General features: G+C 63.2%; 56 protein-coding genes, 1 tRNA gene and 1 pseudogene (1 of these 58 only partly in view). 27 read left to right on the top strand and 31 right to left on the bottom strand.

The annotated features are described in order from the left end of the window. Positions 1 to 98, bottom strand: partial view of a transcriptional regulator GcvA gene (gcvA, locus tag AC0ZT5_RS19680; RefSeq protein WP_488497763.1) — the beginning only. 877 nt of this gene lie to the left of the window's left edge; only the first 98 of its 975 coding nucleotides appear in the window; the start codon lies at positions 96 to 98; its stop codon lies off the left edge, out of view. 208 nt (positions 99 to 306) lie between these two features. Between gcvA (AC0ZT5_RS19680) and speB the strand changes: the two genes are divergently transcribed. From speB to AC0ZT5_RS19630, 10 genes are all read left to right on the top strand, one after another. Next, positions 307 to 1,368, top strand: a complete 1,062-nt coding sequence (speB, locus tag AC0ZT5_RS19675; RefSeq protein WP_477281133.1) for an agmatinase — start codon at positions 307 to 309, stop codon at positions 1,366 to 1,368. A gap of 81 nt (positions 1,369 to 1,449) precedes the next feature. Further along, positions 1,450 to 2,259, top strand: a complete 810-nt coding sequence (locus AC0ZT5_RS19670; protein ID WP_488497762.1) for a transporter substrate-binding domain-containing protein — start codon at positions 1,450 to 1,452, stop codon at positions 2,257 to 2,259. A 6-nt stretch (positions 2,260 to 2,265) separates the two neighbouring features. Further along, positions 2,266 to 2,922, top strand: coding sequence for an amino acid ABC transporter permease (locus AC0ZT5_RS19665; RefSeq protein ID WP_488497761.1), 657 nt, complete (start codon positions 2,266 to 2,268; stop codon positions 2,920 to 2,922). Beyond that, complete coding sequence (locus tag AC0ZT5_RS19660; protein ID WP_488497760.1) at positions 2,919 to 3,563, top strand: amino acid ABC transporter permease; 645 nt, start codon at positions 2,919 to 2,921, stop codon at positions 3,561 to 3,563. Before AC0ZT5_RS19665 ends, AC0ZT5_RS19660 begins: the two co-directional genes overlap by 4 nt. A 72-nt stretch (positions 3,564 to 3,635) precedes the next feature. Further along, the gene (locus tag AC0ZT5_RS19655) at positions 3,636 to 4,724 is read left to right on the top strand and encodes an ABC transporter substrate-binding protein (protein WP_184873000.1); all 1,089 of its coding nucleotides are present in this window, start codon (positions 3,636 to 3,638) and stop codon (positions 4,722 to 4,724) included. A 195-nt stretch (positions 4,725 to 4,919) separates the two neighbouring features. Continuing rightward, entirely contained in the window at positions 4,920 to 5,957 is a 1,038-nt protein-coding gene (locus AC0ZT5_RS19650) for an ABC transporter ATP-binding protein (protein WP_488497759.1), read from the top strand. After that, positions 5,954 to 6,808 (top strand): ABC transporter permease, encoded by an 855-nt coding sequence (locus AC0ZT5_RS19645; protein WP_488497758.1) that lies wholly within the window; start codon positions 5,954 to 5,956, stop codon positions 6,806 to 6,808. The genes AC0ZT5_RS19650 and AC0ZT5_RS19645 overlap by 4 nt, the downstream gene beginning before the upstream one ends. After that, entirely contained in the window at positions 6,805 to 7,608 is an 804-nt protein-coding gene (locus AC0ZT5_RS19640) for an ABC transporter permease (protein WP_488497757.1), read from the top strand. The genes AC0ZT5_RS19645 and AC0ZT5_RS19640 overlap by 4 nt, the downstream gene beginning before the upstream one ends. A gap of 149 nt (positions 7,609 to 7,757) precedes the next feature. Then, complete coding sequence (locus AC0ZT5_RS19635; protein ID WP_488497756.1) at positions 7,758 to 8,744, top strand: methyltransferase; 987 nt, start codon at positions 7,758 to 7,760, stop codon at positions 8,742 to 8,744. Positions 8,745 to 8,853: 109 nt separating this feature from the next. Beyond that, the gene (locus AC0ZT5_RS19630) at positions 8,854 to 9,423 is read left to right on the top strand and encodes a GNAT family N-acetyltransferase (protein ID WP_488497755.1); all 570 of its coding nucleotides are present in this window, start codon (positions 8,854 to 8,856) and stop codon (positions 9,421 to 9,423) included. Positions 9,424 to 9,517: 94 nt separating this feature from the next. Here the strand turns inward: AC0ZT5_RS19630 and AC0ZT5_RS19625 are convergent, their stop codons facing one another. The 10 genes from AC0ZT5_RS19625 to gcvA (AC0ZT5_RS19580) all read right to left on the bottom strand — a co-directional run bounded on the left by AC0ZT5_RS19625 (position 9,518) and on the right by gcvA (AC0ZT5_RS19580) (position 21,101). Then, a complete protein-coding gene (locus AC0ZT5_RS19625; RefSeq protein ID WP_488497754.1) occupies positions 9,518 to 10,921 on the bottom strand; it encodes an MATE family efflux transporter in 1,404 nt (467 codons plus the stop codon). A gap of 168 nt (positions 10,922 to 11,089) precedes the next feature. Continuing rightward, entirely contained in the window at positions 11,090 to 12,676 is a 1,587-nt protein-coding gene (locus tag AC0ZT5_RS19620) for an FGGY-family carbohydrate kinase (RefSeq protein WP_488497807.1), read from the bottom strand. Next, positions 12,670 to 13,353, bottom strand: coding sequence for an HAD family hydrolase (locus AC0ZT5_RS19615; protein ID WP_488497753.1), 684 nt, complete (start codon positions 13,351 to 13,353; stop codon positions 12,670 to 12,672). Before AC0ZT5_RS19615 ends, AC0ZT5_RS19620 begins: the two co-directional genes overlap by 7 nt. Positions 13,354 to 13,367: 14 nt before the next feature. Continuing rightward, positions 13,368 to 14,846: a mannitol dehydrogenase family protein gene (locus tag AC0ZT5_RS19610; RefSeq protein ID WP_488497752.1), complete on the bottom strand. Its 1,479-nt coding sequence runs from the start codon at positions 14,844 to 14,846 to the stop codon at positions 13,368 to 13,370. Between the two features lie 164 nt (positions 14,847 to 15,010). Then, a complete protein-coding gene (locus AC0ZT5_RS19605) occupies positions 15,011 to 15,781 on the bottom strand; it encodes an L-iditol 2-dehydrogenase (protein ID WP_488497806.1) in 771 nt (256 codons plus the stop codon). Between the two features lie 2 nt (positions 15,782 to 15,783). Next, the gene (locus tag AC0ZT5_RS19600; protein ID WP_477281154.1) at positions 15,784 to 16,782 is read right to left on the bottom strand and encodes an ABC transporter ATP-binding protein; all 999 of its coding nucleotides are present in this window, start codon (positions 16,780 to 16,782) and stop codon (positions 15,784 to 15,786) included. 51 nt (positions 16,783 to 16,833) lie between these two features. Next, positions 16,834 to 17,658, bottom strand: coding sequence for a carbohydrate ABC transporter permease (locus AC0ZT5_RS19595; protein WP_457154448.1), 825 nt, complete (start codon positions 17,656 to 17,658; stop codon positions 16,834 to 16,836). Between the two features lie 11 nt (positions 17,659 to 17,669). Next, positions 17,670 to 18,542, bottom strand: coding sequence for a carbohydrate ABC transporter permease (locus AC0ZT5_RS19590; protein WP_477281157.1), 873 nt, complete (start codon positions 18,540 to 18,542; stop codon positions 17,670 to 17,672). A gap of 122 nt (positions 18,543 to 18,664) precedes the next feature. Next, complete coding sequence (locus AC0ZT5_RS19585) at positions 18,665 to 19,975, bottom strand: ABC transporter substrate-binding protein (protein ID WP_488497751.1); 1,311 nt, start codon at positions 19,973 to 19,975, stop codon at positions 18,665 to 18,667. Positions 19,976 to 20,195: 220 nt separating this feature from the next. Further along, entirely contained in the window at positions 20,196 to 21,101 is a 906-nt protein-coding gene (gcvA, locus tag AC0ZT5_RS19580; protein WP_488497750.1) for a transcriptional regulator GcvA, read from the bottom strand. Positions 21,102 to 21,211: 110 nt separating this feature from the next. Here gcvA (AC0ZT5_RS19580) and AC0ZT5_RS19575 point away from each other — a divergent pair, with 110 nt between their 5' ends. Then, the gene (locus AC0ZT5_RS19575) at positions 21,212 to 21,397 is read left to right on the top strand and encodes a hypothetical protein (protein WP_184873345.1); all 186 of its coding nucleotides are present in this window, start codon (positions 21,212 to 21,214) and stop codon (positions 21,395 to 21,397) included. Between the two features lie 59 nt (positions 21,398 to 21,456). Here AC0ZT5_RS19575 and AC0ZT5_RS19570 read toward each other — a convergent pair whose 3' ends face one another. After that, a complete protein-coding gene (locus AC0ZT5_RS19570) occupies positions 21,457 to 22,416 on the bottom strand; it encodes a sugar-binding transcriptional regulator (RefSeq protein WP_095084330.1) in 960 nt (319 codons plus the stop codon). 257 nt (positions 22,417 to 22,673) lie between these two features. Between AC0ZT5_RS19570 and AC0ZT5_RS19565 the strand changes: the two genes are divergently transcribed. Beyond that, a complete protein-coding gene (locus tag AC0ZT5_RS19565; RefSeq protein WP_477412135.1) occupies positions 22,674 to 23,306 on the top strand; it encodes an HAD family hydrolase in 633 nt (210 codons plus the stop codon). Positions 23,307 to 23,317: 11 nt separating this feature from the next. Here AC0ZT5_RS19565 and AC0ZT5_RS19560 read toward each other — a convergent pair whose 3' ends face one another. From AC0ZT5_RS19560 to ureC, 9 genes are all read right to left on the bottom strand, one after another. Beyond that, positions 23,318 to 24,085, bottom strand: a complete 768-nt coding sequence (locus tag AC0ZT5_RS19560) for a class II aldolase and adducin N-terminal domain-containing protein (protein WP_095083360.1) — start codon at positions 24,083 to 24,085, stop codon at positions 23,318 to 23,320. 118 nt (positions 24,086 to 24,203) lie between these two features. Next, positions 24,204 to 24,845: an urease accessory protein UreG gene (gene ureG / locus AC0ZT5_RS19555; RefSeq protein ID WP_488497749.1), complete on the bottom strand. Its 642-nt coding sequence runs from the start codon at positions 24,843 to 24,845 to the stop codon at positions 24,204 to 24,206. After that, entirely contained in the window at positions 24,842 to 25,282 is a 441-nt protein-coding gene (locus AC0ZT5_RS19550; RefSeq protein ID WP_477225027.1) for a DUF3995 domain-containing protein, read from the bottom strand. The genes ureG and AC0ZT5_RS19550 overlap by 4 nt, the downstream gene beginning before the upstream one ends. Further along, the gene (locus AC0ZT5_RS19545; RefSeq protein WP_488497748.1) at positions 25,279 to 25,950 is read right to left on the bottom strand and encodes an urease accessory protein UreF; all 672 of its coding nucleotides are present in this window, start codon (positions 25,948 to 25,950) and stop codon (positions 25,279 to 25,281) included. The genes AC0ZT5_RS19550 and AC0ZT5_RS19545 overlap by 4 nt, the downstream gene beginning before the upstream one ends. Beyond that, complete coding sequence (locus tag AC0ZT5_RS19540; RefSeq protein WP_488497747.1) at positions 25,943 to 26,548, bottom strand: urease accessory protein UreE; 606 nt, start codon at positions 26,546 to 26,548, stop codon at positions 25,943 to 25,945. The genes AC0ZT5_RS19545 and AC0ZT5_RS19540 overlap by 8 nt, the downstream gene beginning before the upstream one ends. Continuing rightward, positions 26,545 to 27,150 (bottom strand): glutathione S-transferase family protein, encoded by a 606-nt coding sequence (locus AC0ZT5_RS19535; RefSeq protein ID WP_488497746.1) that lies wholly within the window; start codon positions 27,148 to 27,150, stop codon positions 26,545 to 26,547. Before AC0ZT5_RS19535 ends, AC0ZT5_RS19540 begins: the two co-directional genes overlap by 4 nt. A 113-nt stretch (positions 27,151 to 27,263) precedes the next feature. Further along, on the bottom strand, positions 27,264 to 27,857 hold the full coding sequence (locus AC0ZT5_RS19530; RefSeq protein WP_488497745.1) for a hypothetical protein: 594 nt from the start codon (positions 27,855 to 27,857) through the stop codon (positions 27,264 to 27,266). Between the two features lie 33 nt (positions 27,858 to 27,890). Then, positions 27,891 to 28,325 carry a hypothetical protein gene (locus tag AC0ZT5_RS19525; protein WP_477281177.1) on the bottom strand — a complete coding sequence of 145 codons (435 nt, stop codon included), beginning with the start codon at positions 28,323 to 28,325 and terminating at the stop codon, positions 27,891 to 27,893. Positions 28,326 to 28,357: 32 nt separating this feature from the next. Continuing rightward, a complete protein-coding gene (gene ureC / locus AC0ZT5_RS19520; RefSeq protein WP_488497805.1) occupies positions 28,358 to 30,073 on the bottom strand; it encodes an urease subunit alpha in 1,716 nt (571 codons plus the stop codon). A gap of 179 nt (positions 30,074 to 30,252) precedes the next feature. Between ureC and AC0ZT5_RS19515 the strand changes: the two genes are divergently transcribed. Both AC0ZT5_RS19515 and AC0ZT5_RS19510 read left to right on the top strand, forming a co-directional pair. Then, positions 30,253 to 30,636, top strand: a complete 384-nt coding sequence (locus AC0ZT5_RS19515; protein WP_477281179.1) for a hypothetical protein — start codon at positions 30,253 to 30,255, stop codon at positions 30,634 to 30,636. Between the two features lie 114 nt (positions 30,637 to 30,750). Continuing rightward, complete coding sequence (locus AC0ZT5_RS19510; RefSeq protein ID WP_488497744.1) at positions 30,751 to 31,245, top strand: hypothetical protein; 495 nt, start codon at positions 30,751 to 30,753, stop codon at positions 31,243 to 31,245. A gap of 50 nt (positions 31,246 to 31,295) precedes the next feature. On the opposite strand, the gene AC0ZT5_RS19505 is transcribed toward AC0ZT5_RS19510, so the two are convergent. From AC0ZT5_RS19505 to AC0ZT5_RS19485, 5 genes and pseudogenes are all read right to left on the bottom strand, one after another. Beyond that, on the bottom strand, positions 31,296 to 31,601 hold the full coding sequence (locus AC0ZT5_RS19505; protein ID WP_477281183.1) for an urease subunit beta: 306 nt from the start codon (positions 31,599 to 31,601) through the stop codon (positions 31,296 to 31,298). 6 nt (positions 31,602 to 31,607) lie between these two features. Then, positions 31,608 to 32,195 carry a HupE/UreJ family protein gene (locus AC0ZT5_RS19500; RefSeq protein WP_488497743.1) on the bottom strand — a complete coding sequence of 196 codons (588 nt, stop codon included), beginning with the start codon at positions 32,193 to 32,195 and terminating at the stop codon, positions 31,608 to 31,610. A 29-nt stretch (positions 32,196 to 32,224) separates the two neighbouring features. Next, positions 32,225 to 32,479, bottom strand: a complete 255-nt coding sequence (locus tag AC0ZT5_RS19495; RefSeq protein ID WP_488497742.1) for a DUF1272 domain-containing protein — start codon at positions 32,477 to 32,479, stop codon at positions 32,225 to 32,227. Between the two features lie 11 nt (positions 32,480 to 32,490). After that, a complete protein-coding gene (locus AC0ZT5_RS19490; RefSeq protein WP_477281189.1) occupies positions 32,491 to 32,793 on the bottom strand; it encodes an urease subunit gamma in 303 nt (100 codons plus the stop codon). A 28-nt stretch (positions 32,794 to 32,821) separates the two neighbouring features. After that, positions 32,822 to 33,654: pseudogene (locus AC0ZT5_RS19485) on the bottom strand (urease accessory protein UreD). Between the two features lie 215 nt (positions 33,655 to 33,869). Here AC0ZT5_RS19485 and AC0ZT5_RS19480 point away from each other — a divergent pair. From AC0ZT5_RS19480 to AC0ZT5_RS19470, 3 genes are all read left to right on the top strand, one after another. Beyond that, on the top strand, positions 33,870 to 34,124 hold the full coding sequence (locus tag AC0ZT5_RS19480) for an acyl carrier protein (protein WP_184873030.1): 255 nt from the start codon (positions 33,870 to 33,872) through the stop codon (positions 34,122 to 34,124). Positions 34,125 to 34,129: 5 nt separating this feature from the next. Next, positions 34,130 to 35,338 (top strand): beta-ketoacyl-[acyl-carrier-protein] synthase family protein, encoded by a 1,209-nt coding sequence (locus AC0ZT5_RS19475; protein ID WP_488497741.1) that lies wholly within the window; start codon positions 34,130 to 34,132, stop codon positions 35,336 to 35,338. 120 nt (positions 35,339 to 35,458) lie between these two features. Next, the gene (locus AC0ZT5_RS19470; protein ID WP_457150162.1) at positions 35,459 to 36,163 is read left to right on the top strand and encodes a glutathione S-transferase family protein; all 705 of its coding nucleotides are present in this window, start codon (positions 35,459 to 35,461) and stop codon (positions 36,161 to 36,163) included. Positions 36,164 to 36,187: 24 nt separating this feature from the next. Here AC0ZT5_RS19470 and AC0ZT5_RS19465 read toward each other — a convergent pair whose 3' ends face one another. The 4 genes from AC0ZT5_RS19465 to AC0ZT5_RS19450 all read right to left on the bottom strand — a co-directional run bounded on the left by AC0ZT5_RS19465 (position 36,188) and on the right by AC0ZT5_RS19450 (position 40,387). Then, a complete protein-coding gene (locus AC0ZT5_RS19465; RefSeq protein ID WP_477281196.1) occupies positions 36,188 to 36,535 on the bottom strand; it encodes a hypothetical protein in 348 nt (115 codons plus the stop codon). 83 nt (positions 36,536 to 36,618) lie between these two features. Then, positions 36,619 to 37,239 (bottom strand): nucleoside triphosphate hydrolase, encoded by a 621-nt coding sequence (locus tag AC0ZT5_RS19460; protein ID WP_488497740.1) that lies wholly within the window; start codon positions 37,237 to 37,239, stop codon positions 36,619 to 36,621. A gap of 111 nt (positions 37,240 to 37,350) precedes the next feature. Continuing rightward, complete coding sequence (locus AC0ZT5_RS19455; protein ID WP_488497739.1) at positions 37,351 to 38,451, bottom strand: hypothetical protein; 1,101 nt, start codon at positions 38,449 to 38,451, stop codon at positions 37,351 to 37,353. 121 nt (positions 38,452 to 38,572) lie between these two features. After that, entirely contained in the window at positions 38,573 to 40,387 is a 1,815-nt protein-coding gene (locus AC0ZT5_RS19450; protein WP_488497738.1) for a methyl-accepting chemotaxis protein, read from the bottom strand. Between the two features lie 386 nt (positions 40,388 to 40,773). Between AC0ZT5_RS19450 and AC0ZT5_RS19445 the strand changes: the two genes are divergently transcribed. The 10 genes from AC0ZT5_RS19445 to AC0ZT5_RS19400 all read left to right on the top strand — a co-directional run bounded on the left by AC0ZT5_RS19445 (position 40,774) and on the right by AC0ZT5_RS19400 (position 54,241). Then, positions 40,774 to 41,688 carry a D-alanyl-D-alanine carboxypeptidase family protein gene (locus tag AC0ZT5_RS19445; RefSeq protein ID WP_488497737.1) on the top strand — a complete coding sequence of 305 codons (915 nt, stop codon included), beginning with the start codon at positions 40,774 to 40,776 and terminating at the stop codon, positions 41,686 to 41,688. 634 nt (positions 41,689 to 42,322) lie between these two features. Continuing rightward, positions 42,323 to 43,243 carry a DUF1003 domain-containing protein gene (locus AC0ZT5_RS19440; protein ID WP_488497736.1) on the top strand — a complete coding sequence of 307 codons (921 nt, stop codon included), beginning with the start codon at positions 42,323 to 42,325 and terminating at the stop codon, positions 43,241 to 43,243. A 334-nt stretch (positions 43,244 to 43,577) separates the two neighbouring features. After that, a tRNA-Arg gene (locus AC0ZT5_RS19435) sits at positions 43,578 to 43,654 on the top strand. A gap of 677 nt (positions 43,655 to 44,331) precedes the next feature. Then, the gene (locus AC0ZT5_RS19430; protein ID WP_488497735.1) at positions 44,332 to 44,757 is read left to right on the top strand and encodes a globin family protein; all 426 of its coding nucleotides are present in this window, start codon (positions 44,332 to 44,334) and stop codon (positions 44,755 to 44,757) included. A gap of 92 nt (positions 44,758 to 44,849) precedes the next feature. Continuing rightward, positions 44,850 to 45,257 carry a DUF1127 domain-containing protein gene (locus AC0ZT5_RS19425; protein ID WP_488497734.1) on the top strand — a complete coding sequence of 136 codons (408 nt, stop codon included), beginning with the start codon at positions 44,850 to 44,852 and terminating at the stop codon, positions 45,255 to 45,257. Between the two features lie 315 nt (positions 45,258 to 45,572). Further along, positions 45,573 to 46,151: an OsmC family protein gene (locus AC0ZT5_RS19420; protein WP_488497733.1), complete on the top strand. Its 579-nt coding sequence runs from the start codon at positions 45,573 to 45,575 to the stop codon at positions 46,149 to 46,151. Positions 46,152 to 46,215: 64 nt separating this feature from the next. After that, positions 46,216 to 47,448, top strand: a complete 1,233-nt coding sequence (locus AC0ZT5_RS19415; RefSeq protein ID WP_488497732.1) for a flavin-containing monooxygenase — start codon at positions 46,216 to 46,218, stop codon at positions 47,446 to 47,448. A gap of 11 nt (positions 47,449 to 47,459) precedes the next feature. Next, positions 47,460 to 48,671, top strand: a complete 1,212-nt coding sequence (locus AC0ZT5_RS19410) for an NAD(P)/FAD-dependent oxidoreductase (RefSeq protein WP_488497731.1) — start codon at positions 47,460 to 47,462, stop codon at positions 48,669 to 48,671. A 23-nt stretch (positions 48,672 to 48,694) separates the two neighbouring features. Continuing rightward, a complete protein-coding gene (locus AC0ZT5_RS19405; protein WP_488497730.1) occupies positions 48,695 to 49,141 on the top strand; it encodes a MaoC family dehydratase in 447 nt (148 codons plus the stop codon). 411 nt (positions 49,142 to 49,552) lie between these two features. Continuing rightward, entirely contained in the window at positions 49,553 to 54,241 is a 4,689-nt protein-coding gene (locus AC0ZT5_RS19400) for an alpha/beta fold hydrolase (RefSeq protein ID WP_488497729.1), read from the top strand. A 506-nt stretch (positions 54,242 to 54,747) separates the two neighbouring features. On the opposite strand, the gene AC0ZT5_RS19395 is transcribed toward AC0ZT5_RS19400, so the two are convergent. Further along, positions 54,748 to 55,740, bottom strand: coding sequence for a LysR family transcriptional regulator (locus AC0ZT5_RS19395; protein ID WP_488497728.1), 993 nt, complete (start codon positions 55,738 to 55,740; stop codon positions 54,748 to 54,750). Positions 55,741 to 55,787: the final 47 nt, after the last annotated feature.

Here is a 55,787-nt window from a genome sequence, read left to right as displayed (position 1 = left end):
GTGACATTCAGCTCACTCGCCGCCTTGGTCAGCGAGCCATGGCGGGCCGTTGCCTCGAAGGCGCGAAGCGGATTCAGCGGTGGCAGGCGCTTGGCCATGGGGGTCCAGGTTTATTGTGAGATTTTCTCACAGCTGACACCGTAACAATATCAATTGATTTTTCAATGCGGCTGCCAGACACTTTGGCCCGGAACAGCATCAAGACGTGAAATCTGCAGGCAGCCAGCGGGACAACGACCCGGCCGGATGACGGTCGCTTCGCCAAGGTCACCGGCGGCCGCCCTGCATCAGGCAGGAGGAGCGGACATGGGTTACGATCGCGGCAAGCTCGACGCGTTGCGTCGCAAATATGGCGAGAGCCATGGCGGCGAGATGTTCGACCCGAAGTTCCGACGCGTCGCCGACAAGATCTTTTCCAAGTCCGGCACCCGGCTGGCGCCCTATTCCGGCATCCCGACCTTCCTCGCCGCGCCCTACCGCGAAATAGCGGCCGACAATCCGGATTTCGGCGACCTGCAGGTGGCGATCATCGGCGTGCCGATGGACCTCGGCGTCACCAATCGGCCGGGCTCGCGCTTCGGGCCAAGGGCGTTGCGCGCCATCGAACGCATCGGCCCCTACAATCACGTGCTGGAATGCGCCCCGACGCACGAACTTCGGGTCGCCGACATCGGCGACACGCCGTTCCGCAGCCGCTACCGGCTCGAGATCAGCCATGAGGATATCGAGCGCCGCACCAACCAGATCGTCGATGCCGGTGTCATCCCGTTGTCGGTCGGCGGCGACCATTCGATCAGCCATCCGATCCTGAAGGCCGTCGGCAAGAAGGCTCCGGTCGGCCTGATCCACATCGACGCCCATTGCGACACCAGTGGCCTGTTCGACATGACCAAGTTCCACCATGGCGGACCGTTCCGCAATGCGGTGCTCGATGGCGTGCTCGATCCGACGCGCACGATCCAGATCGGCATTCGCGGCTCGGCCGAATATCTGTGGGAGTTCACCTACGAGTCCGGCATGACCGTCGTGCATGCCGAAGAGGTGACCGGTCTCGGCATTCCCGCCATCATCGAGAAGGCGCGCAAGATCGTTGGCGACGGGCCGACCTACATCTCGTTCGACATCGACAGCGTCGATCCGGCCTTCGCGCCCGGCACCGGCACGCCTGAGATCGGCGGGCTGACGACGCGCGAAGTGCTCGAACTCCTGCGCGGTCTGAAGGGCCTCAACATCGTCGGCGGCGACGTCGTCGAAGTGGCACCGCAATACGACGCGACCACCAACACAGCGCACGCCGGCGCCCAAGTTCTGTTCGAAATCCTGAGCCTGATGGTGTTCAGCCCGGCGATCACAGGCAAGGGAGCCTGACGTTTTAGACAAGCAAAGGCGGCCGCCGCGCTGGAGCCGGCGCCCGACCCAAACAAACAAAGCTTCCAGAGGGGAATAAAAATGACGATCCTTATCGCACTCAAATCATCCATCGCCGCCGTTCTGGTGCTGGGAGCCGCTGGCTTCGGCTTCGCCACACAAGCCGCCAATGCCGACGCGCTGGCGGACATCACCAAGGCCGGCACTATCAATGTCGGCGTCTTCGCCGATTTTCCGCCCTTCTCCTCGGCCAGCGCCGACATGAGCCTCAAGGGCTATGACATGGATGTCGCGCAATACATTGCCGACACACTCAAGGTGAAGCTCAATCCCGTCGCCGTCACCGGCCAGAACCGCATCCCCTACCTGAACGACCATCGCGTCGACCTCTTGATGAGCGTCGGCTATTCGAAGGAACGTGAGCAGGTGATCGACTTCGCTGCTGCCTACGCGCCCTACTACATCGCCGTGATCGGTCCGGCGGCGCTATCGGTCAAAGGCAAGGAAGACCTTGCCGACAAGTCGATCGCCGTCAACCGCGGCACGCTCGAAGACACCTCGCTCACCGAAGCGGCTCCGGCGTCGGCCGACATCAAGCGTTTCGACAACTACAATTCGGTGATCCAGGCTTTCATTTCCGGCCAGACGCAGCTGATGGTCGTCGGCAACGATGTCGGCGCGCAGGTGCTGGCCAAGCAGGACGTGCTGAAGCCGGAGCAGAAGTTCCAGCTTTTGACCTCGCCTTCGCATATCGGTCTCAACAAGAACGAAGACAGCCTGAAGAAGGCGGTCAACGACGCCATCGCCAAGATGCTGGCGGACGGCAAGCTGGATGCCAGCTCGCAGGCCTGGCTGAAGACGCCGCTCAACCCCGACAACCTCAAGGATTGAGGTCCGGTGGCCTTTGCCTGGCTTCCAGGGGCTGCGGGTGACATCGCGCGCGGAGCGGTCACGACGATCCTGTTGATCGCCGTGACCACGCTGGCGGGGACGTTCCTCAGCATCCTGGGTGCTGCGGGACGGCGAAACGGCCCCGCCCTGCTCAAGCGCACCATCGCCGCCTATGTCGAGGTGATGCGCAACACGCCGTTCCTGGTGCAGCTGTTCTTCATCTTCTTCGGGCTGCCCAGCCTCGGGATCAGGCTCGATCCGGTGCTGGCCGCCATCCTGGCGATGACGCTCAACATGGCGGCCTATACGATCGAGATCGTCGGCGCCGGACTTGACGCCGTGCCGCCTGGGCAGACCGAAGCAGCCCTTGCGCTGGGCTTGAGGCCACGCCAGGTGTTCATCAAGATCGTGCTGCCGCAGGCGCTCAAGGTGATCTATCCGGCGCTGACCAGCCAGATCGTCATCATGATGCTGGAGTCCGCCGTGGTGTCGCAGATCGCGGTACGCGAGCTTACCTACGAGGCCGACATGCTGCAGGCACGTACGTTCCGGTCCTTCGAGACCTACCTTGTCGTGACGCTGGTTTATCTCGTGCTATCGATGGCCTTGCGCCGGCTGTTGGTCACAGGCGGACGCCGCGTCCTGGGGGCTGGCGTGTCATGATCGAATTCACCTTCTGGGACATCGTGCGCAACCTTTTGCTCGCCGCCCGCTGGACGGTGCTCTTGTCGCTGGCCGCCTTCGTTGGCGGCGGCGTGGTCGGCATGGTCGTGCTGTTCTTCAGGATCGCCAAGAACAAATGGAGCCGGCGCATTGCCTCCGGCTATATCGCCCTGTTCCAGGGGACGCCGCTGTTGATGCAGCTGTTCCTGATGTTCTTCGGCCTGCCGATGCTCGGGCTGCGCATCGAGCCGTGGACGGCGGCGGTGCTCGGACTCACCTTCTTCGCCAGTGCCTATCTCGCCGAGATCTGGCGCAGCGGCGTCGACGCGCTGCCGCGTGGCCAGTGGGATGCCGGCGCCAGCCTTGGCCTGCACTATCTGCAGGAGCTGAGGCTGATCATCCTGCCGCAGGCGTTTTCGATCACCCGCGCGCCGACCGTCGGGTTCCTGGTGCAGCTCATCAAGTCGACGGCGCTCACCTCGATCATCGGCTTCGAGGAGCTGGTGCGGACCTCCAACGCCATCAACAATGCGACCTTCGAGCCCTTCCAGGTCTACGGGCTGGTGGCGCTGATCTTTTTCGTCATGTGTTTTCCGCTGACGCAATACGCGCGTACGCTCGAACGACGCGCCGCCCACTGAGCCGCAAAAAGCGGCGGACAACGGAATTAAGGGAACCAGCCGGAGAACCGGCACAAACAGAGGAGAGACCAGATGACCAGATTGATCGCAACACAAGTCAGCCGGCGCAGCGTGCTTGGTGCCGGCCTGGCAACGGCCGGCGTGCTCGCCATGCCGTCGATCCTGCGGGCGCAGGACAAGTCGCTCAAGGTCGGCGTCTATGGCGGCTACTTCAAGAAATCCTTCGACGAGCACGTCTTCCCCGACTTCACCAAGGCCACCGGCATCGCGGTGGAATCGGTTGCCGAGCCGACCGGCGAGGCGTGGCTGGTGCAGCTCGAACAGGCGGCCAAGGCCGGCCAGGCGCCGGCCGATCTTTCGATGATGTCGCAGACCTCGACGCTGAAGGGCCAGTCGACCGAACTGTGGACGCCGCTCGACACCTCCAAGTTCAAGCACTACGGCGATCTTTTGCCGCGCTTCATCAACAAATATCCGGATGGCCGCGTTGCCGGCATCGGTGCGGTCGCCTGGTGGATCACGCTGGTCTCCAACACCGATGTCTACAAGGAGGCGCCGACCTCCTGGGCTGCATTCTGGGACAAGGCGAACGAGGACAAGCTCGGCCTGCTGGCGCTCGCCTCCAACTCGTTCCTGCTCGAAGTGACCGCCAAGACCTTCATGGGCGGCACCAATGCCCTCGACACCGAGGAAGGGCTGAACAAGGCGTTCGAGAAGCTTGCCGAGGTCAAGCCGAATGTGCGCCTCTGGTATCGCGACGAAGCGCAGTTCGAGCAGGCGCTGAAGTCGGGCGAAATCCCGATGGGCCAGTATTATCACGACGTCACCGGCCTCGCGATCGCCGACGGCTTCCATGTCCGCACCACCTTCCCGAAGGAGGGCGGCATCCAGGATTCCGGCAATTGGGTCCTGTCGCGCGCTTCGACCAAGGTCGACGAGGCGCATGCCTTCATCGACTATATGAGCCAGCCGTCGATGCAGGGCGTGATGTCGCGCAAGGTCGGCACCACGCCGACGCTGAAGAAGGAGGTGCTCGACCTGACGCCGGCCGAATTCGCATCGGTGTCGTCGGAGATCGAGCCGATCATTCCGCGCTACGACCTCTATACGTCGAAGGCCGACTGGATCAACCAGAAGTGGACCGAACTGATCGTCGGCTGAGCCGGCAGCAGCTCGCCCGACATCGAGGCGTTCCTCTTGACGGCTCGCTTCGCGAACCACCTCTCCCATTGCGATGGGAGAGGTTATGCTACGCGCCGAAACCGTGGCACCTCTCCTCTTGCGACCGAGGAGAGGCCGCCGCGAAAACGAGGCGTCAAGGGACCATTCCATATCCTCCGGTTAACAGGATCAGCCATGCCCGGACTTGATATCAACGCCATCACCAAGGCCTTCGGCAATTTCATCGCGGTCGACAATGTGCGGCTCAACGTGCCGCACGGCGCCTTCGTCTGCCTGCTTGGACCATCCGGCTGCGGCAAGACCACGCTGCTGCGCATGATCGCCGGGCTGGAGGAGCCGACCAGCGGCGCCATCGTGCTCGACGGCGAGGACATCACGCCGCTGCCGACCCACAAGCGCAATCTCGGCATGGTGTTCCAGTCGCTGGCGCTGTTTCCGCATCTTTCGGTCGGCGACAACATCGCCTACGCCCTGCGCATCCGCGGCGCCTCGAAGGAAGAGCAGAAGAAGCGCGTCGACGAGTTGCTGACGCTGATCCATCTACCCGGCTTTGCCGACCGGCCGGTGGCGAAACTTTCCGGCGGCCAGCGCCAGCGCGTGGCGATCGCCCGTGCGCTGGCACTGTCGCCGAAGCTGTTCCTGCTCGACGAGCCGCTTTCGGCGCTCGACGCCAAACTGCGCGAGGCCATGCAGGTGGAACTGCGCCAGCTGCAGCAGCGGCTGGGCATCACCACCATCGTCGTCACCCACGACCAGCGTGAGGCGATGACCATGGCCGACCTGGTCGTGGTCATGGGCCACGGCAGGATCCTGCAGGCAGCGCCGCCGATCGAGATCTATCGCAAGCCGGCCGACGCCTTCGTCGCCGACTTCATCGGCATCACCAACCTTCTGCCGGCGGAGGTCGACAGCGCCGGGCGCACCACCATCCTCGGCACCGCCATTCCGGGCCTCGCCATGCCGGCCGGCGTCACCAAGGCCTCGGTGTCGATCCGTCCCGAAGACGTGCATCTGGGCGAACCCGGCGGCCGCGCCATCACCGGCCAAGTGACCTTCGTGCGCGATCTCGGCGGCACGATCGAGACCTTCGTCGAGGTTGGCAGCACCAGCATCATCGCGGTGGCGACGCCGCGTGAAAGACCCAACGTCTCGGTCGGCGCAAAGGTCGGCGTCACGCTGCCGCCCGAGAGCTGCGTGGTGCTAGGCTCATGAGACGCGAAGCCCCGAAATCATTCGCCGACTATACGCCGCTGCTGTTCCCCGCGCTGATGCTTGTGGTGTTCTTCGTCGTGCCGTTCTCGACGATGATCGCGGTCAGCTTCTTCAAGCGCAACCCCGCAGGTTTCTACACGCCCGATTTCGTCATCGACAACTATGCGCGCTTCCTGACCACCTTCTTCGCCGGCGTGCTCGGCTTTTCGCTGATGCTGGCGGTACTGGTCGCCGTCTGCTGCGTCTCAATCGCCTTTCCGTTCACCTATCTGCTGACCAAGCGCTCGCGTCGCGTGCAGACGCTGTGGCTGGTCGGCCTGTTGTCGGTGCTGTCGCTGTCGGAAGTCATCATCGGCTTTGCCTGGTCGACACTGTTTTCGCAGACCGCCGGTATCACCAACCTCTTCGTCGCGCTCGGGCTGATGGACAAGCCGGTGGCGCTGCTGCCGACGTTCGGCGCGGTGCTGGCCGGCATGATCTACCAGGCGCTGCCCTACACCATCCTGGTGCTCTATCCGGCCCTGGTCCGCCTCGACCCGACGCTGCTCGAGGCTGCCCGGACGCTCGGCGCCTCACCGGTCAAAGCCTTCTTCAACGTCGTCACCCCGGCGCTGCGCAACACCATCGTGGCGACGCTGATCATGGTCTTCGTCTTCGCGCTCGGCTCCTATCTGCTGCCGCAGATCCTCGGCCGGCCACGCCACTGGACGCTGTCGGTGCTGATCACCGACCAGGCGATCTACCAGTCCAACATGCCGTTCGCAGCCGCCATGGCGGTCTTCCTGGTGCTGATCTCGCTGGCGCTGGTCGGGCTGACGCTGCTCGTCGGCCGCAGGGAGAACGCACTATGACCGCCACCTTCCTTCGCCGGCTCTATTTCTCCATCGTGGCTTTGTTTCTGGCCGCGCCGCTGATCGTCGTCGCCGGCGTCTCGGTCAACGCGCGGCAGGAACTGACCTTCCCGCCGAAAGGCTTCTCGCTCGCCTGGTATGGTCAGATCTTCGCCGATCCGGAATGGCGGCTGGCGCTGATCCATTCGGTGACGCTCGCCGTCTGCTCGGCGGCGATCGCGGTCGCCATCGCGTTGCCGCTCGCCTGGTTCCTGTGGCGGCGCATTGCGCCCTGGGCAAACATCTTCCAGGTGCTGGGGCTCGCGCCCTTCATCCTGCCGCCGGTCATCACCGCGCTCGGCTTCCTCACCTTCTGGGCGACGGTCGGGCTGTTCGGCCAGTTCTTCACAGCCATCATCAGCCACGCCATCTTCTTCGTGACGCTGCCGCTGGTAACTCTGTCGCTGGGTTTTGCGTCGATCGACCGCTCGCTGGTCGAGGCCGCCGCGACGATGGGTGCCGACGACCGCACGGTGCTGAAGACGGTGGTGCTGCCGCTGATCCTGCCCTACCTCGTCTCCGGCTACGCCTTCGCCTTCGTGCTGTCGCTCAATGAATACATCGTCGCCTATATGACGATAGGCTTCACCACCGAGACGCTGCCGATCAAGATATTCAACGCGCTGCGCTACGGCTACACGCCGACCATGGCGTCGGTGTCGGTGTTTTTCGTCGCGGTGGCAGCCCTGGTGTTCGGGTCGATCGCCAAGTTCGGAGACATCCGCAGGCTGCTCGGCGCGATGTCCTCCGAGGGCAACTGACCGGACCTGTGCGAAAACGAAAACGGCCGCCGCTTTGCCAGTGCCGCTACGTCATCGTGTCGGTCGCTCGAAATAATGATTTTGTCTTCACTTTCCGGAGAACGGAGTTCTAATCTTAGTCGGTCCTGGATCGCGGAAGGGGATGCGACATGGTGGATTCTGATCGGATCGACAAGATGATCAAAGCCGTGCCCCCCGCCTTGGCGCTTCGAGCCGGGCTGGACCTTGGCATCTTCACCCGGCTCGGTGGCAGCGCGATGACTGCTGACAGCCTCGGGGCCGCGCTCAAAGTCGAGCCCGATCGTCTGTCGCGGCTCCTCTACGCGCTCGCCAGCATCGATTTCCTCGAAGTCGAGGATGGCCAATTTCGCAACGGAGCCGAAGCGTCGGCCTTCCTCGACGCGTCCAAGCCGACCTATCGCGTCGGCGATCATGCGCTCCTGCGCGAGCTCTGGGGAGCCGATCTGCTGACCGCGGAGTCGCTGCGACAGAACCGGCCGGCTGCGCTGCACGATTTTTCCGAAGCAGGGCCCGAGGAAGCGGCGGCCTTCAGCCGCTTGCTCGCACCGGGGGCGGTGATTTTCGGCCGACTTCTGGCCCAGGAGATGGACCTCTCGGCGATCGGTTCGGTGATTGACATCGGCGGGGGCCCAGGGACCATTCTCGTCGGACTTCGCGAGCGGTGGCCGCAGATTGCGGCAACGCTGATGGAACTCCCATCGGTCGCAGCGGTCGCGCCGGATATCCTGTCAGAATATGGTGCCGACGACGTGGTCGTCGAAGAGGGGGACATAACTGTCGCGCCATCGGTCGGTCGGCACGATCTGGCGATCCTAAAGGCCGTCGTCCAGGTCCTGCCGCCGGACCAGGCGCGCAGTTCGATCCTGAACGCGGCGCGTTGCCTCACACCGGGCGGCGAGATCGCAATTGCGGGGTGGGGTGTCGTCGATGACGACCGCCTCGGTCCGCGTGAGGGTGTCTTTCTGAATCTCACCTTCTTGAACCTCTATCGCAACGGCGAATCGTACACTGAAGGTCAGTATCGGGCGTGGATGACGGAGGCTGGATTCCGCGATATCTCGAGGTCCCGCCTGACGGACGGCTGCACCTTGTTTCGGGCGCGCCTCACGGACTGATCGTGGCTGGATGGCTGGTTTCGGACGCGAGACACTCCGAGGTGCCCATGCGCACACGGCAGTATGCGCGGCCGTTGCATCGGCGCCGCCTCACGTCGAAAATGCCCCCATGGAAGCTGTCCGATTTCCCAGGCTCACAACACCAAGGCTCGTGCTTCGAGCGCCGAGCGAACGGGATATCCCGGCATGGTTTGCGCGCGCGACGGATGTCGAATCCGCCTCCCTTGCCGGCGATCCCGTTCCCGACGACATAAGCGCAGGCGAACGATGGCTCGCCCGTTCGCGTCAGCGGTTCGCTGACGGCAAGGCGATCAAGTGGTCCATCGACCAGGCAGGGGTATCGGACGCGATCGGGACGATAACCCTGTCCTTCGGCGCAACCGACGCCAAGGCAGCCGCATTGGGATTTGTGCTGGCGCGTGCGCATTGGGGGCACGGATTGGGCAGCGAGGCGGCGCGCGAAGTCATCCGCTACGGCTTTGAAACTCTGGCGCTTGAACGGGTGACGGCCGAGGCGGCGGCGCGCAATTTCGCGTCGCTGCGGATATTGGCGAAGCTCGGCTTCAAACATATCGAGAGCTTCATCGATGAGACCGACGGCGAGCGCTGCGAGCGTCTTGCGCTCGACGGAGACATCGGATCGTCACCGTTGGCGAGCAACGCGATGCCGGACTGCTAATGCATTCGTCGCCTCGGTGCCAAGCGTCGGGTCATGGCGCTTGACGGACGTTTCGCGGGCCGTCGTTTAACGAGCCACGATGTTGGGCCTTGGCTCAATGCCCAAACACCAATGGCGGCGCCAGGCGGTCCCGCCGCAGCCAGCGCGCCAGCAGCAGCGCCGCCACCACGGCCAGCCCCGACGACAGGCCGATCCAGATGCCGACGCCATGGAAGCCGAAATGGAAGGCGAGCAGCACGCCGAGCGGCAGGCCGATGCCCCAATAGCCGATCGCGGCGTAGATCATCGGCACCTTGGTGTCGTGCAGGCCGCGCAGCATGCCGGCGGCAACCGCCTGCGCGCCGTCGAAGATCTGGAACAGGGCTGCAAAGACCAGGAACGACACGGCAAGCGCGATCACCCTGGCATTGGCCGGGTTGGCGAGATCGATGAAGGCGCTGATCAAGAGATGCGGCCACAGGATCATCACCAGCCCCATCAGCGCCATGAACGAGACGCCGATGACAAAGGCGGTCCAGCCGGCGCGGGAAACGCCTTCCGGATTGCCGGCGCCATGCGCAAGCCCGACGCGCACCGTCACCGCCTGGTTGAGGCCGAGCGGCACCATGAAGCTGATCGAGGCGATCTGGATGGCGATTGCATGCGCGGCTAATGAATCGGCGTCGATCAGGCCCATCAGCAGTGCCGCGGCGTTGAAGATGGTCACCTCGAAGGCCAGGATACCGGCAATCGGCATGCCGAGCCGCAACAGCCCCTTGAAGCGCGGCCAGTCGGACCGCCAGAAGCGCCCGAACAGATGGTAGCGCCGGAACTTCTTCTCCAGCATCACCACCACAGCCATGCCGACGAACATCAGCGTGCTGGACAGAGTGGTGGCCAGCCCCGAGCCGGCGATGCCCATCGACGGTACGCCGAGATTGCCGAACATGAACACCCAGTTGAAGAGGGCATTGCAGGCGACGGCGACGAAGACGATGATCAGCGCCCAGCCCGGTCGCTCCAGTGCCGAAATGAACGAGCGCAGCACGATATAGCCGTAGAAAGGCAGCACCGCCCATTCGAGCCAGCGCAGATAGATGCCGGCCTGATGTGCCAGTACCGGGTCCTGGCCCATTGCCAGCAGAATGGCCTCGCCGTGCCAAAGCACCAGCCAGATCGGGACTGAGATCAGGATCGCCAGCCACAGGCCCTGGCGTACGGTGCGGCGCAGGTCGCGCACCGAATGGCGGCGGCGGCCAAGCTCGGTGGCAATCATCGGCGACGTCGCCAGCATCAGGCCGAGGCCGAAGATCAGCGGCATGAAATAGAGGTTGGCGCCCAGCGCGCCGCTGGCCAGCGTGTCCGCCCCCAAGCGACCCATCATCATGACGTCGGTGGCCGTCATCGCGGTCTGGCCGAGATTGGTCAGCACCATCGGCCAGGCGAGCGCCAGCGTCGCCCTGATTTCCTGACGCCAAAGATTTTCCGGCGCGCGAGCGCCGGCTTCGATCGCAGACATTGTTCCGCTCTTTCCAGGTGCGGCACGTCGGCAAGGAGCCGGAAGCCGCATTTCAAACGGCAAAACCTTCGGTTTCGCAGCGTTTGCGTCAGCTTTTGGACGAAACGCGACATGAAGGCAAGAGAGGAGGGGCCGGAACAGATTGAGCCAGCGGATCGGCTCCGGATTCTACCGGATAGCGTCCAGCATCTGCCGCTGCCGGTGCATTTCGAGGAAAACCCGGTAGTCGCGGTCGAAACGCCCGGCCGATTTCGGGTTCGACGCACGCGTCCTTCCGCCTTGTTGCATGGCAAGGCAGGCGGCGTTGAGGTCGGGGAAAAGCCTGGCCGCGGTTGCGGCGACCATGCCGGTGCCGAGCAGCACCGCCTCGTCGGCCAGCGGCTCGACAACCGTGCAGCCGGTGGCATCGGCATAGAGCTCCATCAAGAGCGGGTTCTTGGTGTGGCCGCCGGTGACATGCAGCGTGTCGATCAAATAGCCATTCTCGTTCAGCGCCTCCAGCACATGCCGCACGCCGAGCGCAATGCCGACGGCGGTGCGCCAGTAGAGCTTGCACAGGCTGTCGAAGGAGGAGTCCAGCGTCAGCCCGCTGACGACGCCGACGGCATGCGGATCGGCGAGCGGCGAACGGTTGCCGTGGAAGTCCGGCAGCACATGCAGCCTTGCGGCGAGCGCCTCGCCTTCGGCGGCGCGTAGTTCGGCGACACGCCCGGCGATCTTGGCGTGCATGGCGGCGTCCGGCTCGCCGCCGGCGCCGTGCAGGCGGATGATGTGGTCGAGCAGGGCGCCGGTAGCGGATTGCCCGCCTTCCGAGAGCCACAGCTTCGGCAGCGCCGCCCCGTAGTACGGGCCCCAGACCCCGGCGAAGGGCTGTGGATCGGGCGACATCGCCATGACGCAGCTTGAAGTGCCGGCGATCAGCGCCAGGTGCCGGCCGATGTCCTGTTGGTCGCCGGCAAAGCCGCCGAGCACGCCAAGCGCGCCGGCATAGGCATCGATGACGCCGGCGCCGACCCGGCATTTCTGCGTGAGGCCGAGATCCGCCGCCGCTTGCGCCGCCAGCGGCCCGATATCGGTACCCACCGGACTGGCCCTCTCGGGCAGGTTCCCATGCTCGAAAAGATCGTCGAGACCGACGAGCTCGAAGAAATCGCGGCGCCAGCCAGTCTCCTCATGCGCCAGATAGGTCCATTTGGCGGTCAGCGTGCATTGCGAACGAGCCAGCGATCCGGTCGCCTGCCAGGTCAGGAAGTCGGTCAGGTCGAATAGATAGCCGGCTTCATTCCAGATCTTCGGCAGATGCCGTTTCAGCCACATCAGCTTCGGTGTCGCCATTTCCGGTGACATGACGCCGCCGACATAGTCGAGCACGGCGTGGCCGCTGGCCGTGCATTCGTCGGCCTCGGCGATGGCGCGGTGGTCGAGCCAGACAATGGTGTCCCAGCGCCTGTCGCCGGTGACCGAAACGCTGAGCTGGTCGCCTTGCCGGTCGCGCACAACCAGCGAACAGGTGGCGTCGAAGGAAATGCCGACGACATCTTCGGCGGCGACGCCGGCTTTTTCGCGAGCGGCACGCACGGCGATGCAGACGGCCGACCAGATATCGCGCGAATCATGCTCGGCGTGATCGGGCTTCGGCTGGTTCATGGCGATCGGCCGCTCGGCACGGCCGAGCAAGGTGCCGCTGGTGTCGAGAATGCCCGCGCGAGCGCTCCCGGTGCCGACATCGACCGCGCAAACGAACTGTTTCAAGATGCTCTTACTCTCGCTCCCAGGCCTGCAATCAGATCGGGCAATTGCAGCATGTCAGCGAATATAAAGTCCGGTTCACTCGACGCAAGCCGCGCTTGCAAGGTCGGGTTGCCGGCATGCGAGCCGCCGGTGAAGGCAAAAACGCGCATGCCCGCCGCCCGCGCCGCCGCGATGCCGGCAGGGCTGTCCTCGACGACGAGGCATTTGCGCGGATTGGCCCGCATGCTGGCGGCGGCATGGAGGAACAGATCCGGCGCCGGCTTTCCACTGGTCACCATAGCGGCGCTGAACAGATGCGGCTCCATCAGCCCGAGCAATCCGGTGACGTCGAGCGCGGTGCGGATGCGATCGAGCGTGCCCGAGGACGCGACACAGAACGGCAGCCCGAGCATTGGCAGCATCTCGCTGACACCCGGGATGGGCTTCAGCTCTTCGCGAAACCTGCGCATCAATTCGACGCGCATGTCGGTCAGCTGGCTGTCGGTGATCTCAAGCCCGAAGTCGCGGCCGAGGATCTCGCGCACGCTTTTCATGCTCTTGCCGAGGAAGTGCTCGTAGGCGGTGTCCTCACTGACGCTGCCGCCGGCGAGTTTGATCATGGCAAGCAGCGCCGAGACGGAGAGCGCCTCGCTGTCGACCAGAACGCCATCGCAGTCGAAGATGACCAGTTCAGGCGTCATGGCGTCGAATGGTCTCAGAGTGCGCCGGCGAGGTAGCGCGTCAGCGTCGCGCGCGTGCCGTTCGCCCACAGCACGTTGAGCGCATGGGCGAAGGCCTCGACAAACGCCGTGGCGCGGCCGACATCGCCATAGATGTCCTCCATGGCAAGCCAGGCGGCCGGCGCATCCTTTGCCGCTTTTGCCGTCGCCTGCAGCCTGTCCCAGTTGGGGTCGTTGGGCTCGATGACGGCGCCGCTGTCCGTCGTGCCGAAGCAGTAGCGGCACCACAGGGCCGATTCCAGCGCCAGGCCGGCGACGCCCTTTCCGGCCTTCAGTCGGTCGGCGATGGTCGGGATAATGAACTTAGGCTGGCGGTTGGACCCATCGAGGCAGAGCCGGCGCACCGTGTCGCCAATCTTGGGATTGGAGAAGCGGCTCTCGATGAGCTGGTAATAGTCCCCCAGGACCGTGTCCGGCACCGGCGGCACGGTCGGAATGATTTCTTCCCGTTCGAGCTTGGCCAGAAAGCCGCTTACCAGTGGTTCCTGCATCGCCTCATGGACGAAATGGATGTCCATCAGCCCGGCCGGATAGGCGATCGTGGCATGGCCGCCATTGAGGATGCGGATCTTCATCAGCTCGTAGGGGGCGACATCCCTCACGAACTGCACGCCGACCTTTTCCAGCGGCGGGCGGCCGTCGGTGAAATGGTCTTCCAGCACCCATTGCCGGAACGGCTCGCAGAACACCGGCCAGTTGTCCTCCAGCCCGAACTCGCTCGCCAGGATGCCGCGTTCGCGATCCGTGGTGGCCGGCGTGATGCGATCGACCATGCCATTGGGAAAGGCGACATGCTCGCTGACCCAATTTGCCAAATCCTCGTCGATCAGCCGTGCAAGGCCGATGACGCCGTCCGAGGTGACATGGCCATTGTGGGGGATGTTGTCGCACGACATGACGGTGAACGGCACGACGCCGTCATCGCGCCGGCGGACCAACCCGGCGAGAATGATGCCGAACACCGTCTTCGGCGTGGCGCCCGGCTGCGCGTCGGCGACGATGTCGGGATGGGTCGGGTTGAAGACGCCGGAAGCCGGGTCGATGAAGTAGCCGCCTTCGGTGATGGTCAGCGAAACGATCTTGATCGCCGGGTCGGCGAGCCGTTCGATGATGCCGGCCGCATCGCCCGGCATCAGGAAGTCGATCATGACGCCGGTGACGCGGGCACTCATATGGCCGCTGTCCTGTTCGACCACGGTGGTCAGCCAGTCCTGCTCTGCCAGTTTGCCGCGGCCGATCTTCTCGCCCTCGAACACGCCGGCACCGACCAGGGCCCAGTCATGGCCGATGCCCGAATTGAACAGGTCGTCGAGATAGACGGCCTGATGCGAGCGGTGGAAATTGCCGACGCCGAAATGCACGATGCCGGGCTTGAGCGCCGCCCGGTCATATTTCGGACCGGCGACCTTGGCCGGCAGCTTGGCGAGGTTCGAAGACGAGAGTTTCACGGTCATCTGTTTTACCCTTTGGCCGGGCTTCGGCCTTCGTTACTCCCCTCTCCCCCGGTCTTTCACGGGCAGAGAGTTCGGGGTGGCACATACCCTTTCGAGATCGATGCGCCCTTTGATGTCGGCCTCTGCTCCCCGCGGAGGGACGAGGAGCAGAGGCCGTCCCCGCCTCAGCTCATCCACTGGCCGCCATCGACATTGTAGGTCTGGGCGACGATGTATTCGGCATCGCTGCTGGCGAGAAAGACCGCCATGCCGGTGAGGTCATGCGCCGTGCCCATCCGGCCATACGGCACCGCCTCGCCAACCAGCTTCTTCTTCTCGCCCTTCGGCCGGTTCTCATACTTGGCAAACAGCGAATCGACATGGTCCCAGTGCTCGCCGTCGACGACCCCAGGGGCAATCGCGTTGACGTTGATGCGGTGCTTGATCAGGTCGAGCCCCGCCGACTGGGTCAGCGAGATGACGGCGGCCTTGGTGGCGCAATAGACGCCGACCAGCGCCTCGCCGCGCCGCCCGGCCTGGCTCGCCATGTTGATGATCCTGCCGCCCTTGCCCCGCGCGATCATCGAGCGGGCGGCGGCCTGCAGCATGAACAGCGCGCCGGCGACGTTGACGGAAAACAGTTTGTCGTAGCTTGCCTTGGTGATCTCGACGATCGGCGCCAGATCGAACAGGGCGGCGTTGTTGATCAGGATGTCGAGGCCACCGGTCGTCGCCTCGACGGCTTTCACCGCCGCCTCGATGGAAGCGAGGTCGGTGACGTCGAGCTTGACCGCATAGGCCTTGCCGCCGATCTCGGCGGCTGTCTTCTGCGCAGCCTCGAGATTGATGTCGGCAATGGCAACGATGGCGCCTTCGCTGGCATAGGCTTCAGCGAAGGCTCTGCCGATGCCACGAGCCGAACCCGTGATCAGCGCGGATTTGCCGGCCAGGCGCATGCTCACATTGCCTTCCCGTCGGCGCCGAAGCGATGCAGCTTGGCCTTGTCGGGTGTCAGGTAGATGGTGTCGCCGTGGTGGACGGCGAGTTCGCCGTCGGCGCGCACCGTCAGCGGACCGACGCCATCGGCCTGGACATGCAGGAAGGTGTCGGAGCCGAGATGCTCGGCAACGCCGACGATGGCCTTCCATTCGCCCGCCGTGGTCGAGATCTCCATGTGCTCGGGACGGATGCCGATGGTCTTGGCGCTGTACTTGGCCGCTGGCGCCCCTTCGATCAGGTTCATCTTCGGCGAGCCGATGAAGCCGGCGACGAACAGGTTGCGCGGCGTCTTGTAGAGTTCCATCGGCGAGCCGACCTGCTCGATGTTGCCGGCGTTCAGCACGACGATCTTGTCAGCCATGGTCATGGCTTCGACCTGGTCGTGGGTGACGTAGATCATCGTCGTCTTGAGCTGATGGTGCAGCTCGCTTATCTCCAGCCGCATGGTGCCGCGAAGGGCGGCGTCGAGGTTGGACAGCGGTTCGTCGAACAGGAAGGCCGAGGGCTGGCGCACGATGGCACGGCCGATGGCGACGCGCTGGCGCTGGCCGCCGGAGAGCTGGCCGGGCCGGCGTTCGAGATAGTTGGTCAGGTTCAGGACGCGCGCCGCATCCTTCACCTTCTTGTCGATGGTCGCCTGGTCCTCGCCCGCCATCTTCAGCGGGAAGGCGATGTTCTTGGCCACCGTCATGTGCGGATAAAGCGCGTAGGACTGGAACACCATCGCCAGCTTGCGCTTGGCCGGCGCTTCACCGGTGACGTCGCGGCCATCGATGTTGATGGTGCCGCCACTGGTGTCCTCCAGCCCGGCGATCAGGCGCAGCAGAGTTGACTTGCCGCAACCCGATGGGCCGACGAAGACAACGAACTCGCCATTTTCGATCACCAGGTCGAGGCCGGGGATGATGGACGTCGATCCAAAGGACTTGGAGACGTTCTTGAGCGTGATGTTTCCCATGGTTTCCTCCCCGAGGGGTTATTTCTGCCGGATTGCTTCAGGCAATTTCTGTTACTTCACCGCACCAAATGTCAGGCCGCGCACCAGCTGCTTCTGGCTGAACCAGCCCATGATCAGGATCGGGGCGATGGCCAGTGTCGAGGCGGCCGAAAGCTTGGCCCAGAACAGGCCTTGCGGGCTGGAGAACGAGCTGATGAAGGCGGTCAAGGGTGCTGCGTCCGTTGTGGTCAGCCGGATCGTCCAGAACGCCTCATTCCAGGCCAGGATGATGTTCAACAGCATGGTCGAGGCGATACCCGGCACCGCCATCGGCGTCAGCACATAGACGATCTCGTTCCACAGCGAAGCGCCGTCCATGCGCGCCGCTTCCAGGATCTCGCCCGGGATTTCGCGGAAGTAGGTATAGAGCATCCACACCACGATCGGCAGGTTGATCAGCATCAGCATGACCATCAGGCCGATGCGGCTGTCGAGCAGCCCGAAGTTGCGGAAGATCAGGTAGATCGGGAACAGCACGGCGACCGCCGGCATCATCTTGGTGGACAGCATCCACATCAGGATGTCCTTGGTCCGTTTGGTCGGCGAGAAAGCCATCGACCATGCCGCCGGAATGGCGACCAGCAGGGCCAGGATGGTCGAGCCGACCGAGAGCAGCACCGAATTGAAGAAGAACTTGAAGTAGCCGCTCTGCGCCTGAACCTCGGTGTAACTCTCAAACGTCCCCGACGGGATCAGGTTGAAGCCCTGGATCGCTTCCTGCTCCGACTTGAACGAGGTGATGATCGTATAAAGGATCGGGAAGAAGATCAGCAGCGCGACGATCCAGGCGGCAACGGTCGCGATTGTCTTGTGCTGGGTGGTGACTGAGCGTGCCATCGTATCCTCCCTTACTTGTCCAGGTTCTTGCCGACGGCGCGCATGGCGAAGAAGGCAACGATGTTGGCGAGAATGACAGCGATGATGCCGCCGGCGGATGCCTGGCCAATTTTGAACTCCAGCAAGGCCTTCTGGTAGACGAGGAAGGGCAGGTTGGTGGAGGCGTATCCAGGGCCACCATTGGTGGTGACGAGGATCTCGGCATAGACCGACAAAAGGAAGATCGTCTGGATCAGGATGACGACGGTGATGGCGCGCGACATGTGCGGCAGCGTCAGATAGATGAAGCGGCTGATAAAGCCGGCGCCGTCCATCTCGGCGGCCTCTTTCTGCTCGCCGTCGAGCGACTGCAGCGCGGTCAAGAGGATCAGCGTCGCGAAGGGCAGCCACTGCCAGGCGACGATGATGATGATCGCCGTCATCGGATGCTGCCCGAACCAGTCGATCGGCTGGGCGCCAAAGAAGCGCGCAATGTCGGCAAAGACCCCGTATTGCGGGTGCATGATCATGTTCTTCCAGACCAATGCGGCCACCGGCGGCATGACGAAGAACGGCGAGATGACGAGGATGCGGACAATACCTTGTCCCCACATCGGCTGATCGATCAGCAGCGCCAGCAAGATGCCGCCGATCACCGTGATCAGCAGCACGCTGATCACCAGCGTGAGCGTGTTGAGGATCGATTGCAGGAAGGCCGGGTTTGAATAGAACAGCGCGTAGTTCGAGAAGCCGACGAACCCGTCGCGGATCGGGTTGAGCGGGTTGTACTGCTGGAAGGAGAACCACAGCGTGAGCGCCAGTGGAATAACCATCCAGACCAGCAGCAGCACGACAGATGGCGCCATCATGAAACGGGCAAGCGAACGGGTCTGCTGAGTAGCCATGACGGTCACCCTTCAATGGTCAGACTGAATTTTCAAAAGTCGTTAAAGGCGGCCGCCCGAACTGGGACTCGGGCGGCCGTTGCCGGTCAAGGAGGCGACCGGCATTCGGCACCGGGAGGAGCCTACTTGATATAGCCGCCTTCGGTCATTGCCGCGGTGGCGGCGTCCTGGGCCTGCTTCAAGGCATCGTCGACGCTCGACTGGCCGGCAAGAGCCGCCGAGAAGAGCTGGCCGACCGTGGTGCCAAGGCCCTGGAACTCAGGGATGGCGACAAACTGCACGCCGACATAGGGCACCGGCTTGACGGTCGGATGCGTCGGGTCGGCGGCATTGATCGAGTCCAGCGTCATCTTGGCGAACGGAGCCGCCTTCTGGTACTCGGCATTGGCGTAGAGCGAGGAGCGCGTGCCGGGAGGAGCATTGGCCCAGCCTTCCTTCGAGGCGACCAGATCGGCGTAGTGCTTGCTGGTTGCCCAGGAGACGAACTTCTCGGCGGCGTCTGCCTTCTGCGTGCCGGCGGGAATGGCCAGCGACCAGGCCCACAGCCAGTTGCCGCGCTTGCCCAGGCCATTGTCGGGCGCCAGCGCATAACCGACCTTGTCGGCAACGGTCGAGTTCTTCGGGTCCGATACGAAGGATGCGGCGACCGTAGCGTCGATCCACATGCCGCACTTGCCCTGCTGGAACAGCGCCAGGTTTTCATTGAAGCCGTTGGACGATGCGCCCTCAGGACCGTCGGCCTTCATCAGGTCGACATAGAACTGCAGGGTGTTCTTCCATTCGGGCTGGTCGAACTGCGGCTTCCAGTTCTCGTCGAACCAGCGTGCGCCGAAGGAGTTCGACATGGCGGTCAGGAAAGCCATATTCTCGCCCCAGCCGGCCTTGCCGCGCAGGCAGACGCCGTTCACGCCATTGGCGCGGTCGGTCATCTTGTCGGCGGCCTGCTTGATGAAGTCCCAGGTCGGCGCGTCGGGCATCTTCAGCCCGGCCTTGTCCATCAGGTCCTTGCGGTACATGACGAAGGAGCTCTCGCCGTAGAAAGGCGCTGCATAGAGCTTGCCGTCAACCGAAAGACCGCCGGCGATGGCCGGGATGATGTCCTTGGCGTCATAGTCGTCGCCGAGCTTGTCGAGCGGCAGAAGCCAGCTCTGCTTGGCCCAGATCGGAACTTCATAGGTGCCGATCGTCATCACGTCATACTGGCCGCCCTTGGTGGCGATGTCGGTGGTGACGCGCTCGCGCAGCACGTTTTCTTCGAGCGTGACCCAGTTGAGCTTGATGTCCGGGTTAGCCTTGGTGAAGTCGTCGGTCAGCTTCTGCATGCGGACCATATCGCCATTGTTGACGGTGGCGATGGTGATGGATTCGGCATGTGCGGCGAAGGCAAGAGCGCTGGCCGACAACAAGCCCAGGGTGAGCGTGCGAAGTTTCATCAAATTCCTCCCATGAACCAAGATGAGCATTTGCCTTGGCTTTGAGCAATTACTCACTTGACGTCAATTATGTCAAGCCGGATTCGATGCTGCAGCGCAGCACTCGGCGGTGTCGACGGACCATGTGTGCGTGGAATTGCCAAGCCGACTTTGCCGGTCGCCAGGTATTAAGGCGACAGGACCGAAGGTCGGCAGGATTGCTTGCCTCGGGACTTGCCTGTCAGCAGGCGATTTCGGCCAGAAGCCAGTCGCGGAAGGCGCGGATCTTCGGCACGTTGCGGCGCGCCTGGGGATAGACCAGCCAATAGGCGTGGCCATCGTCGCCAACCAGGTCGAAAGGTTGGATCAGGCGGCCGTCGGCGAGTTCCGCCTTGAACAGCGCCCGGGTCAGGATCGCCACGCCATGGCCGGCGATGGCTGCATTGGCCTCATAGGCCTGCGCGCCCATGCTGCTGCCGGGCCGTTTGGCAAGGTCGTGCGAGTTGACGCCGGCAGCCGAAAACCACTCGGTCCACCAGATGTCGCCGGGATCGAGGATCGGCAGCCGCAACAGGTCGGCCGGTTCGTTGATGCCGCCGATGCTCGCCGCGAGCCTGGGGCTCAGCATCGGCGTGAAATCGGCATCGAGCAGCTTGTAGGCTTCCAGTCCCGGCCATTTGCCGCCGCCCGAACGGATGGCGAGATCGACATCCTCGCGAGCAAAATCCGTCAGGCGGCTCGACGTCTCGAGCCGAACGGCAAGGGAAGGATGAGCGATCTGGAAGGAGCCGAGATGGTGCGCCAGCCAGTTCGAGGCAAAGGTCAGCACCGTGGTGACGCACAGCAGCCCGTCGGCGCCGCCACGCGCCGCGGCGTATGCCTGGCCAAGTAGGGCAAAGGCTTCGCTGACACCCGGGGCAAGGCGCTGTCCGGCTTCGGTCAGCACAATCTGCCGCGGCCGCCGCAGGAACAATGGAGTGCCGACTCTCTCCTCAAGCACCTTGATCTGATAGCTGACTGCCGCCTGCGCCATGGCGAGCTCCTCGGCGGCCTTGGTGAAGGAAAGATGCCGCGCCACAGCGTCGAACACCCTGATCGCTTGCAGCGGCGGGAGTTGGGAGAGCTGTCGCGAGCTGAGGTCAGGCATAAAACCTCCTTATGGGCCATAACAGATGTTCGATTGGCAAAGCCGGTCGGCAAGACCAACATTCAGTGTCAACCGTTCATTCGGGTTCAGGATAGCGAAGGTTGACGATCATGACCATGGCGCAACAAAAATGCACTCCCACCCCAGATCATCGCTGGATTTCGTGGCTTGCGGACGGATTCGGCTGGTTCGCGACAAAAAGGAAGGCGCATCTCGACATCAGGGATTTGTCGCCGCATCTGCAGCGTGACGTCGGCTTCCTCGACGGCAACGACCCTTTCGGGCGGGGCCAATAGCCCGGCTGGCTTTATCCGAAATCAGTCGCGCCGGCGTCCTGCGATCGACGGCAGCCCGGTCAGACGCTGGCCAGCAGGGCCGCCGCCGTCCGCTCGTCGGTGATGAGGCCGTTGATCAGCCGCCGGTTGGCGGCCGCCAGGATACCCGGCAGTTTGCGTTCGCCCATCGCCAGTGCAATCACCAGTGATTTTTCGCGCGATGGCAGCGAAGCCGACGACACCCGATCGTTGGTGATGCCCTCGATCATGCGGCCTTCGCGATCGTATACCCAGCCGACGATTTCGGCGATGCCGCCGGCCTTCTGCAGCGCCTTCAGCTCACTTTCGGAAATGAAACCGTCTTCATAGAGCGGCGCCTTCGGGCCGAGATCGCCAATGCCGATGAAGGTGACGTCGGCCTCGGCGGCCAGCGCCAGCGTCGGCTGGATCATCGGCTGGTTGAGCAGCATCTCGCGCTCCTCCGGCGAAGAGGCGATGACCGGCAGCGGCATCGGGAAGGATCGCGCCTTGACCCTGTCGGCCATGGTGAAGATCACGTTGTAGAAGGCGGCCGAACCGTCCGGCGAGATGTTGCCGGTCAAGGACACCACCTTGTGCTGTGGGCATTCCATCGGCGGCAGCTGTTCGATCGCTGCCTTCAGCGTGCGCCCGGTGCCGATCGCCATGACGATCGGTGTCGGCGAGCGCAGCCGCCGCTCGATCTCGGCCGCGGCCGCCTCGGCAATCCCGATGGTGGTGGACGATGAATTGGGATCGCTCGGCACCACCTCGACCAGGTCGAACGCGAAGCGCGATCTCAACCGCGCCGCCAGCTCGAGGCAGTTGGCGATCGGATGGTCGACACGGACCTTGATCAAGCCTTCCGACACCGCCAGCGACACCAGCCGCTGCGCCGTCTGCCGCGATATGCCGAGCGTGGTGGCGATCTGGTCCTGCGTGTTGCCGGCAACATAATAAAGCCAGCCGGCGCGTGCTGCGTCGTCCAGCCTGTTGCTGCCGCCATCCTGCCGGGTATTCACGTCCTGCCTCCCGAAACCGCCGGTCATGAGCGCGGTCCGTTCCTACTCTTGCAGGGAACGGGCTGCTGCGCAATTGTCAATCTCAAGGGCAATTGCTTGCAACCCTCGGCGCACATAGCGCGAAGATTTCCCCCTCCGACGAGGATCGCGCCGGACAAAGACCATCGGTTTCGGTTCCGACAGGTGGCACGTTGTGAGATCGCGAAGGTTTATCTCCCCGCGCAAACCCTTTAAGGGATCGCAAAAAGGAGCCTTGCATGACGCCGAAAGCGGTTTTCTGGGATATGGACGGCACGCTGGTCGACAGCGAACCGCTGCACGAGGCCGCTTTGGTGGCGGCGATGCGCAATGTCGGCCTCGTCCCGCCGGCCGACCTGCATGAGCGCGTGCTCGGCGTCGCCGCCTGGCCGGTCTATGAGATGATGCGCGACGAGTTCGGCCTGGACCTGCCCTTCGACGACTGGATCATCCGCAAATACGAACACTATCTGCCGCTGGTCGAGCGCTTGCAGCCGCGCCCCGGCGCGATCGAGATCTTCAACGACTTGCGGGCAAGGGGCGTGGCGCAAGCCGTGGTGTCGAATTCGGACCGCATGATCGTCGACGCCAACCTTCGCATGGTCGGGCTGACCTACCCCGGCATGAAGACGATCAGCCGCAACGATGTGCGCGAGGGCAAGCCGCACGCCGAACCCTTCCTGCGCGCCGCGTATCTCGCTGGCGTCGCTCCCGCGCAGGCGATAGCGATCGACGACAGCTGGCCGGGCGCCATGGCGGGGCTGGCGGCAGGCATGACGACGATCTTCTGGCCGGAAAAGCCGATGGAAGGCCCGCCCGGTGCCATCGTCATCAACAGCGCCGAGGAATTGCGCACCGAACTCGGGCTTTAGCCTTCAGAGGCTCAGTTGCGGTAGACCGGTTCCTGCTCGTCGAGGATCGCCTTCAACTCGCTGAGGTGGCGTTCGGCCTGGCCGGGATAGTCGTCCATCTCGCTTGCCGTCTTCTCGGCGATCGCATCGGACAGCGTGCGCAGCGGGCGGCCGGTCCACAGCGCCTTGATGTAGGTTTCGGCGGCGCGCTCGAAATAGAACATGCGGTTGAAGGCATCGGCGACCGTGTCACCGATGACCAGCACGCCGTGATTGCCCATCACCATCACCTTGACCTTGGGATCGACGAGGAGCTGCGAGCAGCGTTCGCCCTCCTCCTCGAAGGCCAGCCCGCCATAGTGGGCATCGACGACATGGCGGTTGAAGAACATCGCCGAGTTCTGGTCGATCGGCGGCAGGCGAGAGTCGGCGAGCGAAGCCAGCACCGTGGCGTGGATCGAATGCACATGTATGACGCAGCGCGCATGGCGGACATTGCGATGGATCGCGCCATGCAGCCCCCACGCCGTCGGGTCGGGCGCATTCGGCCCCGAGAGCGTATCCGGATCGTTGGCGTCGATCAGCAGCAGGTCGCTCGCCTTGATGCGCGAGAAATGCACCTGGTTGGGGTTCATCAGGAACTGTGTGCCGTCGTCATTGACCGCCAGCGAGAAATGGTTGGCCACCGCCTCGTGCATGTTGAGCCGCGCCGTCCAGCGAAAGGCGCAGGCGAGATCGACGCGCTCCTCATAGAAGGGCAGGTTGGTCAGCGTTTCCTTTTGCAGGCGGGCTATGCTCATCGAGGACACTCCGTGAAAGAGCCGAGAATGCCGCGACCAGTCGAGGCTCGCAACCGCTTTCGCTTGGTGCAGAGCCAAGGTCGTTGTTGAGATCGCCGCCGGACGCCGATGTCGTTGCCTATGCGGCCGTGCTGGCGGCGGCACCGGCCCGCAGGCCGCCATGCTCGAGGATGAAGTCGATGACCTCCCGCAGTCCCTTGCCGCGCGACAGGTCGGTGAAGCCGAACGGCCGCTTGCCACGCATGCGGCCGGCGTCGCTCTCCATCACATCGAGATTGACGTTCACATAGGGCGCCAGATCGCTCTTGTTGATGACCAGGAAATCGGAGCGGGTGATCGCCGGCCCACCCTTGCGCGGGATCTCCTCGCCCTGGCAGACCGAGATGACATAGAGCGTCAGGTCGGCAAGATCAGGCGAGAAGGTGGCGGCGAGGTTGTCGCCGCCGGATTCGATGAAGACGATGTCGAGATCGGGGAATTTCTTGTTCATCTCGGCGATCGCCTGCAGGTTGATCGAGGCATCCTCGCGGATCGCGGTGTGCGGGCAGCCACCGGTCTCGACACCCATGATGCGATCCTCCGGCAGCGCCTGCAGCCGGGCCAGCATCATGGCGTCTTCCTTGGTGTAGATATCGTTGGTCACCACGGCGATCGAGAATTCGTCGCGCAGCGCCTTGCACAGCTTTTCGGTCAGCGTCGTCTTGCCCGAACCGACCGGACCGCCAATGCCGACGCGCAGCGGGCCATTTTTCTGTGTCATGCGGGAAACTCCGTGATGGCGAGGATGGCGAAGCCGAGCCCGATCAACAGGCACAGCGGCGAGTAGTAGCGCAGGTCGAGCCGCGCGAAAGGCTGCTCCGGCGCCAGCCGCCGCCACCATGGCGTGAAGCCGGCAATGCCGCGCCCCAGGAACACCAGCCCGATGAGCAGCGAGGTGGCGGCGAGGCCTTCCCTGGGGAAGGGGGAGGCAAAGACGCCTTCCAGCGCCAGCGGCCACAGCGTTGCCAGGGCAAGGCACGCGGCAACGGCGAAACTGGCGAACGGTGTCGGCATCTCATCGACGCCGCGAAAGCCGACGACGGCGTGGGCGCAAGAGGCCGCATCCTTGCCCGGCCAGATGCCGCCAATGCCCCAATAGACATGCAGCGCCGTGATCAGCAGCAGGACAAACGATAGCGCGAAGGCGAGAAAAATCATGAACGGAACAACCGCGAATACTGGGTTTCGTGCTTCATAGCCATGATTTCGGAGACAAGGGCGCAGCCGCCGAGATCATCCAATGCCGAGCGCGCCGCGCGGCCGGCTGTCGACAACGCCAGCGGCTCGAAGCCGGCAAGCAGTGCGGTGGCCTTGCTCTGGCCGACGACGCCGAGCCGGATCGCGGCCTGGACGAGGTTGGAGAAGAAGGCCTGCAGGAAGGCGGACAGCGCGTCCTGAAGCGCAATTGAATGGCCGCCTGCGATGGCGCCGACGGCGACACAATAGGCGCATTCGGCCGGTAAGCGCTCCAGCACGGGGCTGGGCCAGGCTGTCGCCGCTTTCAGAAAGGCGGCGCCTTGCAGCATGGCCTCGGTGTGGCGTTCACGCGAACCGGCGAGCGCCTCGGCAAGTGTTGCAATTTCGTCGAGATCACCGTCGTTGCGCGCGCGGCGCCAGCTCTCGGCGAACAGCACGGCGTCGTTCCAGCCCGAACCCATCTCGACCAGCGTTTCCAGCCACCCGGCGAGGGTTTTCGCGTCGGCAACCAGCCCGTCATGCACCGCGCGTTCCAGACCATGGCTGTAGGAAAAGCCGCCGACCGGAAAGGCCGGAGATAGCCACGCCATCAGTCGCAGCAGCGCGATGTTGGAAGGCTGGTCACTCATGATCGTGGTGGTGGCCGGCATGGGAATGCGAATGGGAATGGGATTCGCTGTGCGAGTGGGAATGCGCTTCACCATGGCTGTGCGCGTGTGCCTCGGTGTGCGCATGGCCGTGATCATGGCTGTGCCCACCGTGGCCGGAATAGGCGCCGCGCACCGGCTTGAACGGCTCGGAGACGTCGGACACCGTGGCGCCCAGCCCCTCCAGCATCGCCTTGATGACATGGTCGCGCAGGATGAGGATGCGCCCGGCCTCGATGCTCGCGGCGAGATGGCGGTTGCCGATATGCCAGGCGAGCTCGGCCAGATGCACGCCGTCGCGAGCGCGGATGTCGTAGACGTCCTCCGGCGCCGCGATGATCTCGATGTGGCGGCCATCCTCCAGCACCAGCCGGTCGCTATCGTTCAGGGCGACGGGCTCGGGCAGGTCGACCAGCACCTTGCTGCCGTCGGCAAGTTCGATCGCCCGGCGGCGCAGATGACGCTCGTCATGGGCGAGAACGGCGCGGCCGGATGGCGCGGTGGTCCCGGCGTCGCCCGCGGTCAGCACCGAGACGGCGCGGGGAAATTTGGTGAAGTCGGTGCGGATGTCGAGCTTCATTTCATGGATCCCCCATTGGCCTGTGCCCGCGCACGGGCGGGCCGCGCCAGCACGCGGTCGAAATAGGCGTTGACGCGCTCGGATTCGATTGGAAACCGCCCGGCGCGGGCCCAGCCGCCCATATCGCCGAGCAACACGTCGACGGCCGAAAAACGGTCGCCCAGTGCGAACGGCCTGTCGCCCAGCCGCCGGTCCAGCGCCTTGAGCTCGGAGGCGAAGTCGTAAGCCGCAGCGGGGCCGACATCGACCCGCACCTCCTTCGGCAGCAGGAAGCGATGGCGCAGCTTGTTCCACAACGGCGCTTCAAACTCGCTCTGGGCAAAATGCATCCAGGAATCCATCTCGGCGCGGCCGGCAACGCCCGGATTGGCCCCCATGCCCTTGTCCGCGTGCTTGTCGGCGAGATAGACGCAGATCGCCGCCGAATCCGTCACCGTCAGCTCGCCGTCGATCAGGATCGGCACCTTGCCCGAGGGGTTGAGCGCATAGGCTTCCGGCGAGCGCAGCTTGACCTCGACGAATTCATAAGGCTGCCCGAGCTCCTCGAGCATCCAGAGAACGCGGCTGACCCGGGATCCACGCGATCCGACGGCCTTGTACATGCGCAAACCTGCCTTTCCCGAGCAGCTTAGATGAACCCGAACGCCATCCCAATGGGCACCTGTAAAAGTGCTACAGCGTCCTTTGCGCGTCGGAAAGACGCGCGGCGCTGTAGTCAGACAATCGTGTCGAAGAGCCGCAGGATGAACGAAATCTGATAGACGAGTGCGGCCGCGACAAAGGCGATGTGGAAGCGGCGGTCGCGCACCAGGATCGCGGCAATGCACAGCGCGACGAAGACCGGCGTGCGGAACAGATATTCGTTGCCGAAGCGGGCAAAATGCTCCGGTCCCTTCAGCAGCGTATCGATCACGTCGAGCAGATAGGTCGCCGCCAGCAGGCCGAAGGACCAGGCCCGACGCGAATAGAAAAAATCCTCGTAGCTGGTGTAGTCCAGCATCGAATCCGGAAACAGAAACGCGCAGAGCAGGAACAGCGTGATCGCGTAGAAGATGATGAACAGGTACTTGCCGAAGGTCCACGTCTCGATGGTGTAGAGGCCGAATTCCCACCACCAGAAATGCACCAGCATCAGGAGCACCGAAGCGACCCAGGCCAGATGCACGGGATAGAGCCGGTATTGGCCGGGATGTTGGACGATGCGCGCCACCCCCGACAGCAGGCGGGCGACGCCAAGCCCGATCACCATGCCCATGACGATGCGGATATGCGGGAAGATGTCGTGGGCGGAAGCGATTTCGGTGGCCATAGGTCGACTCTATGCACTCCAGCAGTTGCGGCCTCAATCGTACCAAAGCCACAGCTTCCTATAGTCGGACGGAAGCTCGATCTTCTCCGCAGGCAGATGGTCGACATCTCCCTCCCAGGTCTCGTCCGGCTCAAAGCCAGACGGCAGCCAACTAATCACATCTTCTTCGCTGGCTCGTGTGACGACAACGACCTTGTCCGAGAACGGCCATTCTCCATCATCGCATTGGGTAATCGCTATCCTGATGTCATGGACCTCGGGTCGGTCGCGTATCGACTTGAAAATCGCCAGGATCGTATCATTGTCGGGAGCAACGTGACTATTGCACAGTAAACCCGCTTCCCCTTCGGCTCCGTCAAAATATTGCTCCAGCGTAATCAGCGGCATGACGCGTGGAGCAGCGCCACCGTTATAGGCTTCCAACGGACCCATCCTTGAAATCAGGGCTGCCTTCTTTTGCTCGTCCATGGCGGGGTCCAGATTCGTTGCAGACCATGACCCTAAAACAGAAAATACCGCTGCGCCATCGGCAGCACTGTCGCCGGCTCGCAGGTCAGCAGCTCGCCGTCGGCGCGGACCTCGTAGGTTTCCGGATCGACCTCGACATGCGGCATGGCGTCGTTGAGCACCATCGAATGCTTGCCGATGCCGCCACGGGTGTTCTCGACGGCGACGAACTGCTTGTCGACACCGAGCCTGCCATGCAGCCCCGACTCGAGCGCCGCCTTGGAGACGAAGGTCACCGACGAGTTCGTCCTGGCCTTGCCATACGCGCCGAACATCGGTCGGTAGTGCATCGGCTGCGGCGTCGGGATCGAGGCGTTGGGGTCGCCCATTGGGGCAGCAGTGATCATGCCGCCGATCAGCACCATGTCCGGCTTGACGCCGAAGAAGGCCGGGTTCCACAGCACCAGGTCGGCGCGCTTGCCGACCGCGATCGAGCCGATGTCCCTGGACAGCCCATGCGCGATGGCCGGATTGATGGTGTATTTGGCGATGTAGCGGCGGACGCGGAAATTGTCGTTGTTGCCGGTCTCCTGCGGCAGCGCGCCGCGCTGGCGCTTCATCTTGTCGGCGGTCTGCCAGGTGCGGATCGCCACCTCGCCGACGCGACCCATGGCCTGGCTGTCCGACGAGATGATCGAGAACGCGCCGATGTCGTGCAGGATGTCTTCCGCCGCGATCGTCTCCTTGCGGATGCGGCTTTCGGCAAAGGCGATGTCCTCGGGGATTGACGGCGACAGATGATGGCAGACCATCAGCATGTCGAGATGCTCGGAGAGCGTATTGACTGTGTAGGGCCGGGTCGGATTGGTCGAGGACGGAATGACGTTGGGCAGCCCGCAGACCTTGATGATATCAGGCGCATGGCCGCCGCCGGCGCCCTCGGTGTGGAAGGCATGAATGGTGCGGCCCTTGATCGCCGCCACCGTGTTCTCGACGAAGCCGGATTCGTTCAGCGTGTCGGTATGGATCATCACCTGCACGTCGTAATCGTCGGCGACCGACAGGCAGCAGTCGATGGCCGCCGGCGTCGTGCCCCAGTCCTCGTGCAGCTTCAGCGAACAGGCGCCGCCCAGCACCATTTCCTCGAGTGCAGCGGGCAGGGAAGCGTTGCCCTTGCCCGACAGGCCGATGTTCATCGGGAAGGCGTCGAAGGACTGGATCATGCGGGCCATGTGCCATGGCCCCGGCGTGCAGGTGGTGGCCAGTGTGCCATGCGCCGGGCCGGTGCCGCCGCCGAGCATGGTGGTGATGCCGCTCATCAACGCTTCCTCGATCTGCTGTGGGCAGATGAAATGGATATGCGCGTCGAAACCGCCGGCGGTCAGGATCTTGCCCTCGCCAGCAATGACCTCGGTGCCCGGGCCGATGATGATGGCGACGCCATTCTGCATGTCCGGATTGCCGGCCTTGCCTATTGCCGCGATGCGCCCGTCGCGCAGGCCGATATCGGCCTTGAAGATGCCGGCGCTGGCATCGACCACCAGCGCGTTGGTGATGACGGTGTCGACCGCGCCTTGCGCCCGTGACACCTGACTCTGGCCCATGCCGTCGCGGATCACCTTGCCGCCGCCGAATTTTACTTCCTCGCCATGGGTGGTGAGATCTCTCTCGACCTCGATGAACAGTTCGGTGTCGGCAAGCCGCACGCGGTCGCCGACGGTCGGGCCATACATCTGCGCATAGGCGGCGCGGGTAACTCTGGCCATCAGCGATTGCTCCCGAAATGTGGTTTGCCGAAATGTGATTTGATTGAAGCCTGTCTGCACATTGTCGCCATCCAATGGTCACGCAATGACCCGCTGGCCGACACCTTCTGATCCGATTTGACGGTTGAGGTTAGGGCGTCACCCCAAACCGACCGTTTGCCAAATCGATGGAAGGATAATCCATGCGCAAGACGATATTGATTGCAGCCGCCGCCACGCTGATGCTGGCGGGCGCCGCCAGTGCCCAGCAGCAACCCGCGCAACAGCCCGCTCCGGCGCCGACCACGCCTGCCCCGGCCGCGCCCAAGGCTCAGCCGTCCGTTCCGACGATCCAGAGCGTCAACATCGTCGACATCACGCAGCTGCCAAAGGACACCCAGACGCAGGTCAACCAGGTGATCGCCCAGCGTGGCGACGCCGGCCTGCAGAAATTGCGCAGCTCGATCGACGCCACGCCTAAGGTCAAGTCCGCGCTTGAAGCCAAGGGGCTTAGCTCGGCTCAGGTCGTCGCCGCCAGCATGCAGCCCAATGGCGCGCTGACCCTGATCACCAAGAAGGCGAGTTGATGACGCAGCGCGGCGGGCCGAAGTCCGGCCCGCCGGCTGCAGAGGGAAAGGAACCTCGGCAGGGCTGGATTCGTTTCGCCTTTTGAGTATCGAAACAAATCTCGAAAGCGAGCGATGGCCATCACCACCTTGCCCGACGCCCGATGGCTGCATGCCATTGCAGCGACTGCTTTTCTGTCGGCGAGCCTCCCCCACGCCGCGCTGAAAGCGCAGGGCCTGGAAAGCCCGGAGACCGTCAACCGTATCGTCGGCTCGGAGGTCAAGCAGGAAGAGGCCAGTGCCACCGCCGAAGCCCGGAACGTCAACACGGCGATCGACCGGACGCAGGAAAACATTGGCACGGTGCGCAAGACGTCCAAGCTCGACAAGGTCGAGATCGTGCTCCTCACCGACGCGACGCGCAGCGAAGGCGGCCCGCCGCCGGTGATCGAGAGCAAGGTCAAACAGCATCAGGACGACATTGCGGAGCTGCGCAAGGAGATCGAGGCCAACGCGCTGCTGTTCAACGCCATCGAGTCGCGGCGCGTGCTTGCGCAGGATGTTCTGGCCGTCGAATTCGACAATCCTGGAAAGATCGTCATCTACGCTGCGGCCAAGCCGTCGGACTGAGTCGAAAGCGCGAATTACTCTTGGGCGACATGCATGAGACGCCATCGATCTCACAGCCTGCCCATCACCTTCTGCTGAAATCCGTAGACCTCGCGCTTGCCGCCGAGCGGCACCAGCGTCACGTCACGCTCCTGGCCAGGCTCGAAGCGCATGGCCGTGCCGGCGGCGATGTCCAGGCGCATGCCGCGCGCTCGCTCGCGGTCGAATCTCAGCCCCTCATTGGTTTCGAAGAAATGATAGTGGCTGCCGACCTGGATCGGCCGGTCGCCGCTGTTGGCCACTTTCAGGGTGACGGCGGGCAGCCCCTTGTTCAGTTCGATGTCGCCGTCCTTGGTGATGATTTCGCCCGGGATCATCGTGCCTCACAACACGCCGAAGACGAGGCCGACACCGACCGCCGCGCAGGCCGCGCCGGCGGCGCGGGCCAGCCCACGGAACCTGACGCCAAACCCGAGCCCGGCAGCGATGCCGGTGGCATGCAGCAGAGCCGTGGCGATGGCAAAGCCGGCCATATATTCGAGCCCGCCGGCATTTTCCGGCACCTCGGTGCCATGCGCATGGCCGTGGAACAGCGCGAACAGGCCAATGATGGCGACGCCGGCCGAGACCGGCAGATCGACTGCCAGCGCCACCAGCAGCCCGAGCGCCACGACGGACGCCAATATGCCGGGTTCGACGAACGGCAACGGCATATGCAGCGTGCCCAGCCCGCCGCCGACCAGCATCACGCCGACAAAAGCCGCCGGCCAGGCCCAGACTGCCTTGCCGCCCTTGAGCGCCGCGCACAGGCCGACCGCGATCATCACCGTCATGTGATCGAGCCCGGAGAGCGGGTGCATGAAGCCGGCCATGAAGGAGGAGGTCGTGCCGATGCCGACATGGGCATAGGCCGGCGTGACTGCTGCCAGCAGCAGGATCGCCGACAGGCACAGGCGTTTGGCGGACATCATTCTATTTGCTTTTCGTTTGCGAGGTGGTGTCACGCGGCCTTGCGGGGCCCGCACCCTTCAGCTTTGAGAACGCGCTTGGTCGAGGCGGGATATTTCTTCAGCATCGACGGCGGGCGGATCGGCCGCGCCGAAAAATTGCCGCCGCAATTGGGGCAGGTGCCGCCCAAGATGTGTTCCACGCAGTCGGCGCAAAAGGTGCACTCGAAGGTGCAGATCAGCGCGTCCGCCGCCTCCGGCGGCAGGTCCTTGTCACAGCATTCGCAATTGGGACGCAGCTCAAGCATCTTTTCTCACCTCACCTGATGGGTTCGTGCACGGTCACCAGCTTGGTGCCGTCGGGGAATGTCGCCTCGACCTGCACGTCATGGATCATCTCGGCGATGCCTTGCATCACCTGCGCGCGCGTGACGACATAGGCGCCGGCCTCCATCAATTCAGCCACCGGGCGGCCGTCGCGGGCGCCCTCGACGACGAAATCGGTGATCAGCGCGATCGCTTCCGGATGATTGAGCTTGACGCCGCGTTCGAGTCGCTTGCGCGCCACGATCGCCGCCATGGCGATCAGCAGCTTGTCCTTTTCCCTCGGCGTCAGGTTCATGCGCTTCCCTGGACTGGCACAGACAGACTTACAGTGACCATAATTTGGGCAACCCAGCCTTGCCGTTGAGCAATTCGACCAGCGGAACCAGCCGCTGGCGGAGCCGATAGCCGTCCCCGGCGTAGAGCCTCGCAAGAAGCTTGCCAGATTTCCTCACGCTCCAGGCACTGGCGCTGCCCTGGTCGCCGACGATCCCCAGAACCGGTCGAGCAGGGCCTCGGCCCGCGGCGACACCAGTAGCAGCGTCGCCATCGCGACCGCGCCACCGGCAATCGCCGGGCGGTCGAGCGTGGCCGCAATATCGGGTCCGATGCGGAAATCCTCGGCATGAATGAGTTCGCGGTCCTGGCGGACGCGCCAGCGGTCATGGAAATTGCCTAGGCTGACTTGTTCGCCCATGGCCAGGCGGCCAAAGACGGTGGCCTCCAGCACCAGCGCCTCGGCCCCTACCGCAAGCTCGACGTCGAGCGTGCGGGCAAACGCCGCATGGTCGAAGACAATGGTTTCCTGCGGCAGCCAGGCGATGCGACCGTTTTCACCGACCGACAATTTGACCCGCACCTCGGCACGGTCGGATGCTGCCCGATAGATTTTCTCGCAGGCCTGGGTCGTGATCGACGCCGAGGCCGCCGCGCCGACATCTCCATCCCAGGCGAGACGGTCGCCGCCGGTCATCCCGCCAGCGGTGTTGATCAGCACCGCTTCGAGCGGATCGGCCGATACCGCCGGCATCCTTATCTTGGCCGCACCGTCCTGATAGAGGCGCCGCAGCCGCGTGCGACCGTCGACGACAGCACACGAAAGCCGCGCCGCGCCCGCGGCGCGCTGCGTCGAAATCCTGCCATGTTCGATCTTATCCATGCCAGCACGTTAAGCACTCCGGCGCCTTTGTCGATGCATGGCCTGATATAGCTTGTTGCTTGACAACGTTTCGGTTTCTATAGAGGGAACCACCTTGGTACGGTCATGCAGCGCTTGGCGGGGGTATAGAGCGAAGACGGCGGCTTGATACCGGGAGAAAAAGGGGCGCTGCTCAATTGGCGTCGGGAAACGCGACATAGTGGGGAAGAAACCGAATGGCCGACCAGCTGGCAACGGATATCATCGCGAAGATCAAGGCTCATGCCGAGCCGGGCGGCGAAGAAATCACGACCAACACTGAATTGACCTCGCTTGGTATCCATTCGCTCGAGCTGACGGAGATCATCTTCGATCTCGAGGAAGATTATGGCATCGAGATCGAGATGAACACGGTCGATGCCTGGAGCAATCTGAAGAATGTCGGCGACATGGTGGAAGCTGTTCGCGCGCTGATCGCGAAAAAAGCCTGACCTGAATGCGGCAGCGCGTTGTCATCACCGGCATGGGCGGTATTTGCGGGCTTGGCACCAACGCGCCCGCGATCTGGAATGAAATGCGCGCCGGCCGCTCGGCCATCGGCCAGATCAGCAGTCCTCAGTTGCATGATCTGAAGGTCAAGGTCGGTTGCGAAATCAAAACGCTTCCCGATCACGGCATCGACCGCAAGCAATTGGTGTCGATGGACCGTTTCAGCCTGCTGGCGGTGATCGCGGCCAGGGAGGCGATGCAGCAGGCCGGTCTGGTTTCGGACGAAGCCACCACCTACCGAATGGGCACCGTCGTCGGCGTCGGTGTCTGCGGCTGGGAAGCGATCGAGGAAAACTATCGCGCCATCCTGGTCGAGGGCAAGAACCGCGCCGGCATCTTCACCGTGCCGAAAGTGATGCCCAGCGCGGCCTCCGGCCAGGTCAGCATGAGCCTCGGCCTGCGCGGTCCGGTTTTCGGGGTCACCTCCGCTTGCTCGTCGTCCAACCATGCCATCGCCTCGGCCGTCGACCAGATCAGGCTCGGCCGCGCCGACGTGATGGTCGCCGGCGGCACCGATGCGCCGCTGGTCTGGGGCATCCTGAAGGGCTGGGAAGCGTTGCGGGTGCTGGCGCCCGACACCTGCCGGCCATTCTCGGCCGATCGCCAGGGCCTGTCGCTCGGCGAGGGCGCCGGCATGGCCGTGCTGGAGAGCTACGAACATGCCATGGCGCGCGGCGCCACCATCCTTGCCGAAATTGCCGGCGCCGGCCTTTCCGCCGACGCGTCCGACATCGTCGCGCCAACCATCGAAGGGCCGACGGCCGCCATGCGCGCCTGCCTGGCCGACGCCGGGTTCAATCCCGAGGATGTCGACTATCTCAATGCCCATGGCACCGGCACCAAGGCCAACGACCAGATCGAGACGGCGGCGATCAAGCGCGTCTTCGGCGACCATGCCTACGGACTGTCGGTGTCGTCGACCAAATCCATGCATGCCCATTGCCTTGGCGCATCGGGCGCGCTGGAGATGATCGCCTGCGTGATGGCGATCCGCGAAGGCATCGTGCCGCCGACGGCCAATTTCCGCGAAGCCGACCCGGATTGCGACCTCGACGTCACGCCGAATGTGGCGCGTGAACGCAAGGTGCGCACCGCGATCAGCAACGGCTTCGCGTTCGGCGGCACCAACGCGGTGCTGGCCTTCAAGGCGGTTTGATCCCGGGCTGTTTCCATTGACTGTCCGTGCGACACTGTCGCCGCCATATTGATCAGAAGTGGTCGTCCGCCTAATTCTTGCCAGCGCTGCCCAGCGCCAATCCCCGTTCAGGAGTTTTCCATGGCCGACCTGTCCGCCTTTCCGATCGCAACGCGCTGGCCAGCCAGGCATCCGGACCAGATCCAGCTCTATTCGGCCACGACGCCCAACGGGGTGAAGATATCGATCGCCCTGGAAGAGCTCGGGCTGCCCTACGAGCCGCATCTGGTCAACATCGGCAAGAACGAGAGCTGGACACCGGAATTCCTGTCGCTAAACCCCAACGGCAAGATACCGGCGATCATCGATCCGAACGGTCCGGACGGCAAGCCGATCGGCCTGTTCGAATCCGGCGCCATCCTGCTCTACCTCGCCGAAAAGACCGGCCTGCTCATGCCGGTGGACGCGGCACGGCGCTACGAGACAATCCAGTGGGTGTTCTTCCAGATGGCCTCGGTCGGGCCGATGTTCGGCCAGGTCGGCTTCTTCCACAAATTCGCCGGCCGCGAAATTGCCGACAAGCGCCCGCTGGAGCGCTATCGCGATGAATCGCGGCGGCTGATCGGTGTGCTCGACGGCCGGCTGAAAGGCCGCAAGTGGATCATGGACAATGACTTCACCATCGCCGACATCTCGCTGCTCGGCTGGGTGCGTAACCTTATCGGCTTCTACGAAGCGCGCGAACTCGTCGGCTTCGATGATTTCGGCAATGTCGGGACATGGCTGGAACGCGGCCTTGCCAGGCCAGCCGTGCAAAAGGGCCTGACCATCCCGGCGAAGGGATGAATCCAGGCCCTCGACAGAACGCGGCTACTTCGCCTTCGCCTTGGCTTTCGAGCCGCCCTTGCCCATGACCGAGGCCGCAAGCGATGCGGTGCCTCTGGCTGCGATGACAACCGCGCCTGCCGCTACATTGGCCGCCGCTTTGACCGTGCGCATAGCGCTGCCGGACACCGAGTTGTCGGCGCTTGCCGGCTTTTTCGGCTTTGTGGCCTTCGGCGCGGTCTTCGCCGCGGCAGGCACCACTTTCTTCGGCGGCGCCTTGCCGAAAGACGGCTTGGCGTCCTTGGAACGCTCGGCGATCGCCGGACCGGCGCCTGCCTTCGATTGGGTTGCCTTGCCCTTGGCGGGCGCGGGTTTTCTTGCCTTTTGTGCCATCGGATGGAATCCCTCTTCTGGCAGAATTGCCTGGGGGATAACGGATTGAAAGTCTTAAGGTTCCCGTCGAAGAATCCTTAGAATCAAGCCGAAACGCCGATCACCAGGTCGGCGGTCCGACGGCGGGCAAGCACCCGGTCGATGTTGGGCATGTCGTTGGAGGCGATCCAGGCGCGGGCATCCGCGTCGGAGCGGCCATGACCGTGCCAGCGCTCGAGCAGGCGGCGCTCGAGCTCGTCGCGCGGCACGTCGACGAAGATCGAAAAATCGAACAGCGGCGCCAGCCGCGACCATGGCTCCTCGTCGAGTAGCAGGTAATTGCCCTCGACCAGGATGAACTTGGTCTTGGTGGCGACGATCGAGGCGGCGGCGCGCGACAGTTCCATGGTGCGGTCGAAAACCGGGATGGCGATATCGGGTTCACCGGCGCGGATCCGCTTCAGCAAGGTTTCGAAGCCGGCAAAGTCGAAGGTTTCCGGCGCCCCCTTGCGCGCGCGCAGGCCACGCCGCTCGAGCACGACGTCGTCGTAATGGAAGCCGTCCATCGGCACCACTTCCACCGCGCCTTCCGGCAGCAGGTCATGCAGGCTTGCCGACAATGTCGACTTGCCGGCGCCGGGCGGACCGGCAATGGCGACGACGAAGCGCCGCACCTTGCCGGCGCGCTTGAAGATGGTGGCGGCGAGATGGGCGATTTCGGACATGAGAGCCTCTCTCTGGCAGGAGCTTCAAATCCACCATGTTCCGCATGATGATTTCGGCCATATCTTGGCGGCAGTCGGCGGAAATTTCAAATCCGCATTGATGCCGCGCACTCAGCCTGGAACAGGCTGGCCGATGCGCAGGAAATCGCTGTCGAAGGGAACCTCCCAGGTCGAGCCGCCGGCCAGCCGCATGCGGCCGTTCACCGTGGTGACCGCCTGCGGCGGCTCTCCGCCGGAGAGCGGCATGGCGCCGATGACATGGCGAAAGGAAACGCTGAGGCCCTCGCCGAGCGCAAAGGCGGTTGCCACGCCTTGGCGCTTCAGCCAGTTGTCGCCGATCGAGGCGCCATGGCCGACGGACGCGCGGCCATCCTCGATGCCGAGCACACCGCGATGGCGGCCGCTCCACGGCGCGTAGTCGCGCCCGCCATTGCTGAGCCACAGCATGGTGATCGGCAGTTCGGCCGGGTTCTTCAGCACCAGCACCAGGTCGCCTTCGGCCTGGCGCGCCAGTGCCGTCCAGCCCGGCCCGCCATGATCGGCCTCCACCAGCGTGACGAAATCCTCGCGCAGGTCGTCCATGCGGTACTGCGTCAGGTCGAGCGTGCCGCCGCCGGCGGCGGGGAAATGGCTGAGATCGGTGGACCGCGCCGGATAGGCCAGCATGAAGCGGCCGCGTGCGGGATCCGGCTCCAGCGGATCGTCCAGCGTTGCGGCGAACCGCTTTGGCGAAAAGGCCAGCCTGCCGCCGCCCGTCATCGCCGTCATCGGATGGTGGGCGACCGAGATCGCGCCATGGCCGCCGGAAAACACATGCTCCTGGTAGAGGAAGGGATGGCCGTCGCGCAGCGTCAGGATCTTGTCGACCGTCGCCCCCATCACCTTGTGCCGCAACCGGAAGACAGCCCGCCAGCCATCGCCCGTCGCGGCGCTGTCGACGACATCCCAGGCGCTGTTGCCCGGCCAGCCATGCAGCGGCGCCTCCTCGACATCGCTGCGCGAAAACGGCGCGCAGAGGAAGTCGCCGGACAGGCGGACGGTGCCCTCGGGAAGGTCCTTCGGCAGCGTCTCGCGCGGCTCGTCGATCCACGGCGCGCGATGCAGCGGCTTGAGCTGCCGCCCGTCGCTGTCGACGACCATGTCGGCGATGTGGCCGACCGCGAGGTCGAGCGAGACCGAAATGCCCTTTGCCTTGATCGTGCGGATAGTCATGCGCTCTCATCCGATTCTGATGGGCGGAACAAGAACCCGTTCGGCGCGGCTTGCGCAAGCACCGCGTAAGGCATTTTGCATCAGCCCCACCTCGCCCACAAAAGGGCGGGTGGCCGCCACCCTACTGCCGCTTGTATTCCCGCACCGGCGATTTGGAGCCGTCGGTATAGGTGACCTGCACCGACATCGACGTCACGCTGTCGGCAACCTTGATGTAGCCCTTGGCCTCGTAAGGGATGGCGTAGGGGTCTTTCTTGTCGCAGGGCGGTATCTCGAACGACTTGTCGAGCGCGGCGCCGTTCAGGCTGTAATGCACCTCCTTGATGGCGCAGCGGTAGGACAGCATCTGGGTGAAATAGACCAGGCCGCGATTGCCGCCGGAGTCGAAGGCGATCCACGAGGTCCAGAACTGGTCGAGGATCTGCTTGTCGCCTTGCTGGAGTGCTGCCTCCGGGTCGAAGCGGATGTCGAACGGGCCGGTCTCGCGCCCCCTGATGTCGAGATATTTGACGGCGATAGTGCTGCCCACGGTGCTGCTAGGCAGCTCGAAACTCGGATTGGGCATCGGCTTGCCCGTCCTCTGGTCGTTGAGCGCCAGGAAGCCGGTGTCGCTGAACGGGCCGCTGTCGCCCATGCGCCAGGAGATGCCGGTCGCCGGCTCGGGCAGCGAGATGGTGATCGACCAGCCCTGGTTCGAGCGCATCGGCGTCAGCGTCGGCACGAAGCGGGAGGGATCGAGCACGTCGCCGAGTGCTGCCAGCCGGCTGCGGCTGCGGTCCAGCCAGTCGGCGAGCTGGGTCTGGTCGACGAAATATTTGAGCAGCCCGCCGTCCTTTTCGTAGGATACGAACTTGGTCAGCGCCTTGGCCTCGTTGCGCTTGTCGGCCAGCGTCTGGGCGCCGAGGCGGTCTTCCGAAAACTCCTGCGCCAGCAGGAAATGCGCCGGCGCGAAATCCGGATTGGCCGCGATGAAGGCGTTGAGCTTGTCGAGGCGCTGGGCGTCGTCGAACTGCAGGATATGCACGAGCTTGATCGACAGCGCCTTGCCCTTGTCGGAAAGGGCGCCGAACACCTCGCGGGCGCCGGCCTTGCCGTCCTGGACCCTGAGCAGCGTGGCAAAGCGCGTGTAGGGATCGATGGCATCGACATCGAAGCCGGCAAAGGCGAGGTAGGAGCGCCGTGCATTGAGCATGTCGCCCGACAGTTCGTAGACTCGGGCGTTGTGATAGAACTCGTCCGGCCGCTTCGGCTCGGCGATCGCCCCGCCTTGCGCGGCAAGGGCGGCAAACCCCTTGGCTATTGTGTCGATCGAGGCGGCGATCTGCTCGGTCGTCGCCTGCAGCTTCTCGGTCTGGGCCTGTTGCTGCGCCTGGCCGGCGGCCAGCGTCTTGGTCTGCTTCTTCACCTCTTCGGCGGTTTTCTGCACCTGCGCCGTCTGCTGCGTCTGCTGCTGCTGGGCCGAGGCGATCTCGTCGGTCTTCTTCGCCACCGTGTCGGTCGACTGCTTGACCGCTTCGACCGACTTTTGCGTCTGCGTCACGGTCTGCTCGATCCTGGCCACCTTCTCCGAGACGATGCCCATCGATTGCTGCAGCCCGGCGATGGCTGGCACCAGGCTGGCGATCACCCCGTTCTGCGAATTGGTCTGCTGTTGCAGGCCGTAGACGCCGCCGGCGACGGCGGCGCCGCTGGTGGCGAAAATCAAGGCTGGCAGTGCCTTGGCCGCCAGCACCAGCCTGAGCACGATGGCAATGGCGATGATGACCGCCGCCACCGAGGCGACCAGCGCGATATAGGCGGCGAATGGCGCCAGCGGATTGAGGATGTCGGAAGCAGCACCCCCGACAAAGGCGATGCTGCCGGCCCATTTGCCGGTGCGGCTGAGTGATGCCTTGATAAGCGACGGCGCAGCGCCGCCAACCCCGATGTTCGTCATGCCCAAGCCCCCCAAAAGCCGACAGATGCCACGCCCCTTCCCACAGGAAGCGCGGTTTTGGCAAGGGAAGACAGGAAACGGGCGATTTCGGGGCGGCTGCTCGATAGGGGCGCACCACTATCCCAAGTCGGCGCTGCCCCTCATTCGCCTGCCAGCACCTTCTCCCCGTGAAGAACGGGGAGAAGGGAGAAGCTCCAGCGCCAGCGACCCCCTCTCCCCGTACCTCACGGGGAGAGGGTAGGGGTGAGGGGCAGCGCAGACATCCGGAAGATGTGGCTAGGGTCCGTTGGCGCCGTTCAAAACCAGGGGAATTGCCCTGAGACCGCCATTAACCAGTTGGACGCAGCTGGCGCGTTACGTTAGCTTCGCCTCATCTCAGCAACAGCATGACCAGAACAGACTTGCCCTTGTCCAACCCGCGTCCACTTCCGCTCGTCCAGAGACTTTTTGCGGCCCTTGGCCTGTTGCTGCTGCTTGCCGGCTGCACGACCGTGACGCCGCCGGACGCGGTGCTGGCGGTGCCGGCGCCGCCGCAGAAATATGCCGCCATCGTCGTCGACGCCAGGACCGGCAAGCAGCTGTTCGAGGTCAACTCGACGGCGCAGCGCTATCCGGCCTCGCTGACCAAGATGATGACGCTCTATTTGCTGTTCGAGGCGCTGGAGTCCGGCCGCGTCACCAAGGAGACGCAGATCCCGGTGTCGGACCATGCCGCCTCGCAGCCGCCGACAAAGATGCGCTTCCGGCGCGGCGAGACCATCGATGTCGATTCGGCGATCCGCGCCATTGTCGTCAAGTCGGCCAATGACGTGGCGGTGGCGGTCGGCGAATATCTCGGCGGCTCGGAGGAGCAGTTCGCCGCCATGATGACCGCCAAGGCGCGCCAGCTCGGCATGACCAGCACCGTGTTCCGCAACGCGTCGGGCCTGCCCGACGACGACCAGCACAGCTCGGCGCGCGACATGGCGGTGCTCGGCATGGCGCTGCATTCCCGCTTCCCGCAGCAGTTCCACTATTTCTCCGAAAGCGATTTCATGTTCCGCGGCAGGCTGGTGCGTGGCCACAACGACATGCTCGGCCGCGTGCGCGGCGTCAACGGCATCAAGACCGGCTACATCAGGGCCTCCGGCTTCAACATCGTCACCTCCTACGACGCCGACGGCCGCCAGCTGATCGTCGTGGTGATGGGCGCCGACAGCGCTCGCCAGCGCAACGACCATGTCGAGGCGCTGATCCAGCGCAGCCTGGCGCCTGCTATGGCCGACACCAAAACCAGGCTGATGTTCGCCGAGCAGCAGTGAGGAGGGGTCCGCGCAGCGGACAAAAAGCCAATTGCTTGGCTTTTTGAGCGACGAACGCCCTGAGCCTGCGAAGGGCCGCAGCCCGAATACGGGCCCGGCTGCCCGCCAACGGATTGCCCGGTGAGGGCAATTGTGCTATAGATTCGGATATGGTGCTGGTTTGCGCCATCTGACCTACTGGACGAGTAACCCGCCGCGAGGCGGGTTTTTTGTTGCCGTCGCCAACCGTACTCAGAAGCTATCCTCCGTAGGTGCCGAACCGCATGCCCTGGCGATTGGCGGCAACGCCCATCGCTTCGTCATCCACGGGCGGAGCAAGGAGCAAAGCGACGCAGCGCAGACCCGAGGATCCATGCCGCGACTTCGGAGCGCTGCCGCGGTGCTGAATTCTGCTCCGCTCCACTCCTCAGCCAAGATCACGGCATGGATCCTCGGGTCTGCGCGTCCGCTTCGCTCCCGCTCCGCCCGTGGATGACGAAGTCTGGGATGCTTCGGCCATCGATGAGCCTGCCAATCACCGCCCCTTCAGATCGATCACAAGAACTTGTACGGCATGCGAAAACCGTCGCGATGCTGGCCATGTTGCGGCATAGGCGTATCGTCAAGCTGAGCACCACCCGCAGGAGCCCGCACCATGAGCACCGTCCCGAAAACGCCGGAGCAGCCGGCAGAAAACCAGAACGATGGCGGCGGCGAATATTTCGAGGCGCCGACCATCGGCGAGCATGAGGCCGAGCATGGTTCGGACGAGCACTCCGAGGTGCCCGAAGTGCCGGACTCGGAGCCATCAGCTCCAGGCGCACCACACGCCAAGCCGAAGAAAAAGCCGTCGGCGATCTCGGGGCGGAAATTCCGCAAGCGCGATCTTGTCCGCATCGACACCCTGCGCCCCAGCCTTGCCGACCGCATCCATGCCGACCATCCGGACCTGCCAGTCGGCGCCCGTATCAGCCGCGCCGAGCTTGGCCGCTACCGCATGCGCTACATGGAGGAGCTTCTCCAGCAGGAGCATGGCGAATTCTCCGAGCTCGACCGCCAGGTGGTCGAATCGATCGCCAGGCAAGACACCATTTCCGAAAACAGCGAAGAGGAGTTCGAGGAGCACCGGACATTTGCCGACCGCGTCTCCGACAACATGGCCGCCTTCGGCGGCAGCTGGTGGTTCCTGATCTCCTTCGCCACCGTGCTTCTGGTGTGGATCGGCGTCAACCTGCTCGAGGGCACGGTGAGCGCCTTCGATCCCTACCCCTTCATCCTGCTCAACCTTCTGCTCTCCTGCATCGCCGCCATCCAGGCGCCGATCATCATGATGAGCCAGAAGCGGCAGGAGACCAAGGACCGCCTGCGCTCCTTCAACGAATACCGGGTCAACCTCAAGGCCGAGCTCGAAGTGCGCCATTTGCACGAAAAGCTCGACTACCTCATCTCGCGCCAATGGACCCGCCTGGCCGAAATGCAGCAGATGCAGCTCGACGCCATGCACGAACTGACCGGCGCCAAGAAGCCTAAGCGCGCGCCACGCAGGAGGCGGGCGGTGAGGGGCGAGGCGGGGTAGTAGGGCGGAGCGCAGTGCGAGGTCGAACGGAAGGAGCGGGCTACGGCCACAAGGCGCGTCCCAGGAAAGCTCCGGTTCCTCGCCCCCGCAAAGTGGGGGTCCAAAGGACGGGCGAGACCCGTGGCTCGCCCCGGCAAGGTGGCTCGGCGAAGCCGAGACGGAGAGAGGGAGCGCCATATTCGATAAGCTCGCACCCGTGAGAGGACCACCCCGCCCCCATCAAGGGATGCCGCCAATCTCCAATTGCCCGTTGAAGCCCGCCCCGGCTTCCGCTAAGAAGCCGTGACTTGCCGGTTCACCGGCTGGTTCGTTTTCCGGATCGCCAGTCCTGAAAGCACCCGTAGCTCAGCTGGATAGAGCGCTGCCCTCCGAAGGCAGAGGTCACAGGTTCGAATCCTGTCGGGTGCGCCATTTTCGGTATATATTACAAATAGTTAGGTCGGGTACGGGTCCAGTAGTTGGATGTCGGGCAATTTGCCCGTAAGCGGCAGAGCCCGGTGTTCCACTCATTGTACTGGCGCCAAGCGATGCGAGTTCGTGCGGAATACGGCAAAAGCAGCCCATTTGCTTGCGACAGCCGGCATCAAACAGACGGCAGACTGCTGACTGCTGCCCACGAAGGCAGTGGTCAAATTCGTGCGGTCCGTAGTGGATTTGGACACGTAGTTGTTAGAGGTGCTCATCATCGGAGGCGGCTGGAATGGGCCGAAAATGACTGACGGTTTCAAGAATCGGAAGGTCAGAAGCGGACGTTGAGGCGCCCTGCGTGAATCGACGTGAACTGACCCGGTGTGGACATTGGTCCAGTTGCGGCAAATTCAGCGACGCAATGAGCTTTGGCCATCAACTACCGGGCGATGAAAATGCGTGTGATCTGTGATCAGAGGGCCATTCGGGAATGTCTCCTAGCTGCTTGGTCACATCGAGAGTTTCCAGGCGCCGTCAGGACACAGAAAGCCGAAAACAACCGAGCGCAAACGGAACCGCAATTGAGACACAACTGAAACAATTAGACGCGTCGGGCGACATGCACGCGAAACGTTTTGGGGGGATGGTCGAGCCTCACCAGAAACCCCGGAGTGGGGCCGATGACACCCGACCAGATTCGACTTGTCCAGGATAGTTTCCACGAGGTTCTCCCGATACGCGTGGCCGCCGCCGCCCTGTTCTACGAGCGCCTGTTCGGGATTGACTCGGGCCTTCGCGCACTGTTTCTGGCGAGCGACATGCCCAAACAAGGTGCAAAGCTGATGGCGAGCCTGGCGTTCGTGGTGCATGGACTGAACCATGCCAACACCGTCCTCCCGACAGTGCGCGAACTCGCCAAGCGTCACGTGACCTACGGCGTCAAAGAGCATCATTACCCGATTCTCGGGCAAGCGCTCATCGACACGTTGGCGGCCGGCCGCGGCGCAGCCTTTACGCCGGCGGTCCGCGAAGCCTGGGAGGCAGCTTATAAGTTGCTGGCAAGTGTGATGATCGAGGCGGCCCGAGAGGATCAGCTCGCAGCGTGAGGCATTCGATGCCCGGACAGTCGGGAACTTAGGTCACATTCGCGCTTTGAACCAATCGCGCTGTTGGCAGCGCCCGGCGGCCGGGATTGACCATGGCACTCAATTCCCGTGGTGGCGCAGCAGTTGAACGGATGTATTCCCTCGAATTCGACCACAATTCGACGGTGGCTCAAACGCTCACTTCCCTGTTTCTATCGCAATCTCCTCCCATCGACGGCGCGAATGGTCGCGTCGCCAGGATGGAGACAAAAATGACCACTATCGATCACGTAAACCACCCCGCTTCGAGAGACAGGTTCGACGCTATTGGCTTTGCCAAATCGGCGATCCGCCTGGCGTTCCGCGCACTGAAGTTGCGCAACGAACGAGCCGCGCTCCACGGGATGCCCGACTACCTGCTAAAGGACATCGGCATCGGTCGCTCGGAGATCAATCACATCACGTCCATGCGGTTTACAATTGCCAACAGCGCTCAAAGCGATGGTTTGAACGCGAAATAGCGCCGATCCGGGTTGACCCCGGCGCGCTGAAAAGCCTGGCGCCATGGGCGTTGAAAGATACCTGGAGCCGAGCCCTAGGCCTTCAACACAAGTATTATTCGACCACTAATCCCTGGCGATCCCTATTGCCGGGGGTTTGGCGTTTGAGCAAGGCCCACGTCTCGCGCAGAATGTCCGTCTCGTCGCGTCGAAATATGATGGGATCTAAGCAATTCCATGCAATTTCCACGAACACAACCACACTCGTTCAAACGCAGCGCCGTCACAAAGGCACCGGTCCGGCAAATCTGCCGCATCATTCCTTTGGAGACGAAAATGCAACCGAACACCAAACCTGCAAGACTACCCCTGAATGGCATCGACACGCCGAACCTGTTTGCAACGATCGACTTCGTCGCCGGTCAACCCGAAATGGCCAAGTTCCAGTTTCGCGCCCGCAACGAGTGGATGGGAGGCACGCATAGCCAGAGCACCATGCTCGGCTTCCACGGCGCCGGCCAGGAACTGAAGCATGTAAAGGCATATGTCGCCGACAGTGATCACCCCGGCATCCTTTGCGGGGACGACACCGCCCCTACCCCGGTCGAATGGCTGCTGCACGGGCTGGCCGGCTGCCTGATGGCGGGCGTTGCCAACATCGCCGCCGCCAGAGGCATCAAGCTGACCAAGGTGCAGTGCTCGGTGGACGGCGACATCGATCTGCGCGGCATCCTCGGCATCTCCGACGAGGTTCGCAACGGATTCCAGAACATCGCTGTGGCATTCGAGATCGAGGGTGACGCCCCCGCCGAGAAGCTTCAGCAGCTTGTCGACCAGGCCCGGGCACGCTCGGCTGTGTTCGACGTGCTGACCAACGGCGTGCCGGTCTCGGTCGGAATCAAAACCATCCAGTGATCCACCTGATAGGCGGTTCGGACAGATATCTGGACCGCCTTCCTCCAATGCTTATGGAAACATTATGGAACAGGCTGACGTTGTCATTGTCGGCGCGGGCCAGGCGGGCATCGCCTTGAGCCATTGCCTTCAAAAACGCGGGGTCTCGCACGTCGTTCTGGAACGCGGGCGCATTGGCGAACGCTGGCGGTCCTCGACATGGCGCTCGCTTCGCCTTTTGACCCCCAATTGGCTGAACGCACTGCCAGGCTCTCCCTATCGTGGCTCCGAACCTGATGGCTTCATGTCGCGCGATGCGTTTGTGGAAACCCTGGTCGGCTATGCTCATCAATCGCAGGCGCCGGTGCGCTCGCACGTCGATGTCTTGTCCTGCGAACAAAGTGAAAAAGGCTTCAGGCTGCGGACAACCGCTGGTGACTGGTCTGCCAAGGTCGTCGTTGTAGCGACTGGCCATTGCGACGTGCCAAGTATTCCCTTCCCGCCGCATCCCGGCGAGGATCAACCGGTCAGCATCCACACTTCGCAATATCGAAGTCCAGAAGAGCTTGTGTCGGGCGGCGTGCTGGTTGTCGGCGCCTCGTCATCAGGCGTCCAGATTGCCGACGAACTGCAACGCAGCGGCAGGCGCGTAATCCTGTCCGTCGGCAAGCATACGCGCCTGCCGCGCATCTGGAGAGACAAGGATATCTTCTGGTGGCTTTGCCAGATGGGATACATGTCGCAGCGGCTGGACGATCTGACAAATCCGGAAAGCGCCAGACGACAGCCTTCGCTTCAACTTGCCGGTCGAGCCGATCGCTCCAATGTCGATCTTGCTACCCTCCAAGGCATCGGGGTCGAACTCACCGGGCGGTTGAAGGGCATCTCGAACCAAACAATCGGTTTTGTCGATGATCTCGAAGACAGCATCACGGCGTCGGACGCCAAGCAGGACCGCCTCCTTCGCCAGATCGACCGGTTCGCAGGTCACAAATCAATAGGCCTCGGCCCCGCTCCGATCAGGGTCCCGGCGACCTACCTCAAGCGCTTGTCATTCGCTAGCGGCGTCATCGGTACCATAATCTGGGCGACCGGCTACCGCCGCTCGTTTTCATGGCTGAAACTACCGGCCTTCACGGCAGATGGCGAACTGGCCCACAAGGACGGAGTAACAACCGTCGCCGGACTCTACGCGCTTGGCTTCCGCTTTCTGCGCAAACGCGATTCGAATTTCATCGGAGGCGTTGGAGCGGACGCGCAAGCGATCGCCGACCATGTCTCACGATATCTCGGTCAGAGCGGCATGAAGGCTGCGTAAGGATATTTCCGATGCGTTCCGACATCATCCCCCTTCATTCTCACTATGACGCCATCATCGTCGGCGCGCGGTGCGCCGGAGCCTCTACGGCAATGCTGCTCTCTCGGGCGGGATTGCGGGTGCTTGCGGTCGACCGCCAGTCCTATGGATCCGACACTCTGTCGACACACGCGCTGATGCGACCAGCCGTCATGCAGCTCTCACGTTGGGGTCTTCTCCAACCGTTGATTCAAAGCGGTGCGCCGGTGATCAGATCTACCACTTTTCACTACGGCGAGCAGGAGGTCACGGTGCCCATCCGGCTGGAGCCAAATATCCCGGGGCTGATAGCTCCGCGCCGCGCGGTGCTTGACCGGATGCTGGTTGACGCGGCACGAGCCGCAGGCACCACGGTTCTGCATGACACTCCGGTCCATGGTCTCATATTCGACCGACATGGCCGTGTACGCGGCATCGTGTTGAGGGATGCCTCGGGCCAAACTCTAGAAGTAAGCGCTGACCTCGTGATTGGAGCAGACGGCCTCGGCTCGTTCGTCGCTCGCAAGGTTGAGGCACGAACGCTGGCGCAGGGACGGTGCTCCGTGGCACATGTGTTTGGCTACGCCTCCGCGCCGGCGCTCTCAGGATACCACTGGTATTTCGGCCGGAATCTATCCGGCGGCATGATCCCGACGAATGACGGGCTTGCCTGTATCGTTGCCTCCATACCGACCCAGCGGTTTGATATGGAGTTCCGTTTCGATCTTTCGGCCGCGCTGCTTGCCCTGGCATCGCTGGCGCCCCGATTGGGGTCCCTGGTTTTCGGTAACGGTGGCGAACGTCTGAAGGCCTTCCGCGGCGCGCCCGGCCGATTACGGCAGGCATACGGCCCGGGCTGGATGCTGGTTGGCGATGCCGGCTTCTTCCGCGATCCGCTTACCTCTCACGGTATTTCCGACGCTCTTCGAGATGCCGAAGGTGCCGCAACGGCAATCCTTTCCTTTCGCCGGTCCGCATTGCAGGAGTTTCAGGAAGTGCGCGACAGCCTGGCATTGCCCCTCCTTGAGACCACGGACGCCATCAGCGCCTTCGACTGGTCCCTTGAAGAACTACCTGAACGCCACAAGCGCTTCAGCGAGGCCATGAAATCCGAAGTCGCGGTGCTCTCGGCCCGGGCAGCACGTGATCAATTGGTTCCGCCTGCCCTGCAAGGGTTGAGGACCGCGCAGGTAGAGGCAATCTGAAACCCAACCCAAGGAGCAAGGTTATGGAAACGATCATACGATCCGGATGGTCTGGAATCCGGTTTGGAAAACCGGAAGTGGGGGCCAGCGCTGAGCGAAGGCGCGTCACTCGGGCCAGCGACATCATCGCGTTTAGTGATATGACCGGCGACAGAAATCCACTCCACTACGACCGTACCCTTTCCGACCGGACCGTGTTCGGTCGTCTCATAGTCCAGGGCGGTGTCACTTCGGGCCTCCTCAACGCACTGGTGGCCGAAGACTTGCCGGGACCCGGCAGCGTCTTTCTTGGCGTCGAGTGGAGATTTCTCAAGGCCGTTGGCATTGGCGAGGAGATCGTCGCGCGCGCAGAGGTGCTCTCCGTGCGCGACGACAAGCCCATCTGCACATTGTCAACCACCGTTGCAAACTCGGCAGGCGACATTTGCCTGTCCGGCACGGCAACGACCTACACGGTGCCGCTCGATTAGCCTCGACGTAGCCGTTGGGCGGCTTCGCGTTTCCATGCTGTCCCACACGATGTCTCCAACGCGCGGACGGCATGTTCGAAGACACTTAGCGGAATGGTCCGCTGCCAACACCAGGAGCCAGTTCATGAACATCTCATTTGGTATTTACGCATCCCCATCATCCACTTTGTGGGAGGACATCCGCAAGGGTCCGCCTCTCGACGCAGTCCGAGAGCACCTTGACCGGGTGGTAAACTTCACGCGCATTTGCGAGATCGATCGGAGGAGACGGAGTCCAGGTCGAATACAACGGCGGGCATGAAGACACGCCGGCGTGGGTCGGCGTGATGCAGTCCCAAACGCTTCATGGCTAATGTAAGGCTGACCATAGGGTGCTAATGTGAGGCCGACTATACGGTTAGGACAACCGGATTGAGTTCGGTCTTCGAAGTAAGGGTCCTCGGCGACTTCACGGTACGCTTTGATGGCGAGCCCGTGACGCTAACACAATCGCGCAAAACGCGGGCGCTACTGGCCTATTTGGCCGTGCACCAAAAGCAGCAGCGCCGCGAGCGGCTTTGCGAGATGTTCTGGGACGTCCCTGATGATCCTCGGGGTGCGCTGCGTTGGAGCCTCTCGAGGCTGCGCCGGATTCTAAACGCCGACGGCGAGACACGGCTTGTGGCCGACCGCAACGTGGTTCAACTGAAGCCGGGATCGATCTGGCTCGACTACGACCTGATCAGGGGCCTGTCGGCCGATGCAGTTGGTTCGCTGCCCACCGAGCGTCTAGAAGCGATCGTCGCGGCTTTCGCCGGCCCGTTCTTGTCCGACCTCTACCTGCCGCGCTGCCAGGCGTTCGAAATTTGGCGCGTCTACTGCTCGAACGAGACCGAGATCCTGCGTCTAAAAGCGCTGCGCGCCCTGATCGATCGCCTTGGCGACGACCCTGAGCGGTCGCTTGCCCACCTGCACACGCTGCAGTCGCTTCTTCCAGGCGATGATCTCGCTGACGAGATCGCCCGCACTAACGAGCGGGCTCGTCTGACCGCCGCTGCTGGCCCGATCGCAGCCGGCACTGTTGGACCTGGTAGTAGACCTTCAACCGAACTTCTGGAGCCGGTGTCTGCGCGCGGTCTCATCGCGCCGCCTTCGACGAAGGTTTCGTCAGACAAGCAGCAGATACGCTACGTCAACTCCCGCGATGGCACCCGGATCGCCTATGCCATCAGTGGGTCCGGGCCGCCAATCGTGCGCGCCTCCCACTGGATGTCCCATCTAGATTTCGATTGGGAGAGCCCGGTTTGGGGACATTGGATCGATGCCCTGTCCAGCGGCTTCACGCTCGTGCGCTATGACGGACGCCTGAACGGCCTTTCCGACACAGTTTGCGAGGATGTTTCTTTCGATACCTTCGTCGACGATCTCGAATGCGTCGTAGAGGCTGTGGGCCTCGACCGTTTCGTCCTCCTAGGAATATCGCAAGGCTGTGCTTTCTCGGTCGAATACGCCATTCGCCATCCCGAAAAGGTCGCGGGTCTTTTGATTTGGGGGGGATATGTTCGTGGATGGCGAGCGCGTGGGAATGCAGCGGAGATAGTCAGGCGCGAAGCGATCGCCGAGTTGATGCGCAAGGGTTGGGGCCAGGACGACCCACTGTTCCGCCAAATGTTCACCAACCTGTTCGTACCGGGCGCCAATCGCGTGCAAATGGATTGGTTCAACGAGTTGCAGCGCCGGACGCTCACGCCCGAAAATGCGTTGCGGTTGAGCTTTGCCTTTGCCGACGTTGACATATCGCGATCGCTTGAACGGCTGCATGTGCCAGCGCTTGTCATGCATGCCAACGGCGACCGGGTCGCGCCCCTCTCAGAAGGCCTGGAGCTCGCCAGAACGATCCCCGGTGCCCGGTTCGTCGAACTGGACAGCGCCAATCATATCCTGCTTGCCGAGGAACCCGCGTTCCGCACCTTTGTCGTTGAGGCGTCGGCATTTGCAAACGAAGTGCTTCAGGCGCGATCGGTAGTTGCGGTCGACCCGAGGTCCCGGCGACAGGCAACGATCTTGTGTGCCGATTTCCGATACGCGGAACAGGTGATGGAGAGCCTGCCTGCTGACCTCGCGCTGGAACGGATCGATCCTTTCCTCATGCAGGCTACAGCACTTGTGCGCAAAAACGGTGGAACGGTTTTGACGATTTCCGAAAACGAGCTGGTCGCGTCGTTTGGCGCGCCCGAGCCGCTTGAAGGACATGCAGCACTTGCCTGCCGGACTGCACTCGCCCTGCGCGAGCTCGCGCTCGGCTACGCCGATTGGATGACTGGGGTCCGTGCTGCCTTGGACACCGGCATCGTGATCGTTGGCCCGGCACACGACCAGGCATCGCAGGTACGTGGTGGGCCGGTGTCAGTGGCCCACACGCTTAGTCAGGCGCTGGGGCGGGGTCTAGTCGTGGCAACTGCCAGGACCCGGGCATCGGCTGGCGGCTTCGTCAGCATGCAAGCGCTGGCGGCGTCACTTCGGTCGCAATTCCCAAAGGACCAGCAGCTCTTTGAAGTGACAGAGATCAGGTGGGGTCGCTCGCGCTGGCAGTTGCGCGCCGAAACGCAGCTGTCGCCTTTCATCGGCCGCGAGATGCAGCTGCAGATTCTGAACAAAGCTTGGCATGACGCGTCCAGTGGCGAAGGCCAGACAGTTTTCGTAGTTGGCGATCCCGGCGTCGGCAAGTCGCGCGTCACCCATGAATTCGTCGGCGCCATCCCTCATGATGACGCCGAGAACTTGGAAGTCGGCGCGCTGGAAACGGACCTGCGAAGCGGCTTCGTCGTTATTCGGAAATTGCTGCAGGCTCTGTTCGGCGTGGGCGACACCGAAGCGCCGGCAATCGCAATCGACAAGGTGCTGGCCACGCAAAGCGCGCAGGGCTTCGATGAGCGTCTACTCGATCCGATCATGGCAATCATGGAGCTGCCCGTTCGGGGCTCGAGTTGGGCCAACATTTCCGGCCAGGAGCGATCCTGGCGCATGCAGGAGGCGGCGGTCGAGCTTCTATTGTTCCTTGGTCGCATGAAGCCCGTCGTTCTCCTGGTCGAGGACCTCCATTGGATAGATGCCGAGAGCGAAGGTATCCTGGTGCGGCTGGCGCAGGTAGTGTCCACCGTCCGCTGCCTGCTCATCCTAACCTGTCGGCCGGAGTACGATCGCAGCGCCTTCGCCGCTGCGGGACCTTCCGAAATCCGCTTGCCGGCGTTCAGCACGGCCGAAGCAGCAGCACTTCTTGACCACTTGGTCGGCAGGGACCCTCAGCTCGAGCGGCTGCGTGGCGCAGTCTCGGATGCGTGCAAGGGCAATGCATTGTTCCTGGAAGAGACCGTCCACGCACTCGCCGAGACCGGCAAGCTGGAAGGGGAGCCGGGCCGCTACTGGCCTTCGGGCGATGTCGACGAGATCGTCGTTTCGGCAAGTATTCAGACGATCATCGATGCGCGCTTCGAACGTCTCGACAAGGATGCAAAGCGGGTAGCCGAGGTCGCCTCGATCTTCGGAGGAGAGATACCGGTGCTTTTGCTACGGAGGATGGCAGCGCTGTCGACCCTGCGCTTCGATGCCGCCCTCAAAAATTTGAAGAAGGCTGATCTCTTGGTCGAGCTCCAAGTTTTTCCCGAGGCTTCCATCCGCTTCAAGCACGTCCTCATCCGAACTGCTGTGTCAGGACGTATGGTATCGTCTGCGCTCATCGAGCTTCACAGTACTGCGCTTGCTGAACTGAAGGCCTACTACGCGGACAGGCTTGAGGAGCACAGCGAGCGCCTGGCCAGACACGCGCAACAGGCTCATCTCTGGGACGAAGCCGTCGGCTATCTGCTGATCTCGGCTCGCAAGGCGATCAGGCGGTCGGCGCACGTCAGTGCACTTGAGCAGCTGGACCTTGGGGTCAGGCTGCTGCGGAGCAACGATGTCGTCGACGCCGATGAGCAAGAGATCGAGTTGCAGCTCGCGAGGGGCGTGGCCCTCATGGCGGCTCGTGGTTGGGGTGCGACCGAAGTGCTCGCCGCATTCGAGCGTGCCGAGGAACTTTGCGGCAAGATCGGCGACCAAGCGCGTCTATTCACGGCCCTACGCGGGAGAGCACAATATTACATGCTTAGCGGCAAGCCAGCAGCCGCGCAGGAGCTGGCTTGCCGATGGGCTGGCATGATTAACGACGACAGCGATCCCGGTCTCGCGATCGAAACCGAGCACATGTTCTGGACCAACAATTTCTTCCTCGGGGAGACGGCGGCCGCCTACGGCCATGCGGAACGTGCCATCGGCCTCTACGACTCCGACCGCGATCATTACCTGACATACAAGTACTCCGGTCATGATCCGGGTGTCTGCTGCCGCTGCTTCGCAGGACTGTCGGCCTGGCTCGCCGGTGAGCCGAATAAGGCCCGGCTGCGGTGCCAGGATGCAATGGGGCTCGCCGAACGTCTTGAGCATCCGCTGAGCTTGGCCGTTGCGTATTGGGGGACGAGTTACCTCCACATGTTCGCAGGCGACCCGGAGCCCGCGCTTCTGGCGGCGGAAAGCGAACTGCAGATCGCAGAGAAGTTCCAGCTGCCGCTCATTGTCGGCCAGGCCGCGTTCCAGGTTGGATGGGGGCAATTCCAGCTTGGAGAACGGGAGGCAGGCCTGCGCGGTATGGAGGAAGCCATATCTGCCATTCGCCGAACCGGCGCTGAAATGGGGCTGCCCTATCTGATAGGCCTTTACGCCGAAGCGCTGGGCTACAGCGAGAGGCTGGACGGTGCCCGGAAGTCGGTTGAAGCTGCCCTCGAGCTGGGCCGCGCCAACGGAACCTATTTCCAGCTCGCCGAAGTGCTTAGGATCGAAGCCTGTATCCGCGAGAAGAGCGGTGGTGGACCTGACGAGATCGAGCAGATGCTCTACAAAGCCGCGAATGTTGCCACCTTGCAGCGTTCCGCGATTGGTCAACTGCGTATCGCGGTGGAACTTGCTCGCTGTCTTCGAAGGCGCGGAGAAGTCGAGAAAGCGCGTGAACTTATCGCGCCTCACGGCGAGCTGGTCGGCAAGCTCGACGATAGCCCGGATGCGCACGCGGCGCGCGAGTTGTTCTAGCGAGCGTGGCTACGTGACGCGTGCCCAGCAATGATGCCGCCCGCCACTGCGGCTGAATAAGCGTTCTCTAGCCCGAACTCTCCAAGGCCGTGAACCCTGCACGTTTGGTGCACAGGTTTTGAGGCCGACTATTTCGATAGGTTAGCGGCCACGGAATCTTGCGAACTCGAGCGGATCGTTCGCTTGGCGAACGCGCCTGATTTCCAACTTGTATGTCCGTAATTGGCGCAACCACGATTGTTGGTGTCGGCTAACGGGAAGCGGCAGGGCCGATCTTAACGTCCGACATGGGGCGCTTTCCAGATCGGCGGCATGGGGCCGTAAGAAGCAGGTCCGCTTGTGGTCAGGGAAGGACGATAGCAGCCGTTCAACTCCAAAGTCCAAGGTCGTTAGCTGGCCCTTTGGGCCTTCCACTTAGGCAGCTCGGTAGGCTGTTGAGATACGTCGCGATGTCGGAGTCAAGGTCACCGTGCTGGCTAAGGCACACGCAGTCTCCGATGATGCATTCAACGTTCATCGGTCGCCCGAGAGGCACTAGCATAGTCGGCCAGTTCGCGACAGAACGCGAGCGCGTACCGTGGCAGCGGGCGCCGTCGATCCCAAAAGACCGCCAGCGGTTCGCGGAGACGTTTCTTCTGGAACGTCAGATGGGCGACTTGTAGCTGATCGGAACGGAATCGCATCGTCGACGGAATCACCGCTACGCCATGCCCGCTTTCCGCCATCGCTATCAGCGTGTGCGGGGTCCGGCTTTCAAAGGCGATAATTGGCTCCAGTCCCGCGAGCCGGCATGCCGCATCGAACATTCGTCGATTGGCGTAGTTCGTATCGAGCACCAACAGCGGATACTTCGCTAGACAACGAATCTCCACATCGTCCCCTGGAGCCGGCGCCATCCCGGGCTGAAACGCCAAGAGTAGCTCGAGGGGCATGATGTGATGGCTTTCGAAGCGCTGATCATGGGGCGGTACTGCATTGCCGAGGCTCTGCCCGATGTGAATGTCACCGCGCTCCAGTAAACCCTGCATCTCGCCCCATCCCAGCGCCTCGCGCAATTCTACCTGGACGCCGGGAAAGAGCTTTGCGTAACGATGGAGGAATTCGGCGAGGATGCCCTCGATGAACTGCGGTGATGCCGCCACCTTCAATATGCCAATGTCGCCACCCCGAAGCAGTTGTGCCTTTTCGCGAACCGCGGCCGCGTAATTGAGCAGTCCGCGACAGTCCGCAAGCATCTGTTCACCTTCGCCCGTGAGGACAAGTCCGCGCCCGACCCTGTCGAAAAGCTTGAACCCGAGCTCATGCTCAAGTTCGTGTATCTGCCGCGACAGTGCGGGCTGGGCTACATGAAGATGTTGCGCGGCCTTCGACACGGTCCCGAGCTCGACCACGGTGACAAAGCTTCGCGCACGCCGAAGGTCCATCATGACAACCCATGCCGATAGGGTATCGATCGGTAGAAGATATAGATATTGGACGCAACACGCGAGAGTGTCCATGTATCGTTCCCCACCGATCAAGCACCGCGGATGCCCCCCGCGGCCCG

The organism is Mesorhizobium sp. CNPSo 4670, assembly GCF_057784235.1.
Note: the sequence above shows the minus strand (reverse complement) of the source record. Positions and strands in the feature narration are given on the sequence as shown.

Coding starts and splice junctions, on each gene's coding strand:
- AC0ZT5_RS19510 (WP_488497744.1), top strand. CDS start 30,751: ATGGCCATCACCACCTTGCCCGACGCCCGATGGCTGCATGCCATTGCA.
- AC0ZT5_RS19470 (WP_457150162.1), top strand. CDS start 35,459: ATGGCCGACCTGTCCGCCTTTCCGATCGCAACGCGCTGGCCAGCCAGG.
- AC0ZT5_RS19550 (WP_477225027.1), bottom strand. CDS start 25,282: ATGATTTTTCTCGCCTTCGCGCTATCGTTTGTCCTGCTGCTGATCACG.
- AC0ZT5_RS19590 (WP_477281157.1), bottom strand. CDS start 18,542: ATGGCTACTCAGCAGACCCGTTCGCTTGCCCGTTTCATGATGGCGCCA.
- AC0ZT5_RS19535 (WP_488497746.1), bottom strand. CDS start 27,150: ATGTACAAGGCCGTCGGATCGCGTGGATCCCGGGTCAGCCGCGTTCTC.
- AC0ZT5_RS19660 (WP_488497760.1), top strand. CDS start 2,919: ATGATCGAATTCACCTTCTGGGACATCGTGCGCAACCTTTTGCTCGCC.
- AC0ZT5_RS19560 (WP_095083360.1), bottom strand. CDS start 24,085: ATGAGCATAGCCCGCCTGCAAAAGGAAACGCTGACCAACCTGCCCTTC.
- AC0ZT5_RS19395 (WP_488497728.1), bottom strand. CDS start 55,740: ATGGACACTCTCGCGTGTTGCGTCCAATATCTATATCTTCTACCGATC.
- AC0ZT5_RS19505 (WP_477281183.1), bottom strand. CDS start 31,601: ATGATCCCGGGCGAAATCATCACCAAGGACGGCGACATCGAACTGAAC.
- AC0ZT5_RS19595 (WP_457154448.1), bottom strand. CDS start 17,658: ATGGCACGCTCAGTCACCACCCAGCACAAGACAATCGCGACCGTTGCC.
- AC0ZT5_RS19480 (WP_184873030.1), top strand. CDS start 33,870: ATGGCCGACCAGCTGGCAACGGATATCATCGCGAAGATCAAGGCTCAT.
- AC0ZT5_RS19445 (WP_488497737.1), top strand. CDS start 40,774: ATGACCAGAACAGACTTGCCCTTGTCCAACCCGCGTCCACTTCCGCTC.
- AC0ZT5_RS19425 (WP_488497734.1), top strand. CDS start 44,850: ATGGCACTCAATTCCCGTGGTGGCGCAGCAGTTGAACGGATGTATTCC.
- AC0ZT5_RS19440 (WP_488497736.1), top strand. CDS start 42,323: ATGAGCACCGTCCCGAAAACGCCGGAGCAGCCGGCAGAAAACCAGAAC.
- AC0ZT5_RS19655 (WP_184873000.1), top strand. CDS start 3,636: ATGACCAGATTGATCGCAACACAAGTCAGCCGGCGCAGCGTGCTTGGT.
- AC0ZT5_RS19640 (WP_488497757.1), top strand. CDS start 6,805: ATGACCGCCACCTTCCTTCGCCGGCTCTATTTCTCCATCGTGGCTTTG.
- AC0ZT5_RS19635 (WP_488497756.1), top strand. CDS start 7,758: ATGGTGGATTCTGATCGGATCGACAAGATGATCAAAGCCGTGCCCCCC.
- AC0ZT5_RS19610 (WP_488497752.1), bottom strand. CDS start 14,846: ATGACCGTGAAACTCTCGTCTTCGAACCTCGCCAAGCTGCCGGCCAAG.
- AC0ZT5_RS19615 (WP_488497753.1), bottom strand. CDS start 13,353: ATGACGCCTGAACTGGTCATCTTCGACTGCGATGGCGTTCTGGTCGAC.
- AC0ZT5_RS19420 (WP_488497733.1), top strand. CDS start 45,573: ATGCAACCGAACACCAAACCTGCAAGACTACCCCTGAATGGCATCGAC.
- AC0ZT5_RS19410 (WP_488497731.1), top strand. CDS start 47,460: ATGCGTTCCGACATCATCCCCCTTCATTCTCACTATGACGCCATCATC.
- AC0ZT5_RS19575 (WP_184873345.1), top strand. CDS start 21,212: ATGACCATGGCGCAACAAAAATGCACTCCCACCCCAGATCATCGCTGG.
- AC0ZT5_RS19465 (WP_477281196.1), bottom strand. CDS start 36,535: ATGGCACAAAAGGCAAGAAAACCCGCGCCCGCCAAGGGCAAGGCAACC.
- AC0ZT5_RS19545 (WP_488497748.1), bottom strand. CDS start 25,950: ATGAGTGACCAGCCTTCCAACATCGCGCTGCTGCGACTGATGGCGTGG.
- ureG (WP_488497749.1), bottom strand. CDS start 24,845: ATGACACAGAAAAATGGCCCGCTGCGCGTCGGCATTGGCGGTCCGGTC.
- AC0ZT5_RS19605 (WP_488497806.1), bottom strand. CDS start 15,781: ATGCGCCTGGCCGGCAAATCCGCGCTGATCACGGGTTCGGCTCGTGGC.
- AC0ZT5_RS19670 (WP_488497762.1), top strand. CDS start 1,450: ATGACGATCCTTATCGCACTCAAATCATCCATCGCCGCCGTTCTGGTG.
- AC0ZT5_RS19630 (WP_488497755.1), top strand. CDS start 8,854: ATGGAAGCTGTCCGATTTCCCAGGCTCACAACACCAAGGCTCGTGCTT.
- AC0ZT5_RS19625 (WP_488497754.1), bottom strand. CDS start 10,921: ATGTCTGCGATCGAAGCCGGCGCTCGCGCGCCGGAAAATCTTTGGCGT.
- gcvA (WP_488497750.1), bottom strand. CDS start 21,101: ATGCCTGACCTCAGCTCGCGACAGCTCTCCCAACTCCCGCCGCTGCAA.
- AC0ZT5_RS19405 (WP_488497730.1), top strand. CDS start 48,695: ATGGAAACGATCATACGATCCGGATGGTCTGGAATCCGGTTTGGAAAA.
- AC0ZT5_RS19450 (WP_488497738.1), bottom strand. CDS start 40,387: ATGACGAACATCGGGGTTGGCGGCGCTGCGCCGTCGCTTATCAAGGCA.
- AC0ZT5_RS19515 (WP_477281179.1), top strand. CDS start 30,253: ATGCGCAAGACGATATTGATTGCAGCCGCCGCCACGCTGATGCTGGCG.
- AC0ZT5_RS19645 (WP_488497758.1), top strand. CDS start 5,954: ATGAGACGCGAAGCCCCGAAATCATTCGCCGACTATACGCCGCTGCTG.
- speB (WP_477281133.1), top strand. CDS start 307: ATGGGTTACGATCGCGGCAAGCTCGACGCGTTGCGTCGCAAATATGGC.
- AC0ZT5_RS19525 (WP_477281177.1), bottom strand. CDS start 28,325: ATGGACGAGCAAAAGAAGGCAGCCCTGATTTCAAGGATGGGTCCGTTG.
- AC0ZT5_RS19490 (WP_477281189.1), bottom strand. CDS start 32,793: ATGAACCTGACGCCGAGGGAAAAGGACAAGCTGCTGATCGCCATGGCG.
- AC0ZT5_RS19585 (WP_488497751.1), bottom strand. CDS start 19,975: ATGAAACTTCGCACGCTCACCCTGGGCTTGTTGTCGGCCAGCGCTCTT.
- AC0ZT5_RS19495 (WP_488497742.1), bottom strand. CDS start 32,479: ATGCTTGAGCTGCGTCCCAATTGCGAATGCTGTGACAAGGACCTGCCG.
- AC0ZT5_RS19565 (WP_477412135.1), top strand. CDS start 22,674: ATGACGCCGAAAGCGGTTTTCTGGGATATGGACGGCACGCTGGTCGAC.
- AC0ZT5_RS19540 (WP_488497747.1), bottom strand. CDS start 26,548: ATGAAGCTCGACATCCGCACCGACTTCACCAAATTTCCCCGCGCCGTC.
- AC0ZT5_RS19650 (WP_488497759.1), top strand. CDS start 4,920: ATGCCCGGACTTGATATCAACGCCATCACCAAGGCCTTCGGCAATTTC.
- AC0ZT5_RS19530 (WP_488497745.1), bottom strand. CDS start 27,857: ATGGCCACCGAAATCGCTTCCGCCCACGACATCTTCCCGCATATCCGC.
- AC0ZT5_RS19455 (WP_488497739.1), bottom strand. CDS start 38,451: ATGACTATCCGCACGATCAAGGCAAAGGGCATTTCGGTCTCGCTCGAC.
- AC0ZT5_RS19460 (WP_488497740.1), bottom strand. CDS start 37,239: ATGTCCGAAATCGCCCATCTCGCCGCCACCATCTTCAAGCGCGCCGGC.
- AC0ZT5_RS19500 (WP_488497743.1), bottom strand. CDS start 32,195: ATGATGTCCGCCAAACGCCTGTGCCTGTCGGCGATCCTGCTGCTGGCA.
- AC0ZT5_RS19415 (WP_488497732.1), top strand. CDS start 46,216: ATGGAACAGGCTGACGTTGTCATTGTCGGCGCGGGCCAGGCGGGCATC.
- AC0ZT5_RS19430 (WP_488497735.1), top strand. CDS start 44,332: ATGACACCCGACCAGATTCGACTTGTCCAGGATAGTTTCCACGAGGTT.
- AC0ZT5_RS19475 (WP_488497741.1), top strand. CDS start 34,130: ATGCGGCAGCGCGTTGTCATCACCGGCATGGGCGGTATTTGCGGGCTT.
- AC0ZT5_RS19600 (WP_477281154.1), bottom strand. CDS start 16,782: ATGGGAAACATCACGCTCAAGAACGTCTCCAAGTCCTTTGGATCGACG.